Genomic DNA, 50022 nt, shown 5'->3' with positions numbered 1-50022 from the left:
CCCGGTGCCCACGAGGCGGCCACGAACCCACCTCATCGACAGTCCGGTCGGCCCCTCAGAGAGGGCCAACCGGAGCCGCTACTCAAGGATTAGGAACCGACGATGCTTCTGCTCGGCCTGCTTCTGCTGGGCGCGACCGCGGCCTTCACCGGCCTGATCATCGCCTACAACCTCAGCGGGGGGCCCGACTACCCGGTCTCCCTGTTCGGCACGACGATCGCCTCCATGACCAGCCTGGAGATCTTCCTGGCCGGGCTGGCTCTCGCTCTGATCTTCTGCTTCGCCGTCGCGCTGGCGGGTGTGGGCGGACGCCTGGCGAGCCGCCGTGCGGCACTGCTGCGCAAGGCCCGTAAGGGCGCAGCGCACGCCGCCGAGCCCGTTTCGACCTACGCTCGGCAACCCGAGCCGACGTCGCAGCCGGGACCGGAGAAGGCATCATCCTCCCCGAGCCTGCGCCGCCGCCGGCACCTGTTCGGCCACTGACCGCCCCCTCGGGCGGTCCTGAGACGCCGGCCCCGCCGGGCCGGTGACGCCGGATGGCCTGCCTGCCTGGCTGCGGCGTGTTTCCGGCCGCGAGGTCCGGGCGGTCGCCCTGTGGCCGGGTCCTCGCGGACGAGGCGCCCGAAGCACGCCGACCCAGAAGGAGTCGGCGGGGGCGACCCGCTCACTAGACTGGGCGCTGGAGAGCCTTCGGCGAGGAGTGCGTGATGTCCCCAGAGCGCGCGTCTGCAGCGTCGTCGCCGGGCCATGAGCTCGCGCGCGAGCCTGATCGGGAGTCCGCCGAGGCGGTTCGGGCACTCGGCGCCGAGCTCGCCGACCTGCGCGCCCGACTTCGGCGGCGCCACCTCCTCGACCTGGCCGCCGGCGTCCTGGTGGCTCGGCAGGGGACGGAGCCCGTCGTCGCCGCGGACACCCTGGCCGAGTTGGCGCTGGGCGCCGATCTGACCGTCGAGGAGCTCGCCGCCGACATCGTGAACCAGGCCTGCGGTGCCGAGGTCGGGGCAGGGGCGGGCAGCCCGGCAGGCGACGAAGCCAGGGTGCGGCGGCGTGCCGGGAGCATGGCAGAGGCCGGTGCGGACCTCGACGAGGTGGTCCAGATCCTGCACCAGGAGTATCTGGCTGAGCACGGGGTCCAGGGGCTGCTGGTCTGGCAGCGGACGGCCGACGATTGTCTCGTGCTGGCCGGCTCTGTCGGGTTCCCGGTGCTGGCTCGGGCTCACTGGAGCCGGATTCCGCCGCAGTGGCCGGCCGTACCCCGTCAGGTGCTGGCGACCGGTGCGCCGCTCTGGCTGCCGGACGGGGTCGAGGAGGCGGCTGCGCTGCCGGGGCCGGCGCCGCAGGCCGCCCGTGCGGTGCTTCCGCTGCGGAACGACGGCGTGCCGGTCGGCATCGCACTGCTCACCTGGGCGGCTCGGCGTGCTCTGGAGCCGGCGTTGCAGCGCCGGGTGACCGGCATGCTCGAGGTCCTCGGGCGGTTGCTGGCACGGATGGTCGCGACCGGCGAACCGGCGGCCGCTCGCCCGGTCCTGGTCGGACTGCTGGACGAGCTCTCCGAGCCGGCGTTGATGCTGCGCTCCGCTGAGGTCTCGGGAGGCAGCTCCGGAGGCAACGGGTCGGATCTGCACGTCGAGTATCTGAACGGGCCCGCGCAGCGCTTCGGTTCGGGGGTGCCGCGGCCCGTCGGCCGCCCGCTCGCGCAGGTGCTGCCGCAGGTGTCCGGCGAGGTGAGCGCCCTGGTCGCGGAGGCGAGGCGGAGCGGAACCGTCGAGCGAAGGGAGCGGCTGCCCGCCGCTGGCCTGGCTGACGGGCCCGAGCCGATGCTGAACGTCCGGGTGTTGGTGCTCGGGGGCGAGCGCTGCGTCGTGCTGTGGCATCGGGGAAGTCACGATCACAGCTTCTCCGTGCTGCAGCGCGCCGGCCGGCTCGGCGCGCTGGCCGCCTTCGAGGACGACCTGGCCCTGGGCGAGTCCCGGTGGAGCGAGCAGGTGGCGGCCTGCCTGGGTCTGCCGCCGGGGGGCAAGCCCTTCCCGCTGGCCGAGCTCGGCCGCTGGCTGCTGACCGAGGACCGGTCCGAACTCCGAGCCATGATCGAGACACTGACGATCCGCCTGGAGGGGGCGAGCGCGATCCTGCGGCTCTCGCGCCAGGACGGCGGAGTGCGTCACGTCCGGGTGATCGCCGAGCCGCTGCTGACCCACGGCACGCTGACCGGGATCACCGGCTTCTTCCAGGACGTGTCCATCCAGCACCAGACCGAGGCGGCGTTGGCCGCGACCTTCGACGAACTCGGCTCGGTGCAGGCCAAGGCCGCCATCCGGCACCGGCTCGCGCTTCAGCTGCAGCAGGCCATCGTCCCCGAACTGCCCTCGCGCACCGAGCTCGCCCGGGTCGAGGTGGCGGCGCGCTATCGGCCTGCGGCCGAGGAGTACCGAGTCGGCGGTGACTGGTACGACGTGCTGCGTCTGCCGGACGACCAGGTCATGATCGCGGTGGGCGATGTGGCGGGGCACGGGATCGACGCCGCCACGGGTATGGTCGCGCTGCGGAACGCGCTGCGCGGGCTGGCCTGTTCGGGCGAGCGTCCGGGGCAACTGATGCACTGGCTCAACGAGGTGACCCTGCGGACGGCCGGACATCCCACCGCGACCGCGATCTGTGCGCGCTTCGACCCGCCCACACGGCGGCTGCGCTGGACGAGCGCGGGCCATCTCCCGCCCCTGCTGCTGCGTGAGGGGCGGGCGCGGCTGCTGAGGTCCGCGCCGAATCTCCTGCTGGGCGCGACGGCGGACGTCTCCTACCGCGAGTCGCAGGCCCGGCTCCACCCAGGGGACCTGCTCTTGCTCTTCACGGACGGCCTGATCGAGCGCCGGCATGCGGCGCTGGACGACACCCTGGTCATCCTGCGGCAGGCCGCCGAGTCGCTGGAGGGCAGCGAACTCGACTCCCAGGCCGACCAGTTGCTCGCCGCAGCGACGGGGGACACCGACGACGACGCGAGCCTGGTGCTCTTTCGTGTGAGCTGACTGGCGTGCGAGCTGACTGGCGGGCGGGCTGACCGTCAGGCCTCGCGGAGGCTGCGGCGGATCCGCTCCAGCAGGTCGTCGGCGTCGACGGGCTTGACGACATAGTCGGTGGCGCCTGCGGCGAGGATGCCGTCCCGGTCGCCCGGCAGGGCCTTGGCGGTGACGGCGATGATGGGCAGGTCCTTGAAGCGCTCCAGTGCCCGGATCTGCTCGGTGGCGGCGTGGCCGTCCAGCTCCGGCATCATCAGGTCCATCAGCACCACGTCGATGTCGGCCCTGGACTGCAGGATCTCGATTCCGGCCCGACCGTTGTCGGCGTGGACCACCTCGGCGCCGTGCAGCTCCAGAATACCGGAGAGCGCGAAGACGTTACGCGGATCGTCGTCCACCACCAGCGCGACCCTGCCGTCCAGGTCGCTGCCCAGGCGTTCGAGCGGCGGTTCGGGCAGGGCGGCCGGCGCGCGTCCGGGGGCCTCCTCGCGCTGCGGGACACGGGTCGGCAGGAGAAGGGTGAACCGGCTGCCCTCTCCGAACGTGCTCTCGGCCTGGATCACCCCGCCCAGCAGGCGGGCGATCTGACGGCTGATCGACAGGCCGAGCCCGGTGCCGCCGTAGCGGCGGTTGGTGGTGCCGTCGGCCTGCTGGAAGGCGCCGAAGATGCTGCCCAGATGCTCCTCGGCGATGCCGATGCCGGTGTCCTCGATGCGGAAGGCCAGCACTGTCCCGCCGCCTTCGAGCTCGGTCGGGAGAGCGTCGCGCGGGGCCAGCTCCACCCGCAGTTCGACGCGCCCCTGCTCGGTGAACTTGACCGCGTTGGAGAGCAGGTTGCGCAGCACCTGGCGCAGCCGCTGCTCGTCGGTGAAGAGCTCCGCAGGCAGGTCGGGGCCGGTGCTGACGCGGAACTCCAAGGCCTTGTCGCCGGTCAGCGGCCGGAAGGTGGCTTCGAGCGAGTCCAGCAGCGGGCGCAGCGCGAAGTGCTCGGCGTTGATGTCGAGCTTGCCGGCCTCGACCTTCGACAGGTCCAGGATGTCGTTGATCAGCTGCAGCAGGTCGGAGCCCGCCGAGTGGATGACGGTGGCGTAGCCGACCTGCTTGGACGTCAGGTTGCCGCCCGGGTTCTGGGCCAGGAGCTGGGCCAGGATGAGCAGGCTGTTGAGCGGGGTGCGCAGTTCGTGGCTCATGTTGGCCAGGAACTCCGACTTGTACATCGAGGCCAGCGACAGTTGCTGGGCACGCTCCTCCAGCTCCTGGCGGGCCTGTTCGATCTCCAGGTTCTTGGCCTCGATGTCCTCGTTGCGCTCGGCCAGCAGCCCGGCCTTCTCCTTGAGTTCGGCATTGGAGCTCTGCAGCTCCTGCTGCCTGGCCTGGAGCTCGGCGGTCAGGCGCTGCGACTCGACGAGCAGCTCGTCGGTGCGCTCGTTGGCGACCAGGGAGCTGACGTTGACGCCGAGCGCCTCGGTGGCCTGGTCCAAAAAGTCACGGTGGACCTGGGAGAACGGCTGCAGCGCGGCGAGTTCGATCACACCGAGCAGTTGACCCTCGGTGACGATCGGCAGCAACAGGAGCGTCGCGGGGGCGGCGCTGCCGGCGCCGGAGGAGATGGTGAGATACCCGGGCGGCAGGTCCTCGACGAGCAGCGCGCGCCGGTCGCGGGCGGCCTGGCCGACCAGGGACTGGCCCACCCGGTAGCTGGGCGGCTCCGTCGCGTCGTCCTCTGGCGCGCCGTAGGCGCCGACGCGTACCAGCCGGACGCCGCCGGGGGCGTCCTGGGCCAGGTAGAAGGCGCCGAACTGGGCGCGCACGAGCGGGGTGAGCTCGTCCAGCACCAGCTCGGCGACGGCCGGCAGGCTGCGCGGACCCTGCATCAGCGCGGAGATCCGGGCCAGGTTGGTCTTCAGCCAGTCCTGCTCCTGGTTGACGCGGGTGGTCTCGCGCAGCGAGCCGACCATCGCGTTGATGTTGTCCTTCAGGTCGCCCAGCTCGCCGGGGGCCTCCACGGCGATCGAGCGGGTCAGATCCCCCTCGGCGACCGCGCTGGTGACCTCGGCGATCGCGCGGACCTGCAGGGTGAGGTTGCCCGCCAGCTCGTTGACGTTCTCGGTGAGCCGCTTCCAGGTGCCGGAGACCCCCTCGACCTCGGCCTGGCCGCCGAGCCGGCCCTCGCTGCCGACCTCGCGCGCGACCCGGGTGACCTCGGCCGCGAACGCGGACAGGGTGTCGACCATCGTGTTGATCGTGGTCTTGAGCTCCAGGATCTCGCCGCGGGCGTCGACGTCGATCTTCTTGGTCAGATCGCCCCGGGCGACGGCGGTGGTGACCTGCGCGATGTTGCGCACCTGGTTGGTCAGGTTGGTCGCCATTGAGTTGACGTTGTCGGTGAGGTCCTTCCAGGTGCCGGCCACGTTGGGCACCCTCGCCTGGCCGCCGAGCATGCCGTCGGTGCCGACCTCGCCGGCGACGCGGGTGACCTCGTCCGCGAACGCGGAGAGCATGTCGACCATGGTGTTGATCGCCCCGGCCAGTGCGGCGACCTCGCCGCGCGCCTCGATGGAGATCTTCCTGGACAGGTCGCCCCGCTCCACGGCTTGGGCGACCTGCGCGATCGAGCGGACCTGTCCGGTGAGGTTGGACGCCATCACGTTGACGTTGTCGGTCAGGTCCTTCCAGGTGCCGGCGACGTTGGGGACGCGGGCCTGGCCGCCGAGCATGCCGTCGGTGCCGACCTCGCGGGCGACGCGGGTGACCTCGTCGGCGAAGGCGGAGAGCTGTTCGACCATCGTGTTGATGGTCTCCTTCAGTTCCAGGATCTCGCCGCGCGCGTCCACGGTGATCTTCTGGGTCAGGTCGCCGTCGGCCACGGCGGTGGCGACCTGCGCGATCGCCCGGACCTGGGAGGTGAGGTTCCCGGCCATGAAGTTGACCGAGTCCGTCAGGTCCCGCCAGGTCCCGGCGACGCCGGGCACCTCCGCCTGACCGCCGAGCCGGCCCTCCGTGCCGACCTCGCGGGCGACGCGGGTGACCTCGTCGGCGAAGGCGGAGAGCTGGTCGACCATGGTGTTGACGGTGTTCTTGAGCGCGAGGATCTCGCCCAGCGCGTCGACTTCGATCTTCTGGGAGAGATCGCCCTTGGCGACCGCAGTGGTGACCTGGGCGATGTTGCGGACCTGGTCGGTCAGGTTGCGGGCCATGCCGTTGACGGAGGTGGTCAGCTCCCGCCAGACGCCGCCGACCCCCGGCACCTGGGCCTGCCCGCCGAGCCTGCCCTGGCCGCCGACCTCCTGCGCGACGCGGGTCACCTCGGAGGTGACCAGCGAGAGCTGGTCGAGCATGCCGTTGAAGACAAGGGCGATCTCGCCGAGCAGCCCGTCGCCGCCACCCGCCAGCCGCGCGGAGAAGTCACCTGCCCGCACCGCGGTGAGGCCCGCGAGCAACTGCCGCAGGCCCTCCTCGTCCGTCGCCGGCGGGCCCCAGACGGCGGTTCCCGCGGTGTTCGGTGCCGGGGTGTCCATGAGTCGACTCCTCAGGTTCCGGAGCGGCCGCGTCCTGCGGCCGGAAGACGTGCACAGCCATGCTTCCACGTGGCCTCCGGGCGCGCAGCCACCTGTGGACAACCCCACACCCCGGCGCGCGAACTCGGCGGGGCGGTGGGCGCCACCGGTGGGCCTCGGGGGATGATGTCCCCAGGGATGTCCCCCCGAGCAGTCGTGAGGAGTCGCGGTCATGTCCGCCGAAACCAGTCCGAACCTGACGCCCACGCCGGGCGAGCGCTTCGGCGTCGAGGAGAGCCTCGAGGCGGGGGAGGCCGTGCTGCGGCTGTGGGGGGAACTGGACCACGACAGCGCCCCGATGCTGCGGGCCGCGCTGGGGCGGTGCGCGGAGGCGGGTGCGGCCCTGGTCCTGGTGGAGTGCTCGCAGCTCGCCTTCTGCGATTCGACGGGCCTGAACGTGCTGCTGGAGGCACGGACGACGGCGCAGGAGCGCGGTGCGCGGATCGAGCTGGTCGCCCTGCCGGGAAAGGTGGCCCGCGTGTTCGAGATCACCGGAGCGATCTCCCTTTTCCCGCAGCACGCCTCGGTGGCCGCGGCGCGGACGGCGCGTCCGTAGGCCGGCGTCGACCGCGCGCGGGCAGCTAGACGAGAGGGAGCGTGGCAGTGGAGCGGGAAGCCCCGTTCGTCGAAGGCCCCGGGGTGCACCGGCTGGTCGTCCCCGAGGGACGTGGGGTGGTGGGACGCTGCCGCGACTTCGTGCGCGAGGTCCTGCGCGGGTGCGGTTGGCTCGACGACGCGGACGACGAAGGCCAGGCGATAGCCGAGGACGTGCTGCTGATGGCCTCCGAGATCGTCACGAACGCGGCCCTGCACGCCGGTGGGCCGCGTGAGGTCGTCGTGCTGGCCGACGGCCCGTGGCTGCGCGTCGAGGTCCTGGATGCGAGCGCGGCGCCGCCGGTGCTCTACCCGTCCGTCGCGTCACGGCCCGGCGGGCACGGACTCCGCGTGGTGCAGCGCCTGGCCGCGGCCTGGGGGAGCGAGCCGCGTGCCGGTGGCAAGGCGGTGTGGTTCGAGGTCTCCCGGCCCGCGCTCGAGAGCCGGCCCTAGGGTCTGTCCCCGGGGTGCCGGGGACCGTTGCCATCGGCGACGGAATCGTCACTGCCTGCCAGCTCCGCCCAGACGGACTTGCCCGGCACCTCGCGTCGGACGGTGACGCCCCAGCGGTCGCAGAGCAGGTCGATGACCGGCAGGCCGTATCCGCCGGGTTGCCCGGGGGGACGGGCGGTGTGGGGCGCCGGCAGCACGGGGCTGTGGTCGAAGACCTCGATGCGCAGCGTGTCAGGGGGAGTCCAGCGCAGCTCCAGGAGCCATGCCCCGCCACCGTGCAGGCAGGCGTTGGTCACCAGCTCCGAGACGGACAGCAGCGCGTCGCTCAGTGGTCCGGTGCGCTCGGCGTTCCGGCGCTCCGCCGTGGGCCAGGCTCCCCAGTCGGTGAGGGCCAGCAGGGTGAAGTCGCGGCTTGCGGCAACGGCAGGGCCGGGACCCAGTACCAGCCTGCGCACCAGGCGACCGCCGCCTCCGGCGCGCCCGTGACAGCGGACGTCACGACCGCCCACCTGCATGGCTCCGCTCCGCTCCTCGACGAGTCTCCGAGTGCCTGGTCTTCTCCTCGCGACTGCCCGGCTCCCCACCGCTTACACACGCCACTCCAGCCGTACGCTCGATCGGCCCCCGGATCAGTTCCCGGCGGTCAGTTCTCGGCCAGCAGAGCGCTACGCAGCTCGCCGAGGACGCGCGAAAGGATGCGCGAGACATGCATCTGCGAGATGCCGAGCCGGGCCCCGATCTCGGCCTGGGTGAGCTCCTCGGTGAAGCGGAGTGCGAGAATGGTACGCTCCCGGTCCGGGAGGGCGGCCATCAGCGGCCTCAGCGCTTCCAGGTTCTCCACTCCCTCGATGCCCTGGTCCAGGTACCCGAGCCGCCGCAGCTGCGCGCCGTCACCGTCGTCGTCGGGGGCTTCCAGCGTGCCGGCGGTGTAGGCGTTGCCGGCCGCGCGACCTTCCGCGACCTCTGTCTCGGTCAGGTGCAGGTGTTGGGCGAGTTCCCCGTCCGTGGGCTCGCGCTCCAGTGTCTGGGCCAGGTCGTCCGTGGCCTTGGCCAGTTGCAGCCGCAGCTCCTGCAGCCGGCGCGGTACGCGCACCGCCCAGCTGGTGTCCCGGAAGAACCGCTTCAGTTCGCCGCTGATGGTCGGCAGGGCGAAGGTCGCGAACTCGACGCCGCGCTCGGGATCGAAGCGGTTGATCGCCTTGATCAGTCCGACGATGCCGACCTGGAGCAGGTCCTCGGTCGGCTCGCTGCGGTGTCGGAACCGGGCGGCCGCGAAGCGCACCAGCGCCAGGTTGAGCTCCACCAGCGTGTTGCGCACGTACGAGTACTCCGGCGTGCCCTCCTCGAGGGAGCGCAGACGTTCGAACAACTCGTGGGAGAGCGCTTTGGCGTCATCGGTGCTCACCGCGTGCGCGACGGGCAACCGGGCAGCCGTCGGCTCGGTGCCGGCGAGTGGCAGGCGGGACATCGACGTGCTCCTTCAGTGGCGAGTGTCCGCGCCGCTGGCGGCAGCGAGGGCCGTCCCTCTTCGGGCGTCTCCAGTGTGGCCTACCCCGTCTTCCGGGGGACATGCCCTCCTTCTTGGAATGGACCGAAGCCGACGGGGAAGGCGCGCGGCGGAGCGGGACACACACCTGTCGGACGACCCCGAACCGGGGTGGAGGAAAGAATGATGATGGACACGAAGATCTGGGGATACCGGCCCGAGTCCCAGTACAACGGACTCGAGGACCTGAGAGGGTTCCTCGTCGAGACGACGGACGCGCGGATCGGCGAGGTCGAGATGATCGGCAGCGAGGGCGGCAGCGGGGGTGCTGCGGGCGCCTACCTCGTGATCTGTCTCGCGAACGACACGGGGCCGGGGCACCCCGGCCGGCGCGTCGTGCTGCCTGCCGGGGTGGTCGCCCTCGTCGACCTCGCGAGCGAAACCGTCCTCGTCGACGGCACCAGGCAGCAGATCATGGACGCGCCGGATCTGGATCAGGTCCACCGGCGTCCCGAGCTGGACTACCTCTGTCGTCTCGGCGGGTACTACGCCTCGTTCCAGGGCGGACGCCACTGAGACGACGGAGCCGGGCCGGGCATCGGGGGGCCCGGGTCCTGGTCGTGTGACGTGGGCGGTCCGCCCCGGCCCCGGCGACGACGCCAGCGGGCTCGAAGCGCGGCCGCGCGTGCCACCAGGCGCCGGGTCAGGAAATCCAGGTCGCCCGTGGTCCCGGCATAGAGCGAGATGGGCGACCCGGGAGTCCGGGTGATCGGTGCCGTCACGGGCATCGCCTCCTTCCGGCCCGTCGGTCCGACGGGCCACCGAGCGGCGGCTACCCCGAACCTCGGCCGACACACCTGGCTCTCCGGCCTGGGCCGCGCCCGCGGCGAAGGTCGGCGGGCGCGGCACCGGGCGCCGGGGCTGCGCGGGGCGTCAACACGCGGCGGCGTGGGCGGAGTCCCGGGCGGCGGTGGTGAGGCCGAGTCCGCAGGCGGCGGGCGCCTCCGGCATGACGGAGCGGTAGACCCGCTCGGTCTCCCGGGCGACCTGCTGCCAGCCGTGCCGCTCGACAGTCCGGCGACGGCCCGACGCCGCGAGACTCGCCCGCGTGCCGGGCTCGGTGAGCAGTTGGGCCAGCACCATCGCCAGCGCGCCGGCGTTGCCGGGTGGGACCAGGCGGCCGGTGACCCCGTCGGTGACCAGTTCCGCGTGAGCGCCGACCGAGCTCGCGACGACCGGACGCCCGCAGGCCATCGCCTGAAGCGCCGGAGCGCCGAGTGGCTGGTACCAGCCGGGGCAGACCACGACGTCGGCGCTGCGCAGCAGTTCTGGCAGCCGGAGCGGGCCGATCTGCCCCAGCAGGGTGAACCGGCTGCTCAGCCCGAGCTCCCTGGCCAGAGCCCGGAGTCGCTGCGCCGCGGGATCGGAGGCCAGCCGTTCCGGCATCGGTCCGCCGACCACCGTCATCTCCGCCTCCGGCAGCCGGTGAAGTGCGCGCAGGGCTGTTTCCACGCCCTGATCGGCCGCGAGCCCGCCGAGCACCAGCAGCCTCGGCGGGCCGGGTCGGGGACGTGAACGGCGGCCGGGCCCGAAGTGGCCCAGATCGACGCCGCACGGCACCAGGCTGAGGCGGTCCAGCGGCAGGCCGAGACCGCAGAGCGCGGCGCCCTCGTGCTGCCACAGTGCGATGACCCGGTCCGCGAGCTCCCCGAGCGCGAAGGCCGGGGCGTCCCTACGCTCCGCGCGTCCGCCGTCGCCGCGTCCGCCGGCGTGGTGCGTCTGCACCATGGGCAGGCCCAGGGCTCGCGCGCCCGGAAGCGCGGCGAGGCCGGAGGCCCAGTGGTGCGCGTGGACCACGTCCGGTCGGCGCCGCGCCCAGGCGCTGGTCAGTCGGCCGCCGAACTCCCGCAGATACGGTTGCAGTTGTGCCGCGGGCAGTGGATGCGCCGGACCGGCGACAACGCGGTGGATCAGGACCCGCGGACCCATCCCGACCAGGTCCGTCTGATCGGAACGCTCCTTGCGAACGAAGACGTCCACCTCGTGCCCACGGGCCGCCAGCGCGCAGGCGAGCTCGGCGACGTGGCGCACCTGACTGTCGCATGGGCCGCGGCCCAGCGCGGCGAGCGGGCTGGCCTGCGCGGACACCATAGCGATCTTCAACGGCGGCACGGCGGATCCCTTCGTTCGATGCCACGAACGGACCGGGACGCAAGCGGCCCGGTCGCAGAACGCGGCTAACCGCGAATCGGGGAGCCAAACATCGGTCCAGGACAAGATCCCCCGCACGTGTGATCCGACGTCGACAGGCCGGGGCTGGGACTGACGGCCGATGGTCCGGGACATCGCCTGCCGTCAGGGCGGCCACCGGCCTGACCAGGCACGTCACGCTGGGCGTGGTGGCTCGGCGATGCGAGCCCGGCGCCGAGTGTCGCCGCGTCAGGTCTGACACCGCAGCAGCCCGTGGGGGCGAGCGATGCGGCGTCGGGGTTGGGCTCAGTCGGTCTGCGCGGCGGGGAGCAGTTGGGCCAGGCGGCCGAGGGCGTGGTCGATCTGGGTGGCCGCGTCGTCGGGGATCTGGCCGTTGCTGTGCAGCTTGGAGAGCTTGCCACGCAGGTCGGCGACGGCCGTGGCAGCTGCCTGCCGGTCGCCGTCACGGAGCTTCGAGGAGACGTTCTCCAGTCCGTGGCGCAACTGCTGGGCCGTGCCGGCGCTGACGTCGCTCGCCGACGTCAGCCGATTGACCAGGCTCTGCGCGGCGCTCAGTGACTGCGCGGGCGTGCTCGGCGCCGCTGCCGGCGAGTTCGACGACGTCGCCGGCGGCGTGTCCGACCCGGCGGCGGAACTGGTCAGTGCGTTCGCGCCGAGCGCGGACAGGACGAGGGTGGCCGCCCCCGCGCAGGCGATGAGGATGTAAGAGCGACGCCGGTCGGTCGGCTGCGGGCGCACCCGCCCGCCGGAAGGCCGCCGCCCGGCGCGCGGCGCGGCCACCGCAGGCGCCGCAGAGGTCCGGGCGCTGCCCGGGGTCGTCGGGAACGCCGCCGTTCGAGGCGCTTCCCCGGTCAGCAGGGCGGTCAACTGATGCTGGACCAGCGTGGCGCTGGCCGGCCGGGCGGCCGGGTCCTTGGCGAGCAGCCCGAGCACCAGGGTCTCCACGTCGGCCGGGGTCTCCGCGCGCAGTGACCGCAGCGGCGGGGGCGGCTCGCTGACGTGGCGGTGCAGTGCGCTGAGCTGATTGCCGCCGGGGAACGGCGGCTCGCCGGCCAGCATCTCGTGGAGGACGCAGCCGAGCGCGTACAGGTCGGAACGCGCGTCGAGCTGGCCGCCGACGGCCTGCTCGGGGGACATGTAGGCGGCGGTGCCCACGACCATGGACGTGCTCGTCAATCCGACCTGCGCGCTGTCGCCGAGCCGGGCGATGCCGAAGTCCAGCACCGTGACCTGACCGGCGGGGGTGAGCATCAGGTTCGCCGGCTTGATGTCGCGATGAACGATGCCGACCTGGTGCGCGGCGGCGAGCGCTCCCGCGGTCTGGTCCGCGATCCGCAACGCGTGCTCGATCCGGAGCGGTCCGCGCTTCAGGATGTCCGACAGGCTCTGACCCTCGACCAGTTCCATGACGAGGAACGGCGTCTGGCCTGCGGCGTCGGCGTCGAACACCGCGACGATGTTCGGGTGCGCCAGCCGGGCGAGCGTCGCGGCCTCACGACGGAACCGCTCGACGGAGTCCCCGTCGGATGCCGATCCCTGCGTGAGCACTTTGACCGCGACCGCCCGCCCCAGCCGCAAATCCTGCGCTCGCCACACCGAGGCCATCCCGCCCTGGCCGATGAGGCTCTCCAACTGATACCGCTCCGCTATGACCTGGTGCACGCCCACATTGTGCCGTGCCCCGGCCCCTCCGCTGACCGTGGGTCTTCCCGAGGACCGCTTTCAGCCGGTCACGGAGCGACTCGTAGAGCGCCCGCCCCCGAACGGACGCGCGGGCGCGGCGCCGAATGTTGCCCCGATCGACGGTTGCAGGACACCCGGCCGGGCCCGCTACCCGTCATCGTCTACCGCGTAGTGGCAGACGCGTAGCGGGAGGTTCCGTTTCGATGGTCGGGATCGGTTTGGATTCGTGGCGCGCGAGGTCGCGTGGGCAGGCGGTGTCGTCGGGCCGCCCGGCGTCCGGTGGGTCGCCGCGGGTGCTGGTGATCACCGGCAGCGTCGGCGCGGGGCACGACGGCGTAGCCGCGGAACTGGCGCGGCGGCTGGAGGCGGACGGCGTCCGCACGGAGACGCGCGACTTCCTGGCCGCGCTGCCGCGCTACCAGCGCGCCGTGCTGCGTGACGGCTACGCGCTCAGCGCGACCCACGTGCCTGCCGTGTTCGACTGGTTCTTCCGCTGCGGAGAGCACGACTCACTGGCCCGGCGCCTCACGCTCCGCGTGTGCCGTGCGGCCAGGCCCGCCGTCGCCCGGTGGGTCGACGAGGGTTACGACGCGGTCGTCACCACCTTCCCGTTCGCGGCGCAGACGCTTGGCTCCCTCAAGGAGGACGGCTCGCTGCTCGCGCCGACCGTCTGCTACCTCACCGACCCGGCGCCGCACCGGCTCTGGGTGCACCCGGCGCTCGACGCGCACCTCACCGTCACCGAGGCCACAGCGGCCGAGGGCACGGCCCGCTACGGCGTCCCGATGGAGGTCGCCGGCCCGCTGGTGCCGACGGCGGTCGGTCGGCCGCTGGACCCGGCCGAGCGCCGCCGGGTGCGAGCGGAGCTGGGGATCGGGGACGACCGGACCATGGCGCTGATGGTGACCGGATCCCTGGGCATGGGCGACATCGTGGCTTCCGTGGAAGCCGTCCGCGCCGCACCGCGCACCGTGCCGGTCGTGCTCTGCGGCCGGAACGAACGCGTGCTGCGCCAGGTCGCGGCGCTGTCGGGCGCGGTCGCGCTGGGATGGCGCGACGACGTGCCCCAGCTGCTGTCCGCCGCCGACGTGCTGGTGCACAACGCCGGGGGCCTCTCACTGACCGAGGCACTGGTGGCGGGCCTGCCGGCGGTCAGCTACGAGGTCATCGCCGGGCACGGCAGCGCCAACGCGGCCACTCTCGCCGCGTCCGGCCTGGCTCCGTGGCCCCGGTCGCCCGCCGAGCTGGCCGACGCGCTCGCCGCCCAGGCCGCGCGCGGCCGGGTCCAGCTGCCGCCCCTCCCATCGGGACACGACGCGGCGAGCCGCGTCGCCGGGCTCGCCCGCCGGGCCCACGCCTCGGGCGCGCATTGCGACCCGGCGTTCGGGCGGATCTCCGCCTCGCAGCTCGGCGGACGTTCGACTCAGACTCAGCAGGTGCCGCAGCAAGCCACCGTGACAGCGGTGTAGCTCGGAGCGGGTCAGCCCGGCGGCTTCGGCTACTCGGCGATCAGGACCAGCGCCGCCTGGTCGTCGTCGGCGACACCGCCGTTGAAGCTGTCGACGGCGTCGGTGACGGCGTCGAGTATCCGCTGTGCGTCGGTGATCCCGCCGGTCGACCGGAGAGCGGCGACGAGGCGTTCCTCGCCGAAGAAGGTTCCGGTCGCGTCACGGGCCTCCAGGATTCCGTCGGTCACCAGGACGAGGCCTTCTCCGCTGCGCAAGACGAACGATTCCACATCCAACTCCGGGTCGGGGGAGACCCCGAGGAGCTGGCCCGCCGGGCTGGGGCTGGTGAGGGTGCCGTCGGAGCGGCGCAGCAAGGGAGGCGGGTGGCCCGCGCGGACCATGCTCACCGCGATCCCCTCGCGCGTCCGCCGCAGCTCGGCGTAGATCAGGGTCACGAAGTTCTCGCCGCTGTCCGGCCGGGCCAGCAGCGCGTCGTTGACCGCCTCGGTCACCGCGCCGGGGGTCGGCAGCAGCGGGGCGACCGCGCGGGCGGTGTTGCGGACCAGCGCGGTCGTGGTCGCCGCTCGGGCTCCGCGGCCGCAGACGTCGCCGATCACCAGCCCCCACCGGTCCTGGGGCAGCGGGAAGACGTCGTAGAAGTCGCCGCCGATGTCCAGCCCTTCGCCCGCCGGTCGGTAGGAGGCGGCCAGTCGGACTCCGGGCACCATCGGCAGCGCCGCCAGCAGCAGCCCGGCCTGGAGGTCATGGGCAAGTCGCGCCAGGTCGGCGCTGAGGGCCTGCTCGCGCTCGTGCGCTTGACGGCGCGCTTGTTCGGCGTGGTGGCGCTCGATGGCGAGGGCGGCGGTCCGGGTGAAGACGAAGCTCAGGTCGAGATCCGCCTCGGGCAGCGTCCGTGGGGTGCGGTGGTACATGGCGAAGGTGCCGAGCAGTTCCCCTGTGCTGGAGATGATCGGGGACGACCAGCACGCCGCGAGCCCTGCCTGCCGGGCCAGGTCGCGGTAGGCGGTCCAGAGCGGGTCCGTGGCGATGTCGCCGACCACGACCATCTCGCGGCGGTAGGCGGCGGTGCCGCAGGAGCCTTCCTGCGGCCCGATTTCGCTGCCGTCGATGGCTGCTCTGTAGAAGTCCGGCAGGCTCGGGGCGGCTCCGTGCAGCAGTCGGCGTCCGGTCGCGTCCACGAGCAGCACGGAACTGAGCACCCTGGGGGAGAGCTTCTCGATGGCCCGGCACATGCCGTCCAGGACCTCTGCCAGGGGCGCGTCCCGTGCGATCTGTTCGAGCAGCGCCTGCTGCTCGGTGGCGAGCTTGTGGGCGGCGCGCTGCCGCGTCACGTCGACGGCGAGGAAGGCGACGCCGACGACCTGTCCGGCCTGATCGCGGCGTGGTTCGAAGCTGAAGTCGAAGTACCGCAGGCGCGCTTTGCCCGGGGGACCGAGCAGCACGCCGGTGCTCTGCGCGACGTACGGCCCAGCCTGGTGGTAGACGGAGTCGAGCAGAGCCAGCAGGCCCTGGTGCACCAGCTCGGGCAGGGCCTCCGCGGTCGGACGGCCCAGCAGCTCGGGGCCCCGGCCGACCCCGACGGCCTCGAAGAACGCCTCGTTCGCCCATTCGAGCAGGTGCGTGGGACCACTGAGCGAGGCGAAGATCACCGGGGCATGGGCGAACAGACCGGCCAGCGGGTCGGCGCCGGTCGCGTCGCCCGTGGGCCCGCTCATCGCTTCGGCCTGTCATCGCGGCTCCCGGCATCCATGGGATCAGCCTGACGCCGCCCCCGCGGGCGAACAAGTCGGCGCCGCGCACGTCCGCACCGCCGGGGACGGGCCGCACCTGGCGGGAGAGCTCCTGCCAGAGGGTCCTAGAGGTGGAGCGCGCGGAACAGGCCGACGGTGTTGCCCAGCAGGAAGACGCCGTAGCCGGCCAGCAGCAGCCCGGCGGCGCGGGCCGGCAGGCGCCGCGCGGCGGAACGGGACGCGGCCGCTCCGTCGAAGCCGAAGCCGTCGCCGAGCGTCCGCATCGCCCGCTGGGGCGCGAACGCCAGGAGCCCGCCGACGGCGAGCAGCATGAGGGCGATGATTCCGGGCAGGGCGGCGAGTTCGATGAGGCCCACGGTGGTCTCCAGCAGTGTTCGGTCGGCGGGCATGGTCGGTGGGAGTGTGCGGCTGCCCGGTCATCAGTCAACCTGGCCGAGGGACCGGTCCGAGCGGTCCTGACGCGATCCCAGCGCTCCGGGCCGGACTCTTGACGCGTTCTTGTCGCCCGGGGGACAGCCGCTCAGCGGCGGAACTCGGCGAGCCGCGGTCGGACGCCGAACAGGCCCAGCACCACGATGATCGCCGCGCCCGCGGCGAGCAGCGGGATCCGGACGTCGAGCTCCCCGGTGCCGTCGTGGAAGGCTGTCTGGAAGGCGGCGCTGTTGATGCCGATCAGCTTGGTGAGCGCGGCGTCGTGCGCGCCGAAGTCGGCGTTGGAGCCGCCGGTCGCGTAGCTGGTGTCGTAGGCGATGGCCTGGTGGAGCTGCCCCTGGGCGGCCAGCGCGCGGATCTTCCTGTCGTCGGTCTCGTAGGTGCGGTAGGCCGCCAGGGTCTGCTCGGCCGCCGCGCGCTCGCCGGTGAAGGTGATGTTGCGGAACTCGGTGCCGTAGAAGCCGGCGAAGCGGACGTCCGCGTGGTTGGACTGATAAGAGGTGACGGCGGCGGCCAGGGCGGCGTCGTAGTCGGTGATTCCGGCCTGGGGGAGGGCGAGGATCTGCTGCGACTTGCTCTCGAAGGCGTCCTGGTACTGCGTGGCCCGGCCCTGGTCGAGCAGGTAGCGGCTCTCGTCGGCGTTGGCGTCGTAGCTCACGGCGCGGGCGCGGGACAGGGCGACGACCGAGTCGAAGGCGTCCCGGCGGCCGGATCGCAGGTATTCGCTCTGGTCGGAGAAGAGGGATCCGGCCAGGCCGACCAGGACCAGCACGAGCAGGGTCGCCGCGGCCAGCGGCGGGTTGACGATCCGTCGGAAGCGCCCGGCCAGCCACAGCTGGAGCCCCAGCAGCCCGGCGAGCAGGCACAGGCCCACGGCCAGTGACACCCACTCCGCCGTGCCGAGAGCGGAGCGCTCACCGGCGTAGGTGGAGTTGTAAGCGTCGTTGTTCGCCTGGACCAGTTGGTCGGCGGCTGGCAGCAGGCTGCCCCGCATCAGGTCGGTGGCCTGCCGGTAGAGCGCCAGCGCGGCCGGAGCCGGATGGCCGGCGGCCTGGTGGCCGGCGTCGTTGAGGGCCAGGGCGCGGCCGGTCAGGTCCTGGTAGCTGCCCATCCCGTCGAGGACGGCGGCGAGGGCGCGCTGTGCGCTCAGGTTGCCGGCCGCGTCGAGGGTGGCCTGCTGCAGGTCGTGGTCCGCGGTGCTGCGGTCGGTCGCGTACTGGGCGAGGGCGGTGCGGCGGTCGGCGGTGAACGTCGGGTCGGCGCCGAACATCATCAGGTTCGCGCTCTGCGCGTCCAGGTCCGTCAGCGCCTGGTAGAGGCCGGTGGCGTCGACGACCTGCGGGGCTTGGCGTTGCCCGACCGCGTTCCAGGTGGCGCGCGCGCCGAGAGCGGCACTCAGCGACACCGCGGCCAGGACGCAGGTCAGCAGGACGACGCCGAGGGTGAACCAGCGCAGGCGTGCCGGGACGGTTCGCCCGGCCAGGCGCGGAGCCTTCCAGCGGGTCGGCCGGGCGGCGGCGGGCGAGGAGTCCGGACGGTGACTTCCGTCGGCTGCGGGTTCGTTCGCGGTCTCCGGAGCTGCGGACCCGCTCTGCTCTTCGGGCCCGGCCTCGCGCGGGGACGGCACGGACACGGGGTTGCCCCCGCTCAGGGTTGCCATGGTCGTGCTCAGTCCTTCCGCGAGCCGCGCCACGCGGCCCCGCCCCGATCCGATCCGGAGGACCTCGGGGCACGTCCTGCCCCGATCGCGAAAGCTCGCGCATGGGCAGACCCCCGGCAAACGGCGGCCTTGATGGAGCGAGACCGCTCGGCCGCCGCCGTCCCAGGCCGCTCACTCTCCCTTGAGCTCCCGTGGTGCGGGACAGGCGGACGGCGATTCTGACGACGCCTTGATGAGACCGCCCCCGTTCTTTACGCCGTTTTGACAGGCCCCGGGTCGAACGGGTTCGAACGAGTTCGAAGGCGGCGGTCAGGGGGAAGGAGAGGCGGACGACAGGCAGGCGAAAGGTTGGCCATGGTTGGTCCAGGCGCGATCGTCAGCGCGGTGTTCCTGGGGGTGGGCGGGGTGGTCGCCTACCTCGCCGGACTGTCCGGACTCGACGAGGCGCGGCGGCTGCGCCGCGAGGGGCGCCGGGTGCAGGCGCTGGTGCGGTCGCGTCAGGGGGCCACCCGGCCGCTGCTCCAGTTCAGCACCGACGACGAGCGTGAGCTGGTGATGGAGGTCTTCGGCCCCGCCGGACTCCAGGACGGGGCCGAGGTCTGGCTGCGCTACGACCCGGCCGACCCGCGCGAGGTCCTGGTGGAGGGCCACGAGGGCAGGTGGCGTGAGCGCAGCTTCGCCATCGTCGGTGTGGTGGCCGTGGTCGCGGCGCTCGTGGTGCTCGTCACACCGGGCTGAGCTGGGAGAACGTCCGGCGTCAAGGCAGTGTCAGAAGAACGGCCGACCGCGCCAAGGACACGTCAGGGCGGCGCTTCTCGCGGTGCTCGGCGGGCTAGATTCGACGCCGTGGGGGGGACCGGCCCGGGAGCTCCGTGGGGGAGTGAAGGGGTCGGGTGCTTTCCGCCGGTCGAGCCTTGCAGGGCGGACGACCGGTTCTAGGTGGGAGAGCAGGCAGGGGCGCGCGGCCCGAGTACGGGCTGCGTGCCCCTTTCGCATGCCCGGAGTCCAGGCGGGTGTCGGCTGCCCTGCCATGGAGTCCCGGGCAGTCGGTCGGGCCTGTTGGTCTCGGGCCGATATCGGACCCGATAAGGCCGCGTATGTGTTCACGGAGAGCACGCAAGGAGGCCGTCAAGGGAGCACTGACACGGCCCCGGGTGCGCTTTCCTTTCGTTTGCTGCCGCTCGGCAGCGCCGCTCGGGAGCTCTCCCGACCGGCTCGGAGCTCTCGTTTCTTCTGGGGTGCGATTCCCATGCAGGACCTGTTTTTCGTGGGGGTGACGGTCGCCGTGTTCGCGATTCTCGCCCTGATCGTCAAGGGGGTTGAGCGGCTGTGAGTGCCGACAACGTCATCGGGCTGGTCGTCTCGATCGCCCTGATCGCCTACCTCGTCGCGGCTCTGATCCGTCCGGAGAAGTTCTAGTGAACCCAACTGTTGCGGGCCTGCTGCAGGCCCTCGCCCTGGTGGGGGCGCTCGCGCTCTCCTACCGCCCGCTGGGCGACTACATGGCCTACGTGCTCACCACGCGCAAGCACCTGCGCGTTGAGCGCGGCATATACAAGCTGATCGGCGTCGACGGCGATGCAGAGCAGACCTGGGCGGCGTACCTGCGCTCGGTGCTGGCCTTCTCTTTCATCTCGGTGCTGCTTCTGTATGCGTTCCAGCGGCTTCAGGACCACCTGTGGCTCTCGCTGGGCTTCCCGGCAGTGACTCCGGCAACCGCCTGGAACACGGCCGCGTCCTTTGTCACCAACACCAACTGGCAGTCGTACTCGGGTGAGTCGGCGATGGGCCACCTGGTGCAGATGGCCGGTCTTGCGGTGCAGAACTTCCTGTCCGCCGCTGTCGGCATCGTCGTCGTGACCGCGCTGATCCGCGGGTTCATCCGCAACAAGACGGACCAGCTGGGCAACTTCTGGGTCGACCTGACCCGCCTCGTGCTGCGCGTGCTGCTGCCGATCTCGATCGTCTTCGCCGTGGTCCTCGTGGCCGGCGGTGTGGTCGAGAACCTTCACATGGCGCAGACAGTCCACGGTCTGTCCGGGGCTGCGCAGTCGATCCCCGGTGGTCCGGTGGCCTCGCAGGAGGTCATCAAGGAGCTGGGTACCAACGGTGGTGGTTTCTACAACGCGAACTCGGCGCACCCGTTCGAGAACCCGAACCCGTTCACGAACTGGCTGGAGATCTACCTCCTGCTGGTGATCTCGTTCTCGCTGTGCCGCACCTTCGGCACGATGGTCCGTTCGCAGAAGCAGGGCTACGCGATCGTCTCGGTCATGGGCCTGTACTGGATGGCCTCGGCGGCGCTGATCACGTTCTTCGAGAACCAGCACTCCGGCGTCGCCGCTCGCATCGCCGGTGCGGCGATGGAGGGCAAGGAAGTCCGCTTCGGCATCCCGGGCAGCTCCCTGTTCGCTGCCTCGACGACGCTCACGTCCACGGGCGCCGTCAACGCGATGCACGACTCGTTCACACCGCTCGGTGGCGGGACCACGATCCTGAACATGATGTTCGGTGAGATCGCGCCCGGCGGCACCGGTTCGGGTCTCTACGGCATCCTGGTGCTCGCGATCGTGACCGTGTTCGTCGCCGGTCTGATGGTCGGCCGCACACCGGAGTACCTGGGCAAGAAACTGGGCGCGCGGGAGATGAAGTTCGCCTCCCTCTACATCCTGACCACGCCCGCGATCGTGCTCTGTGGCACCGGTCTGGCGATGTCGCTCAGCGCGGGTCACGGCGGCGGCATGGCGAACACCGGGCCGCACGGCTTCTCCGAGGTCCTCTACGCCTTCACCTCCGCCGCGAACAACAACGGCTCCGCTTTCGCGGGCATCACGGTGACCAGTAACCACTGGCAGGAGGCCCTGGGCCTGGCGATGCTGTTCGGCCGGTTCCTGCCGATGGTGTTCGTGCTGGCGCTGGCCGGCTCGCTGGCCAAGCAGCAGTCCATTCCGGAGTCGACCGGAACCCTCAAGACCCACAGCCCTCTCTTCGTCGGCATGCTCTCGGGCGTGATCCTCATCGTCGTCGGGCTCACCTACTTCCCGGCCCTGGCGCTCGGGCCGCTCGCGGAAGGTCTCCACTGATGTCCACTCCAACCCTGCGTACTCCGGCCCCGGCGCCGGAAGTCCAGCAGCCGGAGCTCCCGGCAGAGCGGCGGATCGGCGGCGGTCTGCTGGACCCCAAGCAGCTGCTCAAGTCCTTCCCCGACGCGTGCAAGAAGCTCGACCCGCGCGTCATGTTCAAGAACCCGGTCATGTTCGTGGTCGAGGTCGGCTCGCTGCTGACCACGATCTCGGCGATCGAGAAGCCCAGCGTTTTCGCTTGGGTCATCACGGTCTGGCTCTGGCTGACGGTCGTCTTCGCGAACCTGGCCGAGGCCGTGGCCGAGGGCCGTGGCAAAGCGCAGGCCGAAACGCTGCGCAAGACCCGCACGGACACGCTTGCCCGCCGCGTCAGCGGCAACTGGGCGCCCGGAGCCTCCGGCGTGCGGGAGGAAGAGGTCTCGGCCACTCAGCTCAAGCTCGGTGACTTCGTCATCGTCGAGGCCGGTCAGGTCATCCCCGGCGACGGTGACGTGGTCGAGGGTGTCGCGAGCGTCGACGAGTCGGCGATCACGGGTGAGTCCGCGCCGGTGATCCGCGAGTCCGGTGGCGACCGCAGCGCGGTCACGGGTGGCACGAAGGTGCTGTCGGACCGGATCGTCGTCAAGATCACGTCGGAGCCCGGCAAGACCTTCATCGACCGCATGATCGCCCTGGTGGAGGGCGCGGCCCGGCAGAAGACGCCGAACGAGATCGCCCTCAACATCCTGCTCGCGTCGCTCACCATCGTCTTCCTGCTGGCGGTCGTCACGCTCCAGCCGATGGCGAAGTACGCGGGCGCCGAGCAGACGATCATCGTGCTGGTCTCGCTCCTGGTGGCGCTGATCCCGACGACGATCGGCGCACTGCTGTCCGCGATCGGCATCGCGGGCATGGACCGCCTGGTCCAGCGCAACGTGCTGGCTATGTCCGGCCGCGCCGTCGAAGCGGCCGGCGACGTGTCCACGCTGTTGCTCGACAAGACCGGCACGATCACCTTCGGCAACCGCCAGGCTGCCGAGTTCGTGACCGTCGGTGGTGCCGACCAGGACCAGCTCGCGAATGCCGCGCAGCTCTCCTCCCTCGCGGACGAGACTCCCGAGGGCCGTTCGATCGTCGTGCTGGCGAAGGAGAAGTACGGTCTGCGCGAGCGTGCACAGGGCGAGTTGGCGCACGCCACCTGGATCGAGTTCACCGCCCAGACCCGCATGTCGGGTGTCGATCTGGACGAGTCCGCCGGTCTGCACGCGATCCGTAAGGGTGCGGCTGCAGCGGTCGCCAACTGGGTGGCGGAGAACGGTGGCGAGACGTCCAACGAGCTGGATGTCGCGGTCGAGCGGATCTCCAACCTCGGTGGCACGCCGCTCGTGGTCGCGGAGAAGAAGGGCGATGCGCCGGCCCGCGTGCTCGGGGTGATCTACCTCAAGGACGTGGTCAAGCCGGGCATCAAGGAGCGCTTCGCTGAGATGCGGGCGATGGGCATCAAGACCGTCATGATCACCGGCGACAACCCTCTCACTGCGGCGGCCATCGCCGAGGAGGCGGGCGTGGACGACTTCCTCGCGGAGGCGACTCCCGAGGACAAGATGGCCCTGATCAAGAAGGAGCAGGAGGGCGGCCGTCTGGTCGCCATGACCGGTGACGGCACGAACGACGCGCCCGCGCTCGCGCAGGCCGACGTCGGCGTGGCGATGAACACCGGTACCTCGGCCGCCAAGGAGGCCGGGAACATGGTGGACCTGGACTCCAACCCGACCAAGCTGATCGAGATCGTCGAGATCGGCAAGCAGCTGCTCATCACGCGCGGCGCGCTGACCACCTTCTCGATCGCCAACGATGTCGCGAAATACTTCGCGATCATCCCGGCCATGTTCGCGGCGGTCTACCCGGGCCTCGGGCACCTGAACATCATGGGCCTGCACAGCCCGAAGTCGGCGATCACCTCGGCGATCATCTTCAACGCGCTGATCATCATCGGCCTGATCCCGCTGGCCCTGCGCGGCGTGCGCTACCGGCCCTCCTCCTCCCAGTCGCTGCTCCGCCGCAACCTGGGGATCTACGGCGTCGGCGGCCTGATCCTGCCGTTCATCGGCATCAAGGCCATCGACCTGATCGTCCAGTTCATCCCCGGCCTGCACTGAGCAGAAGAGAAGTGACACACCATGGCTAAGCCCCTTCCCACTTCGGTGCGGAACCACCTCACCGGTCTGCGGATCCTGCTCCTGTTCACCGTGGTCTGCGGCCTCGCGTACCCGCTGGTGATCACGGGCGTGTCCCAGGTCGCCTTCTCCCAGCAGGCCAACGGCTCGCTGGTGAAGGACACGAAGGGTCACGTCGTCGGCTCCTCGCTGATCGGCCAGAACTTCACGATCGTCAGCGCCGACGGCAAGACCTCCAGCCCGGACCCGAAGCTGTTCCAGTCCCGACCCTCCGCGGCCGGCACGAACGGTTACGATCCGACCGCTTCCGGCGGCACCAACAAGGGCACCAACGACGCCGGACTCGTGACGACCTACACCCAGCTCAAGTCCGACATCGCCAAGTTCAACGGCGTGTCCCAGAGCCAGGTCCCGGCCGACGCGATCACCTCGTCCGGCTCCGGCCTCGACCCGGACATCAGCCCGGCCTACGCCGAGATCCAGGTCAACCGCGTCGCCAAGGCCCGCGGGATCTCACCGGCCGCCGTCGAAGCACTCGTGAAGAAGTACACCCAGGACCGCACCCTCGGCTTCCTGGGCGAGCCCCGGGTCAACGTCCTGGAACTCAACATCGCCCTGACCAAGGCCGGCTGAGCCGAGGTCAGGAGTCGTGTGAGCGGTTCGGCCGCGCGGGGCAGCAGCTCCGCGCGGCCGGATCGGAGGATTCACCCACCGCAAGGGCAAGGGAGTTCGTGGTGTCAGCGCGAAACGGGCCGTCTCCGCCAGGAAAGCTCAAGGTGTTCCTCGGCTCGGCGCCGGGCGTCGGCAAGACCTACAGAATGCTCGACGAGGCCCACCGCCGCCGGCAGCGCGGCCAGGACGTGGTCATCGGATACGTCGAGTGTCATCGGCGTCCGCACACAGAAGCGCTGCAACAGGGCATCGAGGTCGTGCCCCGCAATCACCGCGAGTACCGGGGCGGTGAGTTCACGGAGATGGACCTCGATGCCCTGCTCGCCCGCCGGCCCGAGGTCGCGGTCGTGGACGAGTTGGCGCACACCAACGTGCCAGGTGGCCGTCATGCGAAGCGCTGGCAGGACATCGAGGACCTTCTCGCCGCTGGCATCGACGTGCTCACCGCGGTCAACGTCCAGCACCTCGAATCACTGAACGACGTCGTCCAGAAGATCACCGGCGTGCCGCAGCGCGAGACCGTCCCGGACGAGGTGGTCCGCCGCGCCGACCAGATCGAACTCGTCGACATGGCCCCCGAGGGCCTGCGCCGCCGCATGGCCCACGGCAACGTCTACGCCGCCGAAAAGGTCGACGCCGCACTGTCCAACTACTTCCGCGTCGGCAACCTCACCGCACTACGCGAACTCGCCCTGCTCTGGCTCGCCGGCCGCGTCGACGAAGGACTCCAGCGCTACCGCGCCGAACACGACATCTCAAAAGTCTGGGAAACCCGCGAACGCGTCGTCGTCGCCCTCACCGGCGGCCCCGAAGGCGAGACGCTGATCCGCCGCGCCGCCCGCATCGCCGACCGCGCCGGCAGCGGCGCCCTCCTCGCCGTCCACGTCGCCCGCAGCGACGGCCTCGCCGACGCCAACCCCGCCGCACTCGCCGCCCAACGCCACCTCGTCGAATCGCTCGGCGGCAGCTACCACTCCGTCGTCGGCGACAACATCCCGCGCGCACTCCTCGACTTCGCCCGCGCGGAGAACACCACCCAGCTCGTCCTCGGCACCAGCCGACGCGGCACGCTGCGCCGCGCACTCACGGCCGGGCGCGGCATCGGCGAGACGACGGTCGAACTCTCCGGCGACATCGACGTCCACATGGTCACCCACGAACAGGCCGGTCGCGGACGCAGACTGCAGCTTCCGGGACCACTCCACTCGACCGCCCGCCGGATCATCGGCCTGCTCGCGGGCGTCATCCTGCCGATTCTCGTGACGGCTGTCCTCTGCCTCAACCGCACCGCCGTCAACCTGACCAGCGACACCCTGATCTACCTGGTCGCGGTCGTGGGCGTGGCACTGCTGGGCGGCATCACGTCCGCGCTGATCGCCTCCCTCGTCGCCTCGCTGCTGCTGAACTACTACTTCATCCCGCCCATCCACCAGTTCACCATCGCCGCGCCCAACAACGTGCTGGCGCTGGTGGTCTTCGCGGTGGTGGCCACGGTCGTGGCCGGTGTGGTCGACACCGGTACGCGGCTCTCGCAGCGTGCCGCCCGCGCCACCGCCGAGGCCGAGACGCTCTCCGCGCTCACCGGCAGCGTGCTCCGCGGCGACCAGGCCGTGCCCGCGCTGCTGGCTCGGTTGCGCGAGACCTTCGGGATGCAGTCCGTCTTGCTCGTGCGCGTCGACCCCTCGGGCGAACGCACCGTGGTCGATGCGCGGCTGTCCGAGGAGCCGTCCGGGGGCGAGAACGTGTCCCCGACGGCGGCCAACGCGTCGCAGGCGGTGGAGGAAGTGGCGGTCGGAGCCGATGCCACCCTGGTGCTGAGCGGTCGTCCGCTGCCGGCCGCTGACCGCCGCGTGCTGTCGGCGTTCACCGCGCACGTCGCGGTGGCGCTGGAACGCGAACGGCTCGCCGAGGCGGCGGCCGAGGTGGAGCCGGTCAAGGCCGCCGACCGGCTGCGCACCGCGCTGCTCGCGGCCGTCAGCCACGACCTGCGCACGCCTCTCGCCGTCGCCCTCGCGTCCGTGTCCTCCCTCCGCAGCCACGACGTCGACTTCACCGCCGAGGACCGCGACGAACTGCTGGGCACGGCGGAGAGTTCCTTGGTGAAGCTGAACCGACTTGTCGACAACCTGCTCGACATGAGCCGCCTCCAGGCCGGAGTGCTGGCCCTGCACATCCAGCCGACGGCCCTCGAGGACGTCGTCCCGCTGGCCCTGGACTCGCTCCCGGACGAGCACGCGCCGGTCCGCAGCCAGGGACTGGAGCACGTTCCCGCCGTCCTGGTCGACCCGCCGCTGCTGGAACGCGTCATCGCCAACCTGGCCGTCAACGCCCTGCGCCACGGCCAGGGACAGTCCGTGCTCGTCGCGGCCAGCGTGCTGGCGGACCGGGTCGAAGTCCGGGTGATCGACCGTGGTCCCGGCATTCCCGTCGAGGACCGTGACCGCGTCTTCCAGCCCTTCCAGCGCCTCGGCGACACCGACAACACCACCGGCGTCGGCCTCGGTCTCGCCCTCTCCCGGGGGCTGACCGAGGCCATGGGCGGCACGCTCGCCGCCGAGGACACGCCGGGCGGCGGCCTGACCATGGTCCTTTCCCTGCCGGCCGCGCCCGCTGCCGCCGCTGCCCCCACCGAACCATCGCACACTGCCGTGAATGACGAAATGGCCCCCCAGTGACCCGAATCCTCATCGTTGACGACGAACCGCAGATGCTGAAGGCTCTGCAGATCAACCTCCAGGCGCGCCACTACACCGTGGCCGTCGCCGCCGACGGCAGACGGGCCCTGATGGAGGCGACGCAGAACCCGCCGGACGCGATCATCCTCGACCTGGGTCTGCCTCAGATCGGTGGACTTCAGGTGCTCCAGGCGTTGCGGGCCTGGAGCGCGGTGCCGGTCATCGTGCTGTCCGGGCGCTCCGAGTTCGCCGAGAAGGTGGCGGCCCTCGACGCGGGGGCGGACGACTACGTGACCAAGCCGTTCGCGATGAACGAGCTGCTGGCCCGCCTGCGGGCCGCGCTGCGCCGCCCCGCGCGGGCCGAGGCGGTCGCGCCCACGGCGGAGATCGGCCGCTACACCGTCGATCTGGCCGCCGCCATCGTGCGCCCGACCCAAGGGGAAGGCCCTACGGTGCGGTTGACGCCGACCGAGTGGCGCATCCTCTCGGTCCTGCTGGCCCACCCCGGACGGCTGGTGACAGGACATCAGATCCTGCAACAGGTCTGGGGGCCGGGGCATGAGCAGAAGACCAACTATCTGCGCGTCTACTTCGCGGGTCTGCGCCGCAAACTGGAAGAGGACCCCGCACATCCCAAGCACCTGCTCACCGAACCCGGCATGGGCTACCGCTTCGAGCCGTGACGGCAGCCCTCCCGCCCTCCCGCACCTCGGCGCTAAGCCCGGGTCAAGGAAACCATCCCGGACATATCGGCGGCATCAGGGTGGGCCGGGGGAGCTTGCGGCGGGGTGCCGGGCGGGCTGAGATGGTGGGCATGGACCTCCTCGTCTGCAGCCTTGTCCGCGCGGTCACCGCGCCGGGCTGCCCTGCCGCGACGCGGCACGAGGACCGTCCGCCTCATCGCGCCTGCGAGCGCTGACGCGACCACACCCTGCTGCCCGTCGTCCCGCCCCGCGCGGGACGACGCGGCTGCTCGGTGGCCACCTTTCCGACGTTCTTCCCCTGAATGGATCGCCGTGTCCGCTGACACTTTCGCCTTTGCCGACCGCACCGCCCTGGTCACCGGGGCCACCAACGGGATCGGCCTGCAGATCGCGCTGCGCCTCGCCCTCGGCGGCGCGCGCGTGATCGTGCACGGGCAGACCGCACAGAACACCGCCGTCGCGACCGAGGCGCTGGCTGAGCTGGGCGCGCCGACGGGCCGCCTGGAGCAGGCGGTCGCCGACCTCCGCCACCTGGACGAGGTCCGCGCGCTGGCCGACCGGCTCACCGAGCACCACGAGCGGATCGACCTGCTGGTTCTCAACGCCGGGATCGCCGCGCCCGAGCGCCGCACCCTCACCGAGGAGGGCAACGAGCTCAGCTTCCAGGTCAACTACCTCGCCCCCTACCTGCTCACCCGGCTGCTGGAGCGCCCGCTCGCACGCGGCACCGACTCCCGGATCGTCGCGGTCGGCTCGACGCTGCACCGGACCGCCAACATCGACTGGACCGACCTGACCCGCGCCAAGCGCTACTCCCGCATCGCCGCCTACGGACAGTCCAAGCTGGCGCTGACCACGTTCGTCACCGCGCTGGCCCACTGGCTCCCGGCCGGCCACACGGCCCTGACGGTCCACCCGGGCGTGGCCGAGACCGCCACCCGTCCGCTCTACGGCACCACCGGCCGACCGGCCGGGGAGGTCGCCGAGAACGTGATCCAGCTCTGCGACCCCGGCTTCGAGGTCGTGAACGGCGGCTACTACGAGCGGCTGGAGCTGGTCGCGGCCGGCCCGCAGGTGACCGAGAAGCGCTCCGTTGACCGGCTGCTCAAGCTCAGCGAGCGGCTGACCGCCCAGCTCGAGCCCGCGCTCTGACGGTGCGCCACATCGCTTTCCACCCCGCCGATCACACCAGGAACCCCGACATGTCCAAGCGCGCCCGCAAGAAGCACGACCGCCGCAAGAAGGCCGGCAACCACGGAAAGCGCGCCGGCTCCTGACCGGAGCCTCGAGCCTCGCGTCGAAGGCGTCCCCGTGTCACCCGGCTCGGGGACGCCTCGCGCTTCTGACGACCTTTCGGGTGACATTGCGGCCTTGAAGCGTTAGGCGGCGTGCGGATCCGGTGATGCCTCAGCTCCGAGCTCGAACCGTCCGGAAGCCTGCGGAGCCCACATGTCCGACGTCGCGTTCGTCGCGGTCACCGTCGTCGTCTTCGGAGTGCTCGCGCTCATCGCGAAGGGCGTGGAGCGCCTGTGAGCGCCGACAACATCATCGGGCTGGTGGTGGCCGTGGCCCTGGTCGGCTACCTGGTCGCCGCGCTGATCCTGCCGGAGCGCTTCTAGTGAATCCGACCCTGGCGGGGTCCCTTCAGGCCTTGACCCTGGTCGCGGCGCTGGCCTTGTCCTACCGGCCGCTCGGCGACTACCTGGCGCACCTGCTGACCTCCGGACGCCATCTGCGCGCCGAACGCCTGCTCTACCGGGCCATCGGAGTGGCCCCCGAGGGCGACCAGACCTGGTACGTCTATCTGCGCAGCGTGCTGGCCTTCTCGGCGATCTCGGTGCTCTTTCTCTACGCCTTCCAGCGGTTCCAGAACGATCTCTGGCTCTCGCTCGGCTTTTCCGCCGTACCGTCGGCGACCGCCTGGAACACGGCCGCGTCTTTCGTGACCAACACCAACTGGCAGTCGTACTCGGGCGAGTCGACGATGGGCCATCTCGTGCAGATGGCCGGCCTGGCGGTGCAGAACTTCCTCTCGGCGGGCGTCGGCATCGCGGTCGTCGCGGCCCTGATCAGGGGCTTCACCAGGGACGAGACCGACCGGGTCGGTAACTTCTGGGTGGACCTGACCCGGATCGTGGTGCGGCTGCTGCTGCCGGTCTCCTTCGTGCTGGCGATCGTTTTCGTCGCCTCCGGCATGGTCGAGAACCTGCATGCCGCGCAGACCGTCCACACACTCTCCGGTGCGGCGCAGTCGATCCCGGGCGGACCGGTGGCCTCGCAGGAGATCATCAAGGAGCTGGGCACCAACGGTGGTGGTTTCTACAACGCCAACTCGGCGCACCCCTTCGAGAATCCGAACCCGTTCACGAACTGGCTGGAGATCTACCTCCTGCTGGTGATCTCCTTCGCCCTGCCGCGCACCTTCGGGCGGATGATCGGCGACAACCGGCAGGGCTACGCGATCGTCGCGGTGATGGGCCTGTTCTGGGTGGCCTCGGCGAGCCTGATGACCCTTTTCGAGTGGCAGCACCACGGCACCGCGCTGCAGGCCGCGCACGGCGCGATGGAGGGCAAGGAGGTCCGCTTCGGCATCGCCGCCTCCGCGCTCTTCGCCAGTTCCACGACGCTGACCTCGACCGGCGCGGTCAACGCGGCGCACGACTCGCTCTCGCCGCTCGGCGGCGGAATCGCGATCTTCGACATGATGCTAGGTGAGATCGCGCCCGGCGGCACCGGCTCCGGTCTCTACGGGATCCTGGTGCTGGCGATCGTGACGGTCTTCGTCGCGGGTCTGATGGTCGGTCGCACGCCGGAGTACCTGGGCAAGAAGCTGGGTGCGCGGGAGATGAAGTTCGCCTCCCTCTACATCCTCACCACGCCCGCGATCGTGCTGGTCGGCACGGGCGTGGCGATGTCCTTCAAAGCCGAGCGTGCCGACATGCTCAACAGCGGCGCTCACGGCTTCTCCGAAGTCCTCTACGCCTTCACCTCGGCGGCCAACAACAACGGCTCCGCCTTCGCCGGACTTACCGTCACCAGCACCTGGTGGAACACCGCACTCGGGCTGGTGATGCTCTTCGGCCGCTTCCTGCCGATGGTGTTCGTGCTGGCGCTCGCGGGGTCCTTGGCCCGGCAGCGGCCGGTCCCACGGACGACCGGGACCCTGCCCACGCACAATGCGCTCTTCGTCGGGATGCTGGCAGGAGTGGTGCTGATCGTGGTCGGGCTCACCTACTTCCCGGCCCTGGCGCTCGGGCCGCTCGCGGAAGGTCTCCACCGATGACCGTCACCGAACCCGCCGCCGAGCCGGGACCGGGCGCACCCCACGCGGGCCACGGCGAGGGCCACCACGAGGCACACCGCGTCTCGGGCGGCCTGCTCGACCCCAAGCAGCTCCTCGCCTCACTGCCGGATGCGGTCCGCAAGGTCGACCCGCGGGTGATGTTCAAGAACCCGGTCATGTTCGTGGTCGAGGTCGGCTCGCTGCTCACCACCTACTCGGCGATCCGTCACCCGAGCGTCTTCGCCTGGGTGATCACGGCCTGGCTCTGGCTGACGGTCGTCTTTGCGAACCTGGCGGAAGCGGTCGCCGAGGGGCGTGGCAAGGCCCAGGCCGAAACGCTGCGCAAGACCCGCACCGACACCATCGCCCGCCGTGTCCTCGGCGCCTGGACACCGGGCGCCACGGCGGTCGCCGAGGAGGAGGTCGCCGCGACGGAACTGCGCCTGGGCGACCACGTGGTGGTCGAGGCGGGTCAGGTCATCCCTGGCGACGGTGACGTGGTCGAGGGTGTCGCGTCGGTGGACGAGTCGGCGATCACGGGTGAGTCCGCGCCGGTGATCCGCGAGTCGGGTGGAGACCGCAGCGCGGTCACGGGTGGCACGAAGGTGCTGTCGGACCGGATCGTCGTGAAGATCACGTCGGAGCCCGGCAAGACGTTCATCGACCGCATGATCGCCCTCGTTGAGGGCGCGGCCCGGCAGAAGACGCCGAACGAGATCGCCCTCAACATCCTGCTCGCGTCGCTCACCATCGTCTTCCTGCTCGCGGTCGTCACGCTCCAGCCCATGGCCACCTATGCCGGGGCCGAGCAGACGATCGTCGTCCTCGTGGCACTGCTGGTGGCGTTGATCCCGACGACGATCGGCGCGCTGCTGTCCGCGATCGGCATCGCGGGCATGGACCGGCTGGTCCAGCGCAACGTGCTGGCCATGTCCGGCCGCGCCGTCGAGGCGGCCGGCGACGTGTCCACCCTGCTGCTCGACAAGACCGGCACAATCACTTTCGGCAACCGTCAGGCGGCGGAGTTCCTGCCGGTCGGGGACGTCGACGTGAACCGCCTCGCCGACGCCGCGCAGCTCTCCTCGCTCGCCGACGAAACACCGGAAGGCCGCTCCATCGTCGTGCTGGCGAAGGAGAAGTACGGCCTGCGCGCCCGCCACCAGGGCGAGCTCGGCCATGCCACCTGGATCGAGTTCACCGCCCAGACCCGGATGTCCGGCGTCGACCTCGCCGAGCCCTCCGGGGTGCACGCCACTCGCAAGGGCGCGGCAGGCTCCGTGGCGGAGTGGGTGCGTGAGCACGGCGGCCGCGCGGACCAGGCGCTGGACGTGGCCGTCCAGCGGATCTCCAACCTGGGCGGCACCCCGCTCGTCGTCGCGGAGAAGGTCGCCGCCGACCCGGCCAGGGTCCTCGGGGTCATCTACCTCAAGGACGTGGTCAAGCACGGCATCAAGGAGCGCTTCGACGACCTGCGGGCGATGGGCATCAAGACCGTCATGATCACGGGTGACAACCCGCTGACGGCCGCCGCGATCGCCGAGGAGGCGGGGGTGGACGACTTCCTCGCGGAGGCGACGCCCGAGGACAAGATGGCGCTCATCCGGCAGGAGCAGGCCGGCGGCAAGCTCGTCGCGATGACCGGTGACGGCACCAACGACGCGCCCGCGCTCGCGCAGGCCGACGTCGGCGTGGCGATGAACACGGGTACCTCGGCCGCCAAGGAGGCCGGGAACATGGTGGACCTGGACTCCAACCCGACCAAGCTGATCGAGATCGTCGAGATCGGCAAGCAGCTCCTCATCACGCGCGGCGCGCTCACGACCTTCTCGATCGCCAACGACGTGGCGAAGTACTTCGCGATCATCCCGGCCATGTTCGCCAGCGTCTATCCGGGGCTCGGCAGGCTCAACATCATGCACCTGCACAGCCCGACGTCGGCGATCACGTCAGCGATCATCTTCAACGCGCTGATCATCATCGGCCTGATCCCGCTCGCCTTGCGCGGCGTCCGTTACAAGCCCTCCTCGGCGTCCTCGCTGCTCCGCCGCAACCTCGGCGTCTACGGAGTGGGCGGGCTGATCCTGCCCTTCGTCGGCATCAAGCTGATCGACCTCGTCGTCCAGTTCATCCCCGGCCTGCACTAGAGAGCGGTGAGCACCCCATGGCCAAGCCCCTGCCGGCGCTGGTCCGGCTCCATCTGACGGGCCTGCGCCTGCTGTTGGTCTTCACCGTCATCTGCGGCATCGCCTACCCGCTCGCGATCACCGGCATCGCCCAGCTGATCTTCCCCGGGCAGGCCAACGGCTCCCGGGTGAAGCTGGACGGACGGACGGTCGGGTCCAGCCTGCTCGGGCAGACCTTCGATCTGCGCCGTATCGATCCCAAGGCCCCGTCGCTGCCGGACCCGCGCTGGTTCCAGCCTCGCCCCTCCGCGGCCGGTGCCGGGTACGACACCACCGCCTCGGGCGGCTCCAACCTCGGGCCCAATGATGCGGGTCTGACCAAGACCGTCCAGGCCCGGCGGCTCGCGCTGGCCATCGTCGACGGTGTCGCGCCCGCGTCCGTGCCGCCGGACGCGCTCACCGCCAGCGGCTCGGGCCTCGACCCGGACATTTCCCCCGCCTACGCTGAGGAGCAGGTCAACCGTGTCGCGAGGGCCCGCCACCTGGACCCCGCCGTGGTCCGCCGCCTGGTGCGCGACCACACCCAGGGCCGCGTGCTGGGCTTCCTCGGTCAGCAGCGGGTCGACGTGGTGACCCTCAACCTGGCGCTCGCGCGACTCGGCTGACGCCGCGTCGCATCCGCCAGCCCGCCCGAGGAAGGGGAGCACGCCGTGCCTGCCACCGAGCCCCGCGTGCACGTCCGGACCGTCCCTGGCCGGCTCAAGGTCTACCTGGGCGCGGCGCCGGGCGTCGGCAAGACCTTCCGCATGCTCGACGAGGGTCTGCGCCGCCGCGACCGCGGCACCGACGTCGTCGTCGGCTTCGTCGAGTCGCACGGTCGCAAGCTGACCGAGGAGCGGCTGGACGGGCTCGAGATCATCCCCCGGCTGACCCGCGAGTACCGGGGCGCCCGGTTCACCGAGATGGACACTGACGCCGTCCTGGCCCGCCGACCCGAAGTCGTCCTGGTCGACGAGCTCGCCCACACCAACATCCCCGGCGGCAGGTACAACAAGCGCTGGCAGGACGTCGAGGACCTGCTCAACGCCGGGATCGACGTGCTGACGACGGTCAACGTGCAGCATCTGGAGTCGCTGAACGACGTCGTCCAGAAGATCACCGGGGTGCCGCAGCGTGAGACCGTCCCGGACGAGGTGGTCCGCCGCGCCGACCAGATCGAGCTCGTCGACATGCCGCCCGAGGGCCTGCGCCGCCGCATGGTGCACGGCAACGTCTACGGCCCGGAGAAGGTCGACGCGGCGCTGTCGAACTACTTCCGTGTCGGCAACCTCACCGCGCTGCGGGAACTCGCGCTGCTCTGGGTCGCCGGCCGGGTCGACGAGGGACTGCAGCGTTACCGTGCCGAGCACGGCATCGGCGGCGTCTGGGAGACGCGGGAGCGCGTCGTCGTCGCGTTGACCGGCGGGCCGGAGGGCGAGACGCTGATCCGCCGAGCCGCCCGCATCGCAGCCCGCTCGGCCGGCGGCGACCTGCTCGCCGTCCACGTCGCCCGCAGCGACGGCCTCGCCGACGCGTCACCGGCGGCCCTCGCCGTAGAGCGGCAACTGGTCGAGAGCATCGGCGGCAGCTACCACTCCGTCGTCGGCGACAACATCCCGCAGGCGCTGCTCGACTTCGCGCGCGCCGAGAACGCCACCCAGCTCGTGCTCGGCACCAGCCGGCGCAGCCTGGTGAGCCGCTCGCTGACCGGGCCCGGCATCGGCGAGACCACGGTCGAACTCTCCGGCGACATCGACGTCCACATGGTGACCCACGAAGCCTCCGGCCGGGGCCGCCACCAACACCCCCCGCGCGCCGGGCAGCCCCCTTGGCGCCGTCTCGGTGCGCCCGTCGCGGCCGTCGCGGTCCCGGTGCTGCTCACGCTGGTGCTCACCACCGGACGCAGCGCGCTCAATCTGACCAGCGAGTCGTTGCTGCTCCTGCTCGGGGTCGTCGGCGTCGCCACGCTCGGCGGGGTCGTCAACGCGCTGCTCGCCTCGGTGGCGGCTTCACTGCTGCTGAACTACTACTTCATTCCTCCCATCCACCGCTTCACCATCGACACCGCCAACAACGTCCTCGCTCTGGTCGCCTTCGTCGTGGTGGCGCTCGTCGTGGCGACCATCGTCGACCAGGCCCGCCATCTCGCCCACCGCGCCGCCAGGGCCACTGCCGAGGCGGAGACCCTGTCCCTGCTGACCCACGACGTCCTCGGCGGCGAGGAGACCATCCCGGCCCTGCTGACCCGGCTGCGTGAGACCTTCGGCATGGACAGCGTCACCCTGATCACCCGCGGCGCGACCGGCGGGCGGACCATCCTCGCCACCGACAGCGTCGCTGGCCCCGCCGACCTCGACGCCGCCCCGCGCCGCGGCGCCGTGGACGAGGAGGTGGCCGTCACCGACGACGCGGCCCTGATCCTCCGCGGCCGCCCGCTTCCCGCCGCCGACCGTCGCGTGCTGACCGCCTTCGCCGCCCACGTCCGCGCCGCGCTCGACCGCGCCCGTCTCGCCCACGCCGCCGCCGAGGCAGGCCCCACCGAGGCGGCCAACCGCACCCGCGCCGCGCTGCTGGCGGCGGTCAGCCACGACCTGCGCGATCCGCTGGCGGTGGCGAGCGCCTCGATCGGTTCCCTGCGCAGCGAACTGACGGCCGATGTTCCGGCCCGGGACCGGAACGAACTGCTGGCCGTCGCCGAGGAGGCGCTGGACCGGCTCGCCGAACTCGCCGACGACCTGCACGATCTGAGCCGTGTTCACACGGGCGCGCTGGTGCCGCGACCGCAGGCCACGGACCTGCCCCTGGTGCTCGCCGCGGTGCGCGCGGAACTGGGCGAGCTGGGTTCCGAGCTGACGACCCGCGGGCTGGACGCGGTGCCCCCGCTCGCCGCCGATCCCGCACTGCTGGAACGCGTCCTCACCAACCTGGTGGCCGACGCGCTCCAGCACTCCGCTGGGGGCGCGAAGATCGTGGTGGCGGCGAGTGCGTTGGCGGACCGCGTCGAGGTGCGGGTCGTCGACCACGGCCCCAGCCTGCGCGCGGCCGACCGCGGCCACCTCTTCGAGCCCTTCGTCCCGCCCTCCGACACGGGCGCTCCCGACCCCGACGCCCGTACCGGCCCCACCCTCCACCTGGCCCTGGCCCGCGGCTTCGCCGAGGCGATGGGCGCGACCCTCGAACCGGAGGACACCCCCGGCGGCGGCCTCACCATGGTGCTCGGCCTGCCCGCCTGGCGCGAGGGCTGAGCGTGGTCCGTGCCCGGCAGGCTTCCGTCCCGTCAGGCACGCCTCAGGTATGCCGCTCAGGGCTGGAAGCGGTAGCCCATGCCGGGTTCGGTGATCAGGTAGCGGGGGTGGGCGGGGTCGGGTTCCAACTTGCGGCGCAGGCCGGTGAAGTAGACGCGCAGGTAGTTGGTGTGCTGCTCATGGCCGGGGCCCCAGACGCTGTTCAGCAGGTGGCCGCCAGTGACCAGGCGGCCGGGGTGCTGGAGCATCACCGAGAGAATCTTCCACTCGGTCGGCGTCAGCCGCACCGCCGAGCCGGTCGCGGCGGTGGAGTCGTCGGTCCGCTGGATGGTGTGCGCGGTCAGGTCGACGGTCCACTCGCCGACCACGACGCTGGCGACGGCGGCTCCCTCGGCAGTGGGGCGGCGCAGGGCGGCGCGCAGCCGGGCGAGCAGTTCGTTCATCGCGAACGGCTTGGTGACGTAGTCGTCCGCGCCCGCGTCGAGGGCGGCGACCTTCTCCGACGCGTCGGAGCGGCCCGACAGCACGATGACGGGCACGCTGCTCCACGCGCGCAGCGTCCTTATGACCTCGATGCCGTCCACATCGGGCAGGCCGAGGTCGAGGATGATCGCGTCGGGCGTGCTGCGGGCGGCCTCGCGGATGGCTTGGGCACCGTCGGCGGCCGTGGTGACGTCGTAACGGCGGGCCTGGAGGTTGATCTTCAGGGCCCGCAGCATCTGGGGCTCGTCGTCGACGACCAGGATCATGGTCACGTCTCTGATTCTCCGGGAGCGGACGGGGAAGTGCGGGCAGGCGCGTCGAGGGCCAGAGCGGCGTCCTCGGCGGGAGGTAGCTCGCCCGACGGATCGGCGGGCAGTGAATCGGCGGGCAGGGAGAGGACCATGGTGAGGCCGCCGCCCGGGGTGTCCTCCGGGGTCAGGCTGCCGCCCATGGCCTCGGCGAGGCCCCGGGAGAGGGCGAGGCCGAGGCCGACGCCGGTGGTGTTGTCGGTGTCGCCGAGGCGCTGGAACGGCTGGAAGACACGGTCGCGGTCCGCCGCCGGGATGCCAGGGCCCCGGTCGACGACGCGGACCTCGACCCGGCCGGCCAGGGAACTCGCGGACACCAGGACCGGCGAGTCACCGCGATGACGCAGGGCGTTGGCGACCACATTCGCCAGTACCCGCTCCAGCAGCGGCCCGTCGGCCAGGACGTCGGGGATCTCGTCCAGTCCCTGGGCGGTGATGGGCGCGCCCGGATCGGTGAGCGAGCCGACCGCGCCCGCCAGGACGTCCTCCACGGCGGTGGGCTGCAGGTCCAGGGTGAGAGCCCCGGCCTGAAGGCGGCTCATGTCGAGGAGGTTCTCCACCAGCCGGGAGAGCTTGCCGAGTGATTCCTCGGCCGTGGCCAGCAGATCGGCCTGGTCCGTGGCGCTGAACTCGACGTCGTCGCTGCGCAGCGAGGACACCGACGCGAGCGCGACGGCGAGCGGCGTACGGAGGTCGTGACTGACGGCGGCGAGCAGCGCGGTGCGCAGCCGGTCGGCCGCCTTGACGGGTTCGACCTCCGCCGCGACCTCGGCCAGCCGGGCGCGTTCCAGGGCGACTTCGACGTGCGCGGCGAAGGCGGCCAGCACGCGGCGGTCCGAGGCGGGCAGCGGGCGACCGTGCAGGACCAGCGCGGCGTTGTCGCCCACCGGGACGATCTCCTCGCCCCCTTGGGCGACCGGGATGCCGGCGACCAGGTCGACGCGCTCCATGGTGAACGTCTCGCGCAGCCGGGCCAGCAGCGCGGGCACGGCCTGGTCGCCGCGGAGCACACTGCCCGCGAGGGCGGACAGCGTCTCGGCCTCGGCCGTGGCGCGGGCCGCGCGTTGGGAGAGCTTCTTCGCGGTGTCGACGATCCCGGCCACCACGATCGCGACGATCGCGAACACCGCCAGCGCCAGCACGTTGTTGGGCGCGGCGATGGTGAACAGATGGATGGGCGGGATGAAGTAGTAGTTCAGCAGCAGCGAGGCGACAAGGGAGGCGACCAGCGCGGACGTGATGCCGCCCAGCAGGGAGATGCCGACCACCAGGGCCAGGTAGAGCAGCGCGTCGCTGGTGAGGTTGATGGCGTCGCGGGTCTGGGTCAGGACGAGGGTCAGCAGCGGGGGCAGCACGAGACCGAGGAGCAGGCCGGTGATGCGGCGTCCGGGCCGGCGCAGGCGACCGGAAGCCGGGAGACCGCGTCCGCGACCGGCCTGTTCGTGGGTGACCATGTGGACGTCGATGTCGCCGGAGAGTTCGACCGTCGTCTCGCCGATGCCGCGCCCGGCCGTGAGTGCGCGGCGCAGCGTGCCGCGTCGGCTGGTGCCGAGGACGAGCTGGGTGGTGTTCTCCGCGCGGGCGAAGTCGAGGAGTGCGCGCGGGATGTTGTCGCCGACGACGGAGTGGTAGCTGCCGCCGAGCGATTCGACGAGGTGGCGTTGGGCGGCGAGTGCGGCGGGGTTGGCGTCGGCGAGGCCGTCGCTGCGGGCGACGTGGACGGCGAGGAGGGCGCCGCTGCCGGCCCGGTCGGCGATGCGGGCGGCGCGGCGGATCAGCGTCTCGCCTTCGGGACCGCCGGTCAACGCGACGACGACGCGCTCGCGGGTCTCCCAGACCTTCGAGATGTCGTGCTCGGCGCGGTAGCGCTGGAGTCCTTCGTCGACGCGGCCGGCGAGCCAGAGCAGGGCGAGTTCGCGTAGGGCGGTGAGGTTGCCGACGCGGAAGTAGTTGGACAGTGCCGCGTCGACCTTCTCGGCGGCGTAGACGTTGCCGTGGGCCATGCGGCGGCGCAGGCCCTCGGGGGCCATGTCGACGAGTTCGATCTGGTCGGCGCGGCGGACCACCTCGTCGGGGACGGTCTCGCGCTGCGGCACGCCGGTGATCTTCTGGACGACGTCGTTCAGTGATTCGAGGTGCTGGACGTTGACGGTGGTGAGCACGTCGATGCCGGCGGCCAGGAGGTCGTCGATGTCCTGCCAGCGCTTGGCATGGCGGCCGCCGGGGATGTTGGTGTGGGGGAGTTCGTCGACGACCGCGACCTCCGGCCGACGGGCGAGGACCGCCTCGACGTCGAGCTCGGTGAATTTCGCGCCGCGGTACTCACGGGTCAGCCGTGGCACGACCTCCAACCCGGCGAGGACCTGCTCGGTGTGGGGCCGGCCGTGGCACTCGACGTAGGCGACGACGACGTCCGTGCCGCGCTGCGCCCGGCGGTGGGCCTCGTCCAGCATCTTGAAAGTCTTGCCCACGCCCGGCGCCGAGCCGAGGAAGACCTTGAGCGTGCCCCGGCCGTAGCCGCGCGTGTGCGGTGGGGGCTGGGGGGCTTGCGCTGCCACGACCTGTTCTCGCTTTCCCGGCCCGGTCGGACCGATGTGTGCCACTGCCGTGGTCCGGCCGCACCCGGAGGCGCGGCCGGACCGGGTTCCTTTCCCGTGCTGTCCTGACCTCGGCTCAGCCGGCCTTGGTCAGGGCGATGTTGAGTTCCAGGACGTTGACCCGGGGCTCGCCCAGGAAGCCGAGGGTGCGGTCCTGGGTGTACTTCTTGACGAGTGCTTCGACGGCGGCCGGTGAGATCCCGCGGGCCTTGGCGACGCGGTTGACCTGGATCTCGGCGTAGGCCGGGCTGATGTCCGGGTCGAGGCCGGAGCCGGAGGAGGTGATCGCGTCGGCCGGGACCTGGCTCTGGGACACGCCGTTGAACTTGGCGAGGTCGGACTTGAGCTGGGTGTAGGTCGTCACGAGTCCGGCGTCGTTGGTGCCCTTGTTGGTGCCGCCGGAAGCGGTCGGATCGTAACCGTTCGTGCCGGCCGCGGAGGGACGGGACTGGAACAGCTTCGGGTCCGGGCTGGAAGTCTTGCCGTCGGCGCTGACGATCGTGAAGTTCTGGCCGATGAGCGAGGAGCCGACGACGTGACCCTTCGTGTCCTTCACCAGCGAGCCATTGGCCTGACTACTGAACGCGGCCTGCGAGATGCCGGTGATCAGCAGCGGGTAGGCGAGGCCGCAGAGCACGGTGAACAGGAGCAGGATCCGCAGACCGGTGAGGTGGTTCCGCACCGAAGTGGGGAGGGGCTTAGCCATGGTGTGTCACTTCTCTTCTGCTCAGTGCAGGCCGGGGATGAACTGGACGATCAGGTCGATGGCCTTGATGCCGATGAACGGCAGGATCAGGCCGCCGACGCCGTAGATCCCCAGGTTGCGGCGGAGCAGCGACTGGGCGGACGCCGGGCGGTAGCGCACGCCGCGCAGGGCGAGCGGGATCAGGCCGATGATGATCAGCGCGTTGAAGATGATCGCCGAGGTGATCGCGGACCGGGGGCTGTGCAGGCCCATGATGTTCAGGTGCCCGAGGCCCGGGTAGACCACGGCGAACATCGCGGGGATGATCGCGAAGTATTTCGCGACATCGTTGGCGATCGAGAATGTCGTGAGCGCGCCGCGCGTGATGAGCAGCTGCTTGCCGATCTCGACGATCTCGATCAGCTTGGTCGGGTTGGAGTCCAGGTCCACCATGTTCCCGGCCTCCTTGGCGGCCGAGGTACCGGTGTTCATCGCCACGCCGACGTCGGCCTGCGCGAGCGCGGGCGCGTCGTTCGTGCCGTCACCGGTCATGGCGACCAGACGGCCGCCCTCCTGCTCCTTCTTGATCAGGGCCATCTTGTCCTCGGGAGTCGCCTCCGCGAGGAAGTCGTCCACGCCCGCCTCCTCGGCGATGGCCGCCGCGGTGAGGGGGTTGTCGCCGGTGATCATGACGGTCTTGATGCCCATCGCCCGCATCTCAGCGAAGCGCTCCTTGATGCCCGGCTTGACCACGTCCTTGAGGTAGATCACCCCGAGCACGCGGGCCGGCGCATCGCCCTTCTTCTCCGCGACCACGAGCGGCGTGCCACCGAGGTTGGAGATCCGCTCGACCGCGACATCCAGCTCGTTGGACGTCTCGCCACCGTTCTCCGCGACCCAGTTCGCCACGGCCGCAGCCGCGCCCTTACGGATCGCGTGCAGACCGGCGGACTCGTCCAGATCGACGCCCGACATGCGGGTCTGGGCGGTGAACTCGATCCAGGTGGCGTGCGCCAACTCGCCCTGCGCGCGCTCGCGCAGGCCGTACTTCTCCTTCGCCAGCACGACGATGGAACGGCCCTCGGGCGTCTCGTCCGCGAGGGAGGAGAGCTGCGCGGCGTTCGCGAGCTGGTCCTGGTCGGCACCACCCACGGTCACGAACTCGGCGGCCTGGCGGTTGCCGAAGGTGATGGTGCCGGTCTTGTCGAGCAGCAGCGTGGACACGTCGCCGGCCGCCTCGACGGCGCGGCCGGACATGGCCAGCACGTTGCGCTGGACCAGGCGGTCCATGCCCGCGATGCCGATCGCGGACAGCAGCGCGCCGATCGTGGTCGGGATCAGCGCCACCAGCAGCGAGACCAGCACGATGATCGTCTGCTCGGCGCCCGCGTACTTCGCCATCGGCTGGAGCGTGACGACCGCCAGCAGGAAGACGATGGTCAGCGACGCCAGCAGGATGTTGAGGGCGATCTCGTTCGGCGTCTTCTGCCGGGCAGCGCCCTCAACGAGGGCGATCATGCGGTCGATGAAGGTCTTGCCGGGCTCCGACGTGATCTTGACGACGATCCGGTCCGACAGCACCTTCGTGCCACCCGTGACCGCGCTGCGGTCGCCACCGGACTCGCGGATCACCGGCGCGGACTCACCCGTGATCGCCGACTCGTCCACCGACGCGACACCCTCGACCACGTCACCGTCGCCAGGGATGACCTGACCCGCCTCGACCACCACGTGGTCGCCCAGGCGCAGTTCCGTCGCGGCGACCTCCTCCTCCGTCACCTCGGACACCGGGGTGCCAGGGGTCCAGGAGCCGACGACGCGGCGGGCCGCAGTGTCGGTCTTGGTCTTGCGCAGGGTGTCCGCCTGCGCCTTGCCGCGGCCCTCGGCCACGGCCTCGGCCAGGTTGGCGAAGATCGTGGTGAGCCAGAGCCAGACGGTGATCACCCAGGCGAACACCGACGGCTTCTCGATGGCCGAGATCGTGGTCAGCAGCGAGCCGACCTCGACCACGAACATGACGGGGTTCTTGAACATGACGCGCGGGTCGAGCTTCTTGCACGCGTCAGGCAGGGACTTCAGCAGCTGCTTGGGGTCCAGCAGACCGCCGCCGATCCGCCGCTCGCTCCACTCCGCGAGCTGGGTCTCCGGCGCGGGGGCCGGGTCGTTGAGGACAGGGGTGGACATCAGTGGAGACCTTCCGCGAGCGGCCCGAGCGCCAGGGCCGGGAAGTAGGTGAGCCCGACGACGATGAGGATCACGCCCGAGAGCATGCCGACGAAGAGAGGGCTGTGGGTCTTGAGGGTTCCGGTCGACTCCGGAATGGACTGCTGCTTGGCCAGCGAGCCGGCCAGCGCCAGCACGAACACCATCGGCAGGAACCGGCCGAACAGCATCGCCAGGCCGAGCGCCAGCTCCCAGTGGGTGCTGGTGACGCCGATGCCGGCGAAGGCGGAGCCGTTGTTGTTGGCAGCGGAGGTGAAGGCGTAGAGGACTTCGGAGAAGCCGTGCGGCCCGGTGTTCGCCATGCCGCCGCCGTGACCCGCGCTGAGCGACATCGCCAGACCGGTGCCACAGAGCACGATCGCGGGCGTGGTCAGGATGTAGAGGGAGGCGAACTTCATCTCCCGCGCGCCCAGTTTCTTGCCCAGGTACTCCGGTGTGCGGCCGACCATCAGACCGGCGACGAAGACCGTGACGATCGCGAGCACCAGGATGCCGTAGAGACCCGAACCGGTGCCGCCGGGCGCGATCTCACCGAACATCATGTTCAGGATCGTCACGCCGCCTCCGAGGGGCGTGAACGAGTCGTGCATCGCGTTGACGGCGCCCGTGGACGTCAGCGTCGTCGAGGCAGCGAACAGGGAGCTGCCCGGGATGCCGAAGCGGACTTCCTTGCCCTCCATCGCCGCACCGGCGATGTGAGCGGCGATACCGGAGTGCTGGTTCTCGAAGAACGTGATCAGCGCCGCCGAGGCCATCCAGTACAGGCCCATGACCGAGACGATCGCGTAGCCCTGCTTCTGCGAACGGACCATCGTGCCGAAAGTGCGGCACAGCGAGAACGAGATCACCAGCAGGAGGTAGATCTCCAGCCAGTTCGTGAACGGGTTCGGGTTCTCGAACGGGTGCGCCGAGTTGGCGTTGTAGAAGCCACCACCGTTGGTACCCAGCTCCTTGATGACCTCCTGCGAGGCCACCGGACCACCGGGGATCGACTGCGCCCCGCCGGTGAGCGTGTGCACGACCTGGGTGCCGTGGAAGTTCTGAATCACGCCACCGGCCACCAGGACCAGTGCGAAGACGATCGAGATCGGCAGCAGCACGCGCAGCACGAGGCGGGTCAGGTCGACCCAGAAGTTGCCCAGCTGGTCCGTCTTGTTGCGGATGAACCCGCGGATCAGTGCGGTCACGACGACGATGCCCACGGCGGCGGACAGGAAGTTCTGCACCGCAAGACCGGCCATCTGCACCAGGTGGCCCATCGCCGACTCACCCGAGTACGACTGCCAGTTGGTGTTGGTCACGAAGGACGCGGCCGTGTTCCAGGCGGTTGCCGGAGTCACGGCCGGGAAGCCCAGTGAGAGCCACAGGTCGTTCTGCAGCCGCTGGAACGCGTAGAGGAAAAGCACCGAGACGAACGAGAACGCCAGCACCGAGCGGAGGTACGCCGCCCAGGTCTGCTCCGCGTCGCCGTTGACGCCTATCAGCTTGTATATGCCGCGCTCGACCTTGAGGTGTTTTCTGGAGGTGAGCAGGTAGGCCATGTAGTCGCCGAGCGGCCGGTAGGAGAGGGCCAGAGCCAGCACGAGGGCGAGGGCTTGCAGGAAGCCCGCGAGGGTTGGGTTCACTAGAACTTCTCCGGGCGGATCAGAGCGGCGACCAGGTAGGCGATCAGGGCGACCGAGACGATCAGCCCGACGATGTTGTCCGCACTCACTAGGCCACCCCCGCACACGCGGAAGTGGTGGGGACGGCGGCGGAGCGCTGGAAGGCGGTCACAGCTTCTCCACCCCCTTGACGATCAGGGCGAGGACGACGAAGACGACGACCGTGACCCCGACGAACAGCACGTCGGACATGTGGGATGCACCCCGGGAGTGGTAGGGAGGTCTGATCCGCCGAAGACGGCTCCCGGCGGGCGCCGCCGTAGCGGCACCGCTAAGGAAACCGCGCAAAAGTCGTCTTAACGGCGTGCTTAACGCCCTCCTGGCGTCCGCTTATGGAACCTTGACGCGCTCTTATCGCCCACGGGTCGGCGAATCGCTCCTGCTGCCGGAGTTCGTGACCCGGGTCACGTTCAGCGCGGGACGTCGATGCGGAAGCGCAGGCGGCAGATCACCGCATCGGTGTAGCGGCGGATCGCCCGGTCGAGCACGGCGCCGCGCTGGTTCTGCAGCAGGCGTAGCCAGATGCGCGGCAGTTGCATCTCGGGGATGAGAACGACGAGGCGGTCGTGCGCGTCCTCGGCTTCGACCGCGTGCAGGTGGTCGACGATCGGGCGGGTCAGCGAGCGGGTCTTGCTGGTCAGGATCGTCAGCGGGACATTGGGGTGCCAGGCGCTCCACGCCTCCTGGATGTGCTCGGGGCTCGGCGTGTCGGCGTCCTCGGGGTGGACGACGGTGACGGCGCGGACCTCGTCGCCCAACGACAGTGCCGCGCTGATGGCCTCGCGGGTGAGCAGGTTGACCGCGCCGACCGGGACGATGACGAGGGAACGCCGCTCCTGCGGCGGCGACGGGGTCTCGCCCAGATGCAGGCCGGCGCCGATCTTCGCGTAGGTGCGGTGGATGGTCTCGAACAGGGCGACCAGGACCAGGACGGCGAGGAAGACCATCCAGGCGCCCTCGGTGAACTTGGCGATCAGTTCGATCGCGAGGGCGACCGTGGTGAACAGTGCGCCGATCGCGTTGACCGCGGCGCGCCCGCGCCAGCCCGGCCCCTGCTCGAGACGCCAGTGCCGCACCATGCCGATCTGGGAGATGGTGAAGCCGATGAACACGCCGATGGCGAAGAACGGGACCAGCGCCTGCGTGTCCCCGCGCGCGCCGACCAGCAGCACCAGTGCGGCCCCGGCCAGGACCATGACGCCGTGCCGGTAGACCTGCCTGTCCGCGCGCAGCGCGAACACGTGCGGGACGTTGTTGTCGCGGGCCAGCAGCGAGGTGAGCACGGGCATGCCGCCGAAGGAGGTGTTCGCGGCGAGCGCGAGCAGCAGCATCGTGGCGAACTGCACGATGTAGAAGCCGACGTTGTGCCCGATGGCGGCGTCGGTGAGCTGCGCGAGCACCGTCTTGGAGCCGTCCGGGGCGACGTGGAACTTGTCGATCAGCAGCGACAGACCCAGCAGCATGACGCCGAGCAGCGCACCGAGCGCGAGCTCGGTGCGCTGGGCTCGCTGGACCCGCGGGCTGCGGAAGGTGGGCACCGCGTTCGCGATGGCCTCGACCCCGGTCAGCGCGGAGCAGCCGGACGCGAAGGCTTTCAGCAGCAGGAGGAGGCCGACGCTGCCGGCCGCGGTCGCGGCCGGGTGGGTCGGCTCGGTGGCCGGGTGGGCGCGGAGCAGCCCCGCCACCACGATCACGACGATCGCGACCACGAAGACGACGGTCGGCACGATCATCACCTTCGCGGACTCGGCGACGCCGTAGAGGTTGACCGCCGTGATCAGCGCCAGCACGACCACGCAGAACACCACGCGGTCTCCGTACAGGCTGGGGAACGCGGAGGTGAGCGCGGCGACCCCGGCAGAGACCGAGACGGCGACGTTCAGCACGTAGTCGATGATCAGCGAGGCGGCGGCGACCAGGGCTGACGCGCCGTCCCAGATGCCGCCCCGCCACCGCGTAGGCACCGCCTCCGTTCGGGAAGGCGGCGATGACCTGGCGGTAGGAGAAGGTCAGCGCAGCCAGCAGCACCACGATCGCGACGGTGACCGGGAGGGTGAATCCGAGCCCGTGACTGCCTGCTGCGGCGAGCACCACCACGATCGCCTCGGGGCCGTAGGCCACCGACGCCAGCGCGTCGAGTGACAGCGCGGCCAGCCCCTGAGGCACCGTCAGCCGGTCGCGCTCCGGCTCCGCAGCCGCTGCGGTGACTGCTCGCTCACTGCCAGCCGCATCCGCGTTCCCGGACATCGCGAACCACCTCACGTCCCGTCATCCCGCCGCCGGTCAGGCTGACCATAGCGGGAAGCGGGGCCGGGCCTGGGCAGCGCTCCTGGCACATGGGCCGGATTTGCGCCTGACGGGGGCCGGTCCGCGTCAGATTGTCGAACCTGACGCCATCGGCTCCTCGATCACGAGTTGTGCTGTGAGCGGGACTCGCCCGGCGCCGGCTCCGGCGCAGTCAGGGGCGGGCGAAGGATCTCCTGCGGCGGGGCGGGAACGCTGTGTCGCAGACGGCGGGGCAGTTCTGAGAGCAGCGCAGGCGGCGGCACGGTCAGGACCCGACATCCGGCGTTCGCGACGCAGTAGCGCGTGGTCGCGCCGTGGAAGAGGCGGGTGACGGTGCCTCGCGCACCCGCGCCGACTACCAGCAGGTCCTCGGGCCGGTCGGCGGAGTCCACCAGGGCCGCGCCCGGATCGCTGCGGACGAGGTCGAGTTGGACCGGCACATCGTGGGGGACGGCGCCGAAGGCCTCGTCGAAGCAGTTGCGCAGCCGCCAGGCCGCCTCGTCCTCCCAGAACCGCAGCAGCGGCGGGCAGGGCGCGCGGCGGTAGGAGAGCTCACCGCCCGGCGGCGCCCAGGCGAGCACCGCCCGCAGGGCCACGCCGGTGCGGCGCGTCTCGGCGACGGCGACCCGCAGTGCCTGCAGGCTGGTCGGGGTTCCACTGACGCCGACGACGATGCGTCCCGGCTCGGTCATGACGCACTACCTACTCTCACCTGGAAGAACGGCGCAGGCGCGACGCCGGTGGCCCGCTGTCCGGGCCACTTCCCGGCGGTCGGTTCGACCGCCGAATTTCATTTCAACCCATTGGTCGCCTCGGCGCTCACCACTTTGACGCCACCTGAACGCTCGGCCCCGTGGTCTTGATGCGCCCTTGCCCGGACGGTTCGGGGAACCCCTCGGACGACCGGCATGCCCGAGCCGCCGCCCAACGTCACCCATCTCCACTACGCTCACTCGCAGGTGAGCCGGGAAGTCTGGTCGGCGCTGCGTGCGGTCCCCGCTTCGGTGGCGGGTGTCTCCGTCACGCGACGAGCGCTGGGGTGGCTGAGATGTTCGCTTCGTGCCGGTTCCGCGTCCACGACTGGCGCCGCGAGCGGCTGCGCACCAACCTGTGGCTGGTCCCCGCGGTCGAGGCCGCGGCCGTGGTGGTGCTCTTCGCCGGGACCCTGGGGTTGGACTCGACCGCCTACCAGGGCGGTCTGAGCTTTCCCTCCTGGGTGCTGAGCGGCAGCGCGGACGGGGCCCGTCAGGTGCTCAGCACCATCGCGGCGGCGATCATTACTGTGGCGGGTCTGGTCTTCTCGATCACGATCGTGGCGCTCACCCTCGCCTCCACCCAGTTCGGCCCCCGGATGCTGCGGAACTTCATCCGCGACCGGGGCACGCAGTTCACCCTCGGCACCTTCGTCGCGACCTTCCTCTACTCGATGCTGGTGCTGGCCGCGATCAGCCCCGGCCCGCACGGTGACTTCGTGCCGCACCTGTCGGTGACCGTGGCGCTCGCCCTCACACTGGCCGATCTCGCCATGCTGATCTTCTTCATTCACCACATCGCCAGGGCCATTCAGTTGCCGCAGGTGATCGCGGGAATCGCCGGAGATCTGGCTCGGGCCATCGAGCAGGAGGGCTGTGCGGACGCCACCGGCGCGGGCGGACGCGAGCGCGGCCTGTCGCCGCGCGAACTGCTGGACCGGATGACGGCGGCGTCGGCGGCGGTGCAGACGCCGGCCGCCGGATACCTTCAGTACCTCCGGCACGACCGGCTGATCGCCATCGCCCGCGAGTCCGGTGCGGTGATCCACCTGCTCCACCGGCCCGGCCACTTCCTCGTCGAGGGCAGCCCGCTCGCGCTGGTCTGGCCGCCGGGAGCCGCTCCCAAGGTCGCCGCCGGGCTCAAGCGCGGCCAGGTCACTGGTCCCTACCGGACCCTCACCCAGGACATCTCCTTCGGCATCGACCAACTCGTCGAGATCGCCATCCGCGCCCTGTCCCCGGCGGTCAACGACACCTTCACCGCGCTCACCTGCATCGACTGGCTCGGCGACTGCCTGTGCCGGATCGGACCGGGCTGGCACCCGGAGCGCGTCCACCGCGACACCGAGGGGTACGTCCGGCTGATCGCCTACCAGGCGTCCTACGAACGCCTGGTGCAGCGTTCCTTCGAGAAGATCCGCCAGGCCGGAGTCGCCATGCCCGCCGTGATGATCCGTCAGCTCGACGCGCTCCACAAGATCCTGGAACGCACCGACGACCCGGACCGCCGTCGGCTGCTGGTCGAGCAGGCGGACCTGGTCGCAGCGTCCTGCCGTGCCTCGGTGGCCGAACCCGCCGACGCCGAGGACGTGCTACGCCGCCACCGGGCCCTGCTGGAGCTGGCCGAGGCGCAGGAGCCCGACCAGGTCGTGACTGGTTTCCCGTCCGGCGGGTTCAACGCCATGGATCTGCCGAGTCGGCTGCCGTCGTGACCGCAACCGGAAGGCTCGCGCCCAGCGCGTCGACGGCCCGGACCGCAGCGCCGGCGCACATCTCGGCGTTCTGTGCGGACGCGAAACCGCCCACCTTCCAGACCACGAGGACGTCCCGCTCCGCGCGCAGCGAGAACGGCTCCGGCGCTGCTGCCAGCGCTTCGGCGACGAGGCGGGCAGACGGGCGGGGATCCATCACGGCGGTGTCGAAGCGCACCTGCCAGGCGCGGTCGAGTGCCGCGTCGCCGCTGGGCTGAACCGGCAGGGCCGTGGGCAGCGTGACGTTCGGCGCGGTGTAGGGGCGCTCGTGGAACACCTCCACCGGGACCGAAGGCTCGCTCAGCCGCAGCTCCAGGACCATCGACCACTGCGGCACGCCGTTGTGGACGGCGCAGTAGGCGAAGCTCGCCGCCGGGTGGCCGCCCAGGCTGCCGCGCGCCGCCTGCTCGATGGACCGCCGGTCCCCGTAGTGGAACGGCGCCGCCTGCCACGGGAGTACAGGCGTTCCGGGTGAGGGAGCGGAGCCGGGCAGGGACGCGAGTGCGGCGGCCGTCTCGCGGCAGCGCCTTCGGTCCCGCCACAGCGGTCGGCGGGGGACCACCAGCCACATCGTGACCAGGCCGCACCAGAGCACTTCCCTGTCAAGTCACCTTGTTGAGTTGTTCAGGGCGCTACGCAGTTCCAGCCCGCAGTGGTGCCATTCGGTGCAGTGCACGGCAGCATCGAGACTGCGAGGGCGGCGGCCGTCGCTTCGACGCCGGGCCGGGCGAACGAAAGGGTGAGCTGCGGCGGAGCATGAAGATCACCAATGCACGGGTCGAACCGGGCGGTCAGATTACTCGACGGTGTCGTGATGTCAGGAGCAGTCGAAGGACGTGCTCTTGGTCTGGAAGAAGCTCATCGGGCCGGTGCGGACTTTGCCGGTCGCGGGACTGTCAGGGATGTGGTGGGTGAGACCACTCGAAGGAGTTTCCGATGGCCGTGGGCAAGCGTCCCCTGATGGGGTCGGATTCGCGGGATCC

The 50022-nt window shown here is 71.0% G+C and carries 38 protein-coding genes and 1 pseudogene; 21 read left to right on the top strand and 18 right to left on the bottom strand.

All coding sequences use genetic code 11. From position 1 onward, the window contains the following. The first annotated feature begins 102 nt into the window (after window positions 1-102). Together ABIA32_RS32380 and ABIA32_RS32375 are read left to right on the top strand one after the other, a co-directional pair. A complete protein-coding gene (locus tag ABIA32_RS32380; RefSeq protein ID WP_370103258.1) occupies window positions 103-483 on the top strand; it encodes a hypothetical protein in 381 nt (126 codons plus the stop codon). A 224-nt stretch (window positions 484-707) separates the two neighbouring features. Then, complete coding sequence (locus tag ABIA32_RS32375) at window positions 708-3023, top strand: PP2C family protein-serine/threonine phosphatase (protein WP_370103256.1); 2316 nt, start codon at window positions 708-710, stop codon at window positions 3021-3023. Between the two features lie 35 nt (window positions 3024-3058). On the opposite strand, the gene ABIA32_RS32370 is transcribed toward ABIA32_RS32375, so the two are convergent. Continuing rightward, a complete protein-coding gene (locus tag ABIA32_RS32370) occupies window positions 3059-6532 on the bottom strand; it encodes a HAMP domain-containing protein (RefSeq protein WP_370103254.1) in 3474 nt (1157 codons plus the stop codon). A 211-nt stretch (window positions 6533-6743) separates the two neighbouring features. Here ABIA32_RS32370 and ABIA32_RS32365 point away from each other — a divergent pair, with 211 nt between their 5' ends. Both ABIA32_RS32365 and ABIA32_RS32360 read left to right on the top strand, forming a co-directional pair. Then, on the top strand, window positions 6744-7127 hold the full coding sequence (locus ABIA32_RS32365; RefSeq protein ID WP_370103252.1) for an STAS domain-containing protein: 384 nt from the start codon (window positions 6744-6746) through the stop codon (window positions 7125-7127). Between the two features lie 47 nt (window positions 7128-7174). Further along, complete coding sequence (locus ABIA32_RS32360; protein ID WP_370103250.1) at window positions 7175-7618, top strand: ATP-binding protein; 444 nt, start codon at window positions 7175-7177, stop codon at window positions 7616-7618. Here the strand turns inward: ABIA32_RS32360 and ABIA32_RS32355 are convergent. Both ABIA32_RS32355 and ABIA32_RS32350 read right to left on the bottom strand, forming a co-directional pair. Then, complete coding sequence (locus ABIA32_RS32355; RefSeq protein ID WP_370103248.1) at window positions 7615-8127, bottom strand: ATP-binding protein; 513 nt, start codon at window positions 8125-8127, stop codon at window positions 7615-7617. The two genes, ABIA32_RS32360 and ABIA32_RS32355, sit on opposite strands and share 4 nt — an antisense overlap. A gap of 134 nt (window positions 8128-8261) precedes the next feature. Beyond that, the gene (locus ABIA32_RS32350) at window positions 8262-9086 is read right to left on the bottom strand and encodes an RNA polymerase sigma factor SigF (protein ID WP_370103246.1); all 825 of its coding nucleotides are present in this window, start codon (window positions 9084-9086) and stop codon (window positions 8262-8264) included. 201 nt (window positions 9087-9287) lie between these two features. Here ABIA32_RS32350 and ABIA32_RS32345 point away from each other — a divergent pair, with 201 nt between their 5' ends. Then, entirely contained in the window at window positions 9288-9680 is a 393-nt protein-coding gene (locus ABIA32_RS32345) for a PRC-barrel domain containing protein (RefSeq protein ID WP_370103243.1), read from the top strand. Window positions 9681-10037: 357 nt separating this feature from the next. On the opposite strand, the gene ABIA32_RS32340 is transcribed toward ABIA32_RS32345, so the two are convergent. Next, window positions 10038-11276, bottom strand: a complete 1239-nt coding sequence (locus ABIA32_RS32340) for a glycosyltransferase (RefSeq protein ID WP_370103241.1) — start codon at window positions 11274-11276, stop codon at window positions 10038-10040. Window positions 11277-11600: 324 nt separating this feature from the next. Further along, window positions 11601-12977, bottom strand: coding sequence for a protein kinase (locus ABIA32_RS32335; RefSeq protein ID WP_370103239.1), 1377 nt, complete (start codon window positions 12975-12977; stop codon window positions 11601-11603). A gap of 314 nt (window positions 12978-13291) precedes the next feature. Between ABIA32_RS32335 and ABIA32_RS32330 the strand changes: the two genes are divergently transcribed. After that, window positions 13292-14467 (top strand): glycosyltransferase, encoded by a 1176-nt coding sequence (locus ABIA32_RS32330; RefSeq protein WP_370103237.1) that lies wholly within the window; start codon window positions 13292-13294, stop codon window positions 14465-14467. 29 nt (window positions 14468-14496) lie between these two features. On the opposite strand, the gene ABIA32_RS32325 is transcribed toward ABIA32_RS32330, so the two are convergent. The 3 genes from ABIA32_RS32325 to ABIA32_RS32315 form a co-directional block, all read right to left on the bottom strand. After that, the gene (locus ABIA32_RS32325) at window positions 14497-16182 is read right to left on the bottom strand and encodes a SpoIIE family protein phosphatase (protein WP_370103236.1); all 1686 of its coding nucleotides are present in this window, start codon (window positions 16180-16182) and stop codon (window positions 14497-14499) included. Window positions 16183-16322: 140 nt separating this feature from the next. Beyond that, window positions 16323-16607 (bottom strand): hypothetical protein, encoded by a 285-nt coding sequence (locus ABIA32_RS32320; RefSeq protein ID WP_370103234.1) that lies wholly within the window; start codon window positions 16605-16607, stop codon window positions 16323-16325. Window positions 16608-16738: 131 nt separating this feature from the next. Next, window positions 16739-18310 (bottom strand): hypothetical protein, encoded by a 1572-nt coding sequence (locus ABIA32_RS32315; protein ID WP_370103232.1) that lies wholly within the window; start codon window positions 18308-18310, stop codon window positions 16739-16741. Window positions 18311-18664: 354 nt separating this feature from the next. On the opposite strand from ABIA32_RS32315, the gene ABIA32_RS32310 reads away from it, so the two are divergent. From ABIA32_RS32310 to ABIA32_RS32245, 14 genes are all read left to right on the top strand, one after another. Beyond that, window positions 18665-19048 carry a DUF3592 domain-containing protein gene (locus ABIA32_RS32310; RefSeq protein WP_370103230.1) on the top strand — a complete coding sequence of 128 codons (384 nt, stop codon included), beginning with the start codon at window positions 18665-18667 and terminating at the stop codon, window positions 19046-19048. Between the two features lie 591 nt (window positions 19049-19639). Then, complete coding sequence (gene kdpF / locus ABIA32_RS32305; protein WP_370103226.1) at window positions 19640-19729, top strand: K(+)-transporting ATPase subunit F; 90 nt, start codon at window positions 19640-19642, stop codon at window positions 19727-19729. Beyond that, the gene (gene kdpA / locus ABIA32_RS32300) at window positions 19729-21393 is read left to right on the top strand and encodes a potassium-transporting ATPase subunit KdpA (protein WP_370103224.1); all 1665 of its coding nucleotides are present in this window, start codon (window positions 19729-19731) and stop codon (window positions 21391-21393) included. The genes kdpF (ABIA32_RS32305) and kdpA (ABIA32_RS32300) overlap by 1 nt, the downstream gene beginning before the upstream one ends. Further along, window positions 21393-23531 (top strand): potassium-transporting ATPase subunit KdpB, encoded by a 2139-nt coding sequence (kdpB, locus tag ABIA32_RS32295; protein WP_370103222.1) that lies wholly within the window; start codon window positions 21393-21395, stop codon window positions 23529-23531. Before kdpA (ABIA32_RS32300) ends, kdpB (ABIA32_RS32295) begins: the two co-directional genes overlap by 1 nt. 21 nt (window positions 23532-23552) lie before the next feature. After that, the gene (gene kdpC, locus ABIA32_RS32290; RefSeq protein ID WP_370103220.1) at window positions 23553-24182 is read left to right on the top strand and encodes a potassium-transporting ATPase subunit KdpC; all 630 of its coding nucleotides are present in this window, start codon (window positions 23553-23555) and stop codon (window positions 24180-24182) included. Window positions 24183-24283: 101 nt separating this feature from the next. Then, a complete protein-coding gene (locus ABIA32_RS32285; RefSeq protein WP_370103218.1) occupies window positions 24284-26896 on the top strand; it encodes an ATP-binding protein in 2613 nt (870 codons plus the stop codon). Beyond that, window positions 26893-27579, top strand: a complete 687-nt coding sequence (locus ABIA32_RS32280) for a response regulator (RefSeq protein WP_370103216.1) — start codon at window positions 26893-26895, stop codon at window positions 27577-27579. The genes ABIA32_RS32285 and ABIA32_RS32280 overlap by 4 nt, the downstream gene beginning before the upstream one ends. Before the next feature lie 333 nt (window positions 27580-27912). After that, complete coding sequence (locus ABIA32_RS32275) at window positions 27913-28752, top strand: SDR family NAD(P)-dependent oxidoreductase (RefSeq protein WP_370103214.1); 840 nt, start codon at window positions 27913-27915, stop codon at window positions 28750-28752. 50 nt (window positions 28753-28802) lie between these two features. Continuing rightward, window positions 28803-28877, top strand: coding sequence for a 50S ribosomal protein bL37 (locus ABIA32_RS32270; RefSeq protein ID WP_370103260.1), 75 nt, complete (start codon window positions 28803-28805; stop codon window positions 28875-28877). A gap of 252 nt (window positions 28878-29129) precedes the next feature. Continuing rightward, the gene (gene kdpF / locus ABIA32_RS32265) at window positions 29130-29219 is read left to right on the top strand and encodes a K(+)-transporting ATPase subunit F (protein WP_370103212.1); all 90 of its coding nucleotides are present in this window, start codon (window positions 29130-29132) and stop codon (window positions 29217-29219) included. Continuing rightward, the gene (gene kdpA, locus ABIA32_RS32260) at window positions 29219-30883 is read left to right on the top strand and encodes a potassium-transporting ATPase subunit KdpA (protein WP_370103210.1); all 1665 of its coding nucleotides are present in this window, start codon (window positions 29219-29221) and stop codon (window positions 30881-30883) included. The genes kdpF (ABIA32_RS32265) and kdpA (ABIA32_RS32260) overlap by 1 nt, the downstream gene beginning before the upstream one ends. Then, entirely contained in the window at window positions 30880-33027 is a 2148-nt protein-coding gene (kdpB, locus tag ABIA32_RS32255; protein WP_370103208.1) for a potassium-transporting ATPase subunit KdpB, read from the top strand. The genes kdpA (ABIA32_RS32260) and kdpB (ABIA32_RS32255) overlap by 4 nt, the downstream gene beginning before the upstream one ends. Window positions 33028-33044: 17 nt before the next feature. Beyond that, window positions 33045-33671, top strand: coding sequence for a potassium-transporting ATPase subunit KdpC (gene kdpC / locus ABIA32_RS32250; protein WP_370103206.1), 627 nt, complete (start codon window positions 33045-33047; stop codon window positions 33669-33671). A 45-nt stretch (window positions 33672-33716) separates the two neighbouring features. Further along, window positions 33717-36290 carry a DUF4118 domain-containing protein gene (locus ABIA32_RS32245; RefSeq protein ID WP_370103204.1) on the top strand — a complete coding sequence of 858 codons (2574 nt, stop codon included), beginning with the start codon at window positions 33717-33719 and terminating at the stop codon, window positions 36288-36290. Window positions 36291-36346: 56 nt separating this feature from the next. Here the strand turns inward: ABIA32_RS32245 and ABIA32_RS32240 are convergent, their stop codons facing one another. From ABIA32_RS32240 to ABIA32_RS32200, 9 genes and pseudogenes are all read right to left on the bottom strand, one after another. Continuing rightward, window positions 36347-37045, bottom strand: a complete 699-nt coding sequence (locus tag ABIA32_RS32240; protein ID WP_370103202.1) for a response regulator — start codon at window positions 37043-37045, stop codon at window positions 36347-36349. Beyond that, on the bottom strand, window positions 37042-39639 hold the full coding sequence (locus tag ABIA32_RS32235) for an ATP-binding protein (protein ID WP_370103200.1): 2598 nt from the start codon (window positions 39637-39639) through the stop codon (window positions 37042-37044). Before ABIA32_RS32235 ends, ABIA32_RS32240 begins: the two co-directional genes overlap by 4 nt. Window positions 39640-39754: 115 nt before the next feature. Then, a complete protein-coding gene (kdpC, locus tag ABIA32_RS32230; protein ID WP_370103198.1) occupies window positions 39755-40384 on the bottom strand; it encodes a potassium-transporting ATPase subunit KdpC in 630 nt (209 codons plus the stop codon). Window positions 40385-40405: 21 nt separating this feature from the next. Continuing rightward, complete coding sequence (gene kdpB, locus ABIA32_RS32225) at window positions 40406-42547, bottom strand: potassium-transporting ATPase subunit KdpB (RefSeq protein ID WP_370103196.1); 2142 nt, start codon at window positions 42545-42547, stop codon at window positions 40406-40408. Then, window positions 42547-44211 carry a potassium-transporting ATPase subunit KdpA gene (kdpA, locus tag ABIA32_RS32220; protein ID WP_370103194.1) on the bottom strand — a complete coding sequence of 555 codons (1665 nt, stop codon included), beginning with the start codon at window positions 44209-44211 and terminating at the stop codon, window positions 42547-42549. Before kdpA (ABIA32_RS32220) ends, kdpB (ABIA32_RS32225) begins: the two co-directional genes overlap by 1 nt. Continuing rightward, window positions 44211-44300, bottom strand: coding sequence for a K(+)-transporting ATPase subunit F (gene kdpF / locus ABIA32_RS32215; protein ID WP_370103192.1), 90 nt, complete (start codon window positions 44298-44300; stop codon window positions 44211-44213). Before kdpF (ABIA32_RS32215) ends, kdpA (ABIA32_RS32220) begins: the two co-directional genes overlap by 1 nt. A gap of 58 nt (window positions 44301-44358) precedes the next feature. After that, entirely contained in the window at window positions 44359-44538 is a 180-nt protein-coding gene (locus ABIA32_RS32210; protein ID WP_370103190.1) for a hypothetical protein, read from the bottom strand. A 122-nt stretch (window positions 44539-44660) separates the two neighbouring features. Further along, window positions 44661-46497: pseudogene (locus ABIA32_RS32205) on the bottom strand (APC family permease). A gap of 161 nt (window positions 46498-46658) precedes the next feature. Further along, window positions 46659-47228 carry a universal stress protein gene (locus ABIA32_RS32200; protein WP_370103188.1) on the bottom strand — a complete coding sequence of 190 codons (570 nt, stop codon included), beginning with the start codon at window positions 47226-47228 and terminating at the stop codon, window positions 46659-46661. Window positions 47229-47584: 356 nt separating this feature from the next. On the opposite strand from ABIA32_RS32200, the gene ABIA32_RS32195 reads away from it, so the two are divergent. After that, a complete protein-coding gene (locus tag ABIA32_RS32195; RefSeq protein ID WP_370103186.1) occupies window positions 47585-49000 on the top strand; it encodes a DUF2254 domain-containing protein in 1416 nt (471 codons plus the stop codon). On the opposite strand, the gene ABIA32_RS32190 is transcribed toward ABIA32_RS32195, so the two are convergent. Further along, a complete protein-coding gene (locus tag ABIA32_RS32190; RefSeq protein ID WP_370103184.1) occupies window positions 48963-49601 on the bottom strand; it encodes a hypothetical protein in 639 nt (212 codons plus the stop codon). The two genes, ABIA32_RS32195 and ABIA32_RS32190, sit on opposite strands and share 38 nt — an antisense overlap. Window positions 49602-50022: the final 421 nt, after the last annotated feature.

The sequence above is a fragment of the Streptacidiphilus sp. MAP12-20 genome, from assembly GCF_041262525.1.
Classification (GTDB): Bacteria; Actinomycetota; Actinomycetes; order Streptomycetales; family Streptomycetaceae; genus Streptacidiphilus.
Note: the sequence above shows the minus strand (reverse complement) of the source record. Positions and strands in the feature narration are given on the sequence as shown.

Coding starts and splice junctions, on each gene's coding strand:
- ABIA32_RS32310 (WP_370103230.1), top strand. CDS start 18,665: ATGGTTGGTCCAGGCGCGATCGTCAGCGCGGTGTTCCTGGGGGTGGGC.
- ABIA32_RS32325 (WP_370103236.1), bottom strand. CDS start 16,182: ATGAGCGGGCCCACGGGCGACGCGACCGGCGCCGACCCGCTGGCCGGT.
- ABIA32_RS32380 (WP_370103258.1), top strand. CDS start 103: ATGCTTCTGCTCGGCCTGCTTCTGCTGGGCGCGACCGCGGCCTTCACC.
- kdpC (WP_370103220.1), top strand. CDS start 23,553: ATGGCTAAGCCCCTTCCCACTTCGGTGCGGAACCACCTCACCGGTCTG.
- ABIA32_RS32200 (WP_370103188.1), bottom strand. CDS start 47,228: ATGACCGAGCCGGGACGCATCGTCGTCGGCGTCAGTGGAACCCCGACC.
- kdpB (WP_370103196.1), bottom strand. CDS start 42,547: ATGTCCACCCCTGTCCTCAACGACCCGGCCCCCGCGCCGGAGACCCAG.
- kdpC (WP_370103198.1), bottom strand. CDS start 40,384: ATGGCTAAGCCCCTCCCCACTTCGGTGCGGAACCACCTCACCGGTCTG.
- ABIA32_RS32195 (WP_370103186.1), top strand. CDS start 47,585: ATGTTCGCTTCGTGCCGGTTCCGCGTCCACGACTGGCGCCGCGAGCGG.
- ABIA32_RS32370 (WP_370103254.1), bottom strand. CDS start 6,532: ATGGACACCCCGGCACCGAACACCGCGGGAACCGCCGTCTGGGGCCCG.
- ABIA32_RS32350 (WP_370103246.1), bottom strand. CDS start 9,086: ATGTCCCGCCTGCCACTCGCCGGCACCGAGCCGACGGCTGCCCGGTTG.
- ABIA32_RS32365 (WP_370103252.1), top strand. CDS start 6,744: ATGTCCGCCGAAACCAGTCCGAACCTGACGCCCACGCCGGGCGAGCGC.
- ABIA32_RS32315 (WP_370103232.1), bottom strand. CDS start 18,310: ATGGCAACCCTGAGCGGGGGCAACCCCGTGTCCGTGCCGTCCCCGCGC.
- ABIA32_RS32375 (WP_370103256.1), top strand. CDS start 708: ATGTCCCCAGAGCGCGCGTCTGCAGCGTCGTCGCCGGGCCATGAGCTC.
- ABIA32_RS32320 (WP_370103234.1), bottom strand. CDS start 16,607: ATGCCCGCCGACCGAACACTGCTGGAGACCACCGTGGGCCTCATCGAA.
- kdpC (WP_370103206.1), top strand. CDS start 33,045: ATGGCCAAGCCCCTGCCGGCGCTGGTCCGGCTCCATCTGACGGGCCTG.
- kdpB (WP_370103222.1), top strand. CDS start 21,393: ATGTCCACTCCAACCCTGCGTACTCCGGCCCCGGCGCCGGAAGTCCAG.
- kdpB (WP_370103208.1), top strand. CDS start 30,880: ATGACCGTCACCGAACCCGCCGCCGAGCCGGGACCGGGCGCACCCCAC.
- ABIA32_RS32345 (WP_370103243.1), top strand. CDS start 9,288: ATGATGATGGACACGAAGATCTGGGGATACCGGCCCGAGTCCCAGTAC.